Raw genomic sequence first — 42,122 nt, 5'->3', positions numbered from 1 at the left:
GCCCTTGCGATTCGTGACTGCCTTGACGACAGTTCGCAACCACATCCCAAACTTACCGACATCCTCTGCGTCAACCCCAACGCCTACCTGTCCCGCAGCCTCTTGGGCTGCATCGGTCACCGCCTTGGTCATGGCGGTTCCGACGAGGGTCTGCATGGCCTGGTAGTTACTGAGTACCGTAGCCCCGAGGGCATACTGATCTTTCCACCCGACCTCCTTCATGCTGTCAGCCAACAACGCATGGGTCTTCTGGTAGTCATCGGAGAACGACTTGTACTCGCTACGGCAGGCGTCCATGTCACGGGCACACAGTTGCTCAAGCCGCTCCTGATTTTCGATGTTCAGGTCGCCATACCGCTTGCGTACATCAGCGCACGAATTGCTCGCATCAGCGGCGGGAAATTAACCCTAACGAATTCCCCGGACGCCTCGTGTATGTGCTCGACCGCCTACACCGATGGTTCTACTCGCCGCACCCGCCAATCAACCGATTTACCAAACGCCGAACGATGGCGGTGGCGCCGTGGCGGCCAGACCGGAGCAAGGCCGAGGAGCGGTTGTAGAGTGGGCCGGGATTGGGGTAAGCGATTTTCGATGAGTAGGGCTGCTGTTTCAGGTGCAACTGAGCACAGATTTGGCGAGAGACCTTACAAGGCTCTATACAAAAACTTTGATACTCGGTGATGCTGCGTTGAAAACAGCGTTGGAATGCTCGTTTACAATCCATAAACTCCGCTTCCTCGGCTGTTTAGCCTTGCCTGACCTTCGCCTCAAAAATTTTCAGACACCTTAGTTTACTTCGCCGGTGGACTGAGGACGAAACCTGCGCACAAAAAAGAGCAGTTCATTTTACCTTAGGAACGACCGGTATTGTAACTAGATACTAAAACGCCATCTCAACAATCCCCCCGTACCTTGGAGCCCCTAACTCTGAGAGAGTGCTATCTACTCCTCAGGAATATCTGGCCACTCAGGTTCAAGCAGCAAATACTCGGCATCCTCGGCAATATTGTCAAAAAAACTACACAAACTCATGGCATGAGCTCGAAGATGTATTAGAGCGGACTGAGTGGCTAGCGCATCTCCCCCACTTGACGCAAGTCTGCGTATATTTTTCGTAAGCTGATCCATACCTTTTGCAAGCAACAGTGAAAGATCCTCATGATAACTAACTTTCAGCGCTTCCAGCTCCACTTCCGGCAACTTTTCTCGGACGATCGTAGCAAATAACTTCCTTACCTCATCGATCTCAGAAAAATTATTCATCGCGGCAATTTCCTTTTTTGCTTAATAGCAACTTTCGTTTTAGCCTCGTTAATCGAGCCATCGAGATTAAGGACCAACTTTGCTTTATTTCTACTATCAAATACTTCAATGTGATTCATGTGACTTCCATCGAGGTAGAACTTGTCACCCCTGGCAATATACTCACCAATATTTGCAGTGGCCATATAAACGCTTTGACCATCGTATATTTGTTTGGTTTTCGTAGAGCCTTCATAGACCTTCCCACCAAACCCCGGTAACTTGAAGAACTCTCCCATATTACCAACGCTTCCTGCATTGGGTATAAATTTAACATCGCACGGACCTGTATTATAAACCCACGTTTTCAGTTTACCCACATAAAACGTATGCCCAACATCCACAGAAAGGTTGAATGTCTCGCCTACTGACTTATGCAGCCTTATCGAGGCAACGCGACTCGACGTGTTATTTCCAGCGCCATCAGCCAAGGACTGTAGCAAGTCCCCAGCCCTCAACTCCCCCATCGGCACAAAATCATGTCTGGCCGGTACATAGAATGGGTGGCTGGGGGTTACGAACAAAGTCTCAGTCTTGACCTGACCATCTGCTCGCGTGCTTTCCAGGGTCAACCGATAGATCGGTTGATCGTTACGAATGTGCGTCGCGGTGATCGCTGCGGCGAAGGGTTCACCCCCGTGCTCAGGCTTGGTCCAGACTATATCCCCAACCTTGAGGGTTTCAATCGCTCGGTCGCCCTCAGGAGTCGCAACCAGTGTCCCTGCTGCGAAACAGCAAGGGCCACGCTCAGCTCCGCCAACTGCGCCCTTGCGATTCGTGACTGCCTTGACGACAGTTCGCAACCACATCCCAAACTTACCGACATCCTCTGCGTCAACCCCAACGCCTACCTGTCCCGCAGCCTCTTGGGCTGCATCGGTCACCGCCTTGGTCATGGCGGTTCCGACGAGGGTCTGCATGGCCTGGTAGTTACTGAGTACCGTAGCGCCGAGGGCATACTGATCTTTCCACCCGACCTCCTTCATGCTGTCAGCCAACAGCGCATGGGTCTTCTGGTAGTCATCGGAGAACGACTTGTACTCGCTACGGCAGGCGTCCATGTCACGGGCACACAGTTGCTCAAGCCGCTCCTGATTTTCGATGTTCAGGTCGCCATACCGCTTGCGTACATCAGCGCACGAATTGGTCGCATCACACGTCTTGAGCTCGGCGAGGAACGCCTCGACCTCTTTATGTCGGAGGAAGTTGTTCTGAGTCGCCTGCTGTGCGACCCAAGCAGCCACCTGTTGATCTTTGGCGTCAGCACCCAGGCCGGCAGCAACCGTCATACCGACCAATTGTGAGGTCATGCCCAATACACGGTCGTGAGCTTCACCGGGAAAGATCTTGTCCCCGACCAGTTGCACCAAAGCCTCATTCGCACCTGCCGCCAAAGCCGCCGTGCGGAAGTCACCGCCCGCCGCTTCAGCAATCAGACCACCGACGACGGCATGCACTGCGATACGCTTGGGCAACCCGCTGCCCATCAGGCGATCTCCCACCTCATTGAAGATCGCTCCGCTCAGTGCGTCCGCAGCAACCTCCAAGCCGGCCTGGACAGCGTTGTCCTTCAGGCTGCCACCGTAGACCACCGTACTCAGCGCCGCTTTGAGCGCAATGCGTGACACGATGCTGTCACCGCCCGGTGCAAGCGCCGCCATCACATAACCTTTCATGGCATTGCTGGAGGTCACATCCTTGACCACGGCACCGAGATTGCCACGGTTGTTGATGGTGCTCACCGCCGCATTTGTTGAAGCAGCGCTGGCTACGGCACCGACTGCGGCGCCGCCGACCCCTCCTCCTGCCCACGCCGCTGCCATAGGCCCTACTACGGCGACCATGACAATGGCTATAGCCAGTTGCGCCGCAGGACCAAGGCCCGAGTTGTTGTACTTGAACGAGTCGTGAAGTTCCTGGACTTGGCGTCAATCCACATCTCCTCGCGCCTCAGCCTCTTTCAACCAAGCAAGCTGGGGATCGGCCGCCACCATGGAGTCAATTGCCTGGCTTACCGTGTGCTGATCGATCTGCCGCACATCGATCTTCAGCCCATCCACGGCTTTGATCGCCAGTTCGCCCTGTGCAACCAACTGACTCTGGCGCAAGGTTTCGTCCGTGTTGCCTCTGCCCTTGGAACTGTTCCACGCCAGATCACCCTTGCTCTTCTCGTGACTCTCCTGATGCAGATCCTTCACGCCTTCAAACGCGATCCCTCCGCCACTCTCAAGCGTCAGATCCTTCCCACTCTCAAGCGTGGCCGCCTGATACCGCTGATCTCCGCCGCTCGCGAGGGTCACATCGCCCCCAGCCGACACCGCGCTGCCGACATACTTCACATCGGTCACTTCGTCGCGCTGGGTTTTCTTGCTGCCGAAGCTCCCTTTGCTCTTCTTGTCGTACAGCGAGTAGTCACTGTCAGCCTCAGCCAGCAGTTCCAGGCGACCACCGGCCACCAGATACGCTTCATCCCCCGCCGACACCCGGCTGGCCGTCATCGCCAGGTCTTGTCCGGCGCGCAGGCTCACGTCGCCGCCGGCCGTCACCGCCGTGCCGACCTGGCTCACATGGTCTTCCTGACCCTTGGCCTTCTTCGTCTTGAACGCCGAATGCTGTTCATCCGCCGCCGAGCTAAGGCTGAGGTTTTCAGTCGCCGCCATGGCCACATCGCGCTTGGCGTCGATCTGGCTGGCGATGGCGGTGAGGTCGCGTCCGGCCACCGCTGACAGATCCCGTCCTGCGGTCACCGTCGAGCCGTTCTGGGTCACGCTGCTGCTGTTGTTGCTGTCACGCTTACGGCGGTAGTCGCGGCTCTCCACCTGTTCGACGGAGCCAAAGCTCACATCGCGGCCCGCCTGAATCGTCAGGTCACGCCCGCTTTGCAGCACGCTGCCCTGGTTCGAGACGTCGCGACCTGCGCCGATGCTCAGGTCATTGGCCGCTTCGATGCGCGCGGCGCTGTCGAGGAAGTCGCGGCGTTCGCTGAGGCTGCCGTCGCTGCTGGCGTGGGTGGTGGCGGTGCGTTCGTTGATCACGTCGCCCTTGAGGGCCGTGAGGGTCACGTCGCGGCCAGCGATGATGCCGCCGGCTTTGTTGACGATGTTGTTGCCCGCCAGCAGGTCCAGCCGATTGCCCGCTTCGATCAGGCCGCCGTTGATGATGTCGTTGCCGGCCTGGGCGGACAGGTTGTTGCTGGCGCGCAAGGTGCCGACGTTGCGCAGGTCCTGGCCAGCGATGAGGTTGACGTCGTTACCGGCGATCAGCGCGCCGGTGGGCGCCAGGCGATTGTTGGCGTTGGCCAGGTAAAGCACCGGCACCAACACTTCCTCGCCGTTCACCACATGGGTTTCCAGCCAGACGATGTCGTGGGTCAGCGCTGCGACCTGCTCGGAGGTGAGGGTTACGCTTACGGCCAGGTTCAGCGTTTGACGGCTGGCGATGGCGTTGTCCATCAGGTGGCGGAACAGCTTTTCGTCGGTGGTTTGGCCGTCGATGAAGCGTTGGCCGGTGCGGGCCACCACGGCTTGCTGGATCAGGCGCTGTTCGTAAAGGCCGTCGCCCAGGCGCTTGGCGCTTTCGTCCGGGTTGTAGCCCAGGCGCTTGGCGCTTTCGTCCGGGTTGTAGCCCAGGCCCGAGAGCAGGTAGTCCGAGCTCATGAATTGCTTCATGTCGGTGAGCACGGGGTTGGTTTCGATCAGGTACTTGTGCGGCTGGGAGACCGGGCGCTTTTCGGGAAGGCCCTGGACTCGCTTGAGGGTCTGAGTAGCAGTGCTGTACCCGTCCGACTACTCGGCAGGGCTGACGGCGGGTAGGAACTCAGTTCCTCGTCATGTCAAGAATACGACGCTATTAATGACGCGCCCTACGTAACCGCATATGTAATGCGCCCATAGTATTCACTTAAACCCACTTACCCACTGCCAGTAACCCGCAAAATATACACGCACTAATAAAGATAATAGCTCACCATTAAACCTATCAAGCTCAATAATTACCCTTACAAACCAAACTGCCTCGCATCGATATACTGGAAACTTATAGAGTTACACTGAAATATAGCCTGATGTTTTAACTTCGCCGCTCTGCACTGCAGCCACTAGATCCTCGGTTGCGCGCTTCATTTGCCCTTCAAAACCCGCCTGCACAATATATCGCATTGCAATTTCACTACCAGGATGTCCTGTTGATCTTATGATTGGCCTTCAGCAAAATTTGCTAACTGCTGGAGATAGAAAATACTTTTGTCAATTTCCTATAATTTAGAATTTAGATCATTTATCGCATCAGACGATAGCATATATAACACTGCCTCTTCGTACTTCTGTAAGTCATTTGCAAGCCAAAACTCACTATCTCTGCAAAAATGAAATTTTACTACCACCCCAAAATCGTCGACCAAGACAATCGCAGCAATATCACCAGACATAGCATTGAAATTACGCCATAGTGCAAACACTTTGAAAACGAACAAAAACGCCTGCACCACATAATTCCCTGACACATAGTCATCTATATGCAGAGAATTAACAAAGCACTCATATCCCGTACAATCCTGGAAATCTGAAACCGCAGCACCAGCACTGAGTCTTTGCAAATATTTTAAAAGCACACACCCTTCTGACACCATCAGCCCTGCATCAACGATCTCTAGCAATTCACGCTCAAGAGCAGTATCACTACAATCCGAACTCTTAACTAAGTTCCGCATGTTTTCATTCATCAAGCTCACAATAGCTCTCCCAATTATTTCTTCATACCTTTTTCGATAGCCGCCTTGAATCTCGCTTCACTCAAGAGCTTATTGACAGACTTAGGTGCCGTTGGGAACGTGTTAGATACCGGATCATACAAATACTTGTTCCCACTGTTATCCTGATAGTGAATTTTCCCAGGCCGCTGCCCTAGATTCGGATTTTCAACATTGAGAATTTCTTTCCCGCTTCCTTTACATATATTCTTTCTTGCTGTTTTTGATTATTTTTCACCCAACGTTCCTGATAAGCGAGCTGCAACCCCTAACTTATCTACCCAGCGGTATGTACGGCCGGCTTACCACCTGCCATGGAAGGCAGATAATTACTGATAGTTTTATGCATAGCATCGGCATTTATCTTTCCCGTATATGAGCATTAAGTAATCAGAGTCGCAAGTTGATCTATCATGCCATGTTTCGCATATCCCAGCATCTTACCCAAGTACTGAGTTTTGAAAAGCACCTTGGAGCGGACGGGAGCGGGCAGACGTGGCGGTGAATGAGCAACGCAGTGCGAGCCAGCCGTGACTTTCTAGTGATTACAGCTGAGTGAAAAAATAGCCCCGGCAGTGCCGGGGCTATTTTTATTCCTTTTCTGCAAGATAGGGCCAATATGCTGACCCTTCATCCTTCCTTATCCAAGCCCTACCGCAAGCAACGACATGAAACTTAGCCATTTTTACTTCCCTAACAGGCTATTAGTATTTTGCCTATCCAGCGCTGAACTGCTTAAGTAGTTCCTTGGGACTCTTTGGTAGGTCACGCTGGGATTTCTTCTTAGTTGGCATACATGCACCTCTTGCTCATGCTACGCCCTAACACAAAATTTCTGACATACCCGCGTACTAAGCAAAAACAAATCCGCCCCTTTCCCGGATTCTGGTCCCACAAAAATTTAAGCAGGAAGCTTGACCAATAGTTCATTTACTTTGGCGGTATCTTCTGGATGAAGTTGAAGATATTCCTCGCAAGCCAGTCTCACAAGACTATAACCATCCGCAGCACAAACAATAATTTCCCCATCAAAAACACCAAAAATCAAACCATCAAACCGCAATTCATCATCTGAATCATCTAAGTCCGGAAAATGAAAGTAAGCCTCATCAAAACAAAAACCAACACCATCAGTGAGCAAAGACAATCCGTACAAAAATTTTTTACTAATATTTATAGAATTAAAGAACTCTTTAACAACCCAAAACTCATCATTGTCATAGTCGACCCCCTTAAAAATATATTCACTCAAAACCCCTCCACCTGCGGGATTAGTAGCCATTTAGTTAGCCTCCGGAAAAAAGTTTTTAACGACCTTATCATCCAAGTAGACTCTAAATTTCACACCACCTGCGGCTGCCGTATACTCTCTTAACCCCTGAGAAATTGCTGAGTTGTATCCACTAGCAGCAGCCTGCTGCCCGAGATCCAATATCTTTGAATCAGTGAATACCTTGGAATCATAAACAGTCTTAGTGAACACCTCTGACTTATAGCCAGTTACATTCCCAGCTCTGTCATAAGCTGGAATCTGATATTTAATTTCGGATATCCCATTCACCGCCCCTGGCGTCTGGCTAACAATCTTGGCACCGTTCTGGGTTGCGGCCTGAGAAAAAACATCAATATTGTGGGTACCACTTATACCTTTCCTCTGAGTTAACACATCATAACTACTCAGGTGACTTTTGATATTTGGATTAAAACTCACTCCATCAAGGAAACGGCTAATCCTTCTGCATATTCTCCGCCGCTAATTCCATCGCAATGGCTAGCTTCAACAGAGAATTACGACCTCGTAGGGTTTTACGATACTGTTCAACTTCCATAGTGACGAAATTTTCAGGCTTCGCACCTTCACAACTTCGAGACAACTCAAAATTGACTACAACAGAGCCATTTACCAAAACCACATAAAAGTCTTCCCCTTGCTCGGGTGTGTGGCTAAGCACATAGGAAGACGAAATCAGACCGAACACCCCCTCAAGAAAGGTCAAAACGCCTACATTATTAAGTATGTAGCATGCTGAATAAATTAGCGCCTCTCTAATTTTAGCCTCAGTCACACTGCCTATAAGTTTCATTTGAGTACTCCAGGAAATGCGGACACTAAATTTCCAGCCTCATCTGTCAGTACGGTCATTTTCGTCGTTGGGGAAAAATTATTAAATTTATCCGTCCCAATATTTTTCCCTACGTCAACCTCCCGTACAAACCTTGGGCCATCTGCGCTAGACAGAACTTTGGTCACTGGTGTGCTTACAACCTCTTTGCTTTGCAAAATTTGACGTAACTCATCTTGCGGAATAGTAAACTGACTCTTATTTTTCACTGCGGAGTAGTGCTCATTTTTCAAATGATTCCAGCCTGCCCCTTCTGCCTGGCTTCCATTTCGCAAGTTCACCCGGCTTTGCACTCTCCCAGGTACTTGCAAAACAGCCTCTGTGGCTTGTATTCCTTTTGCACCACTTCCAATAGCAGTCGGCCCAAATTTCGCCTCAAGCGCAGCCAGCGCTTCCTTGGAGATCTTCGGAGCTACCCGCTGAACCGCCGCGGCCTTACCTGACGGAGAAGGGAACAGTAGATCAATGGCAAAACCTACGTAGCGCTCCCAGCCCTCCGGTTCGAACAGCGTTTCCCTCATACTAGCAGGTGAAAACTCGGCACCGAGGAATTCCGCGACTTTGGGATCAAGATCAGCAATCTTTGTCGCGTCACCATCGGCAATTTTGCGCAAATCGCCAAGCACGACCTCAACATCCAGATCAAGATACTTACCTTGCCCACGGAGCTCCTTCAAGCCACGTTCCAATCGCTCTTTCGCTTGGCGGTGAACCTGTTGGTTGTAGGCCGTAGCATACTTCGCGATTTCAGCACCTTCAGCAAGATCACCGTTGATCGCTGCTACTGCCAGCACACCTGTGATCTGTGACGCCATCAGCTCGAGATTTTCATCTCCACCGACCATGTTCGATAGCGCGTTGCTCAATGCCTCGTTTGCACCCGCTGCTACAGCCCCACTGGCAAAGTCACTTCCAGTTGCTTTCGCTATCAAACCACCTAAAAGGGCATGCGCCATGACTTTCTGCGGACTACCGTCAGCGTACTTACCCAGCGACCAGTCACCGATCATGTTGAAACCGATGGCCATACCCACATTGCCAGCCTGTGCGACAAGGTTGCCTTTCAGATTGTCTCCAAAGCTTCCACCCTTGATCGCTGTCTCCATCCCCGCCTGCAACACGCCCTGTGTGGCGGAATACAGCCCATAGCGTGCAACATCTGAAAGGCTTCCTAAATCGAATCCTTTGGTGATTTTGTTGACGTTGTCAGTGGAGACTCCAAAAGCCTTGTCGAGCTGCGGTGTAATCAAATAGGCGGAGGCAGCAGCGATTGCATAGCTTTTTAGATTGTCTTTGTTAAGCGCGAATTTAACGCCTCGACCTATATCGCCGCCGTTGTTTATGGTGCCAACTGCAAAATTACTGGTCAGTGCTCCTGCAAGCGGTCCCAGGTAAGCTGCCGCTACGATAGCGATGATCAGAGACGGCGCGGCACCCAAGCCTGAATGGCTGTACTTGAACGAGTCGTGAAGTTCCTGGACTTGGCGCCAATCCACATCCCCGCGCGCCTCAGCCTCTTTCAACCAAGCAAGCTGGGGATCGGCCGCCACCATGGAGTCAATTGCCTGGCTTACCGTGTGCTGATCGATCTGCCGCACATCGATCTTCAGCCCATCCACGGCTTTGATCGCCAGTTCGCCCTGTGCAACCAACTGACTCTGGCGCAAGGTTTCGTCCGTGTTGCCTCTGCCCTTGGAACTGTTCCACGCCAGATCACCCTTGCTCTTCTCGTGACTCTCCTGATGCAGATCCTTCACGCCTTCAAACGCGATCCCTCCGCCACTCTCCAGCGTCAGATCCTTCCCACTCTCAAGCGTGGCCGCCTGATACCGCTGATCTCCGCCGCTCGCGAGAGTCACATCGCCCCCAGCCGACACCGCACTGCCGACATACTTCACATCGGTCACTTCATCGCGCTGGGTCTTCTTGCTGCCAAAACTCCCTTTGCTCTTCTTGTCATACAACGAGTAATCACTGTCAGCCTCAGCCAGCAGTTCCAACCGACCACCGGCCACCAGATACGCTTCGTCCCCCGCCGACACTCGGCTGGCCGTCATCGCCAGGTCTTGTCCGGCGCGCAGGCTCACGTCGCCGCCCGCCGTCACCGCCGTGCCGACCTGGCTCACATGGTCTTCCTGCCCCTTGGCCTTCTTCGTCTTGAACGCCGAATGCTGTTCATCCGCCGCCGAGCTCAGGCTGAGGTCTTCAGTCGCCGCCATGGCCACATCGCGCTTGGCGTCGATCTGGCTGGCGATGGCGGTCAGGTCGCGTCCGGCGATGGCGGTCAGGTCGCGGCCTGCGGTCACCGAGGAACCGTGCTGGGTAACTGAGCTACTGGTTTGGCGTACGCGACTGTTCACGTTGCTGGCGGTCTGTTCCACCGCACCAATACTGAGGTCTCGACCTGCCTGTATGGAGAGGTCGCGGCCGCTCTGGAGCACGCTGCCTTGGTTGGCGACGTCCCGGCCGGCACCGATGCTCAGGTCGTTGGCGGCCTCAATCCGTGCGGCGCTGTCAACGAAGTCTCGGTGTTCAGTAACTCGTCCGTCGCTGCTGTCGACTCGGGTGACGCTGCGCTCGTTGATCACATCGCCCTTGAGGGCCGTGAGGGTCACGTCGCGGCCGGCGATGATGCCGCCGGCTTTGTTGACGATGTTGTTGCCGGCCAGCAGGTCCAGGCGATTGCCTGCCTCGATCAGGCCGCCGTTGATGATGTCGTTGCCGGCCTGGACGGACAGGTTATTGCTGGCGCGCAAGGTGCCAACGTTAGTGAGGTCCTGTCCGGCGATGAGGGTGACGTCGCTGCCTACTATCAGCGCGCCGTTCGGAGCCAGGCGATTGTTGGCGTTGGCCAGGTAAAGCACCGGCACCAACACTTCCTCGCCGTTCACCACATGGGTTTCCAGCCAGACGATGTCGTGGGTCAGCGCCGCGACCTGCTCGGAGGTGAGGGTTACGCCCACCGCGAGGTTCAGCGTTTGACGGCTGGCGATGGCGTTGTCCATCAGGTGGCGGAACAGCTTTTCGTCGGTGGTTTGGCCGTCGATGAAGCGTTGGCCGGTGCGGGCCACCACGGCTTGCTGGATCAGGCGCTGTTCGTAGAGGCCGTCGCCCAGGCGCTTGGCGCTTTCGTCCGGGTTGTAGCCCAGGCCCGAGAGCAGGTAGTCCGAGCTCATGAATTGCTTCATGTCGGTGAGCACGGGGTTGGTTTCGATCAGGTACTTGTGCGGCTGGGAGGCCGGGCGCTTTTCGGGAAGGCCCTGGACTCGCTCAATGGTTTGGCTGGCGACCGGCGTCGGGTTCGCGGCGACCTGCTCGACCGTGACGGCGGCCGGGCGGGTGGCGGTGCTGTCCACGACAGGCTGCTCGACGGGGCTGACGGCGGGCAGGAACTCGCGGGAGGTCGGCACCACTGTCGCCACGGTCGACGGCTGCTGGCGCTCCACGGACACCTGGGTCGCAGGGGCCAGCGGCGTGACGCCGGGCACGCTGAGGTCTGGGCGGGCGCTGTCCGGTGCGACGGTGACCACGCGGGTGTCGCGCTCGGCGGTGGACAGGCCGGGGACGTTCAAGGTCGGACGGCTGCTGTCGGAAACCGGTTGGTCGGGCGTGGTCAGCACGATGCGGGCGTCGCGCTCGGCGGGGGTCAGGCCGGACAGGTCGATGTTCGGGCGTGACAGGTCCACGGCCGGGCGCGAGCCATCGACCGGGTTCTGCGCGGTGATGCCATCCACTGCGGTGATGGTGCCGCCGCCGCTGCGGCCAGGTTGCAGCGTGCCGACGTCGGCATCGCTCACACCGCCCACATTGATCGCGCTGACGCTGGCCTGGATGCCGCTGGCCTCACGGGCCGTGACCGACACCTGGCGGCTGCTGGCAGACACCTGGGCGACGTCGTCGAGTTGAATCGTCCGGCCTTGGGTTTCGGGCAGGCGTTGCTGGCGTTGCTCCAGGCCGACGCTGGCAGCGCCCAGGGTCCAACTAGCAGGCCCGGCTGAACCTTGAGCCACTTGCCCGCTGCTGCCGCCCTGCCCGCTCAGACGGAACAGGCCGTTCTGGCCGGTGGGGAGGCTGAAGCCGGGCAGCGCGAGTGGGTTGACCTGCTGTTGAGCGAGATCGGGCGGCAGTTGCCGGTTCACAACGATGATGGGTGCCGCACCGGCCCCCACGGCGCCCGTGTTTAGACCTCTCTCAGATGTCGAAGCGCCTGGGCTGTGTGCACGCTCCACGCCGTTGGAAAGATTGCTAGCCGCCGTGATCGCGATTTTGCCGCCCGCCTGTACAACTGAGGGCAAATAGCTAGAGCCGGAATTTTCCACACGTTCGAGGCGGAAAGGTGTGGCGCTCTGAATGACTGCCGGAGCAGTACGCGGCTGGCCATTGCCATAATTGGCGGCGGGGCTATAGGCACTAGCAGTGCCCCGGACGTTCGTCCCCTCGGGGAGCTGCAGATACATACTTGCAAAATTCAACCACGCGGCGGTGTTACCGTTCCCAACGGATCGACTACCACCAGTGATTGTGCCCATCGACTGCTCATCCGCAGCATTCCAAAAACGGACGCCGCCGGTGTAACCCGCATCATTGTCTGCGTTGTAGCGTGTGATATCGAACCACAGTGTCGAATTCACAGAGCCGACATCGATGTATGCGAGTTCTGAATAGCCGCCTAACGAGGTCCCGGTATTGCTGAATGACCCAGTATTGATTGTGATATCGCCAACCGCGGAAATCGTCGAGTTGGTATTGGCGAACGTCTCGCTTACCACACTCAAGTTGCGCCCAGCCGCCAGATTGGACTCTTTTTCTACTTGCCCAACCGCTTCGAAGGTGTAGGTTTTGCCCCACACCAGATGCGATTTCGAGGTGACTTGCCTGTTGCCATCCATATAGCTGGAGCAACTGTAGCAACGCACCCCAATGTAAGCGGATTGCAGCGTCGAGTTGAGCGTGAAGTCCACGCGCTCGTTGCGAACGCTGCTGGCAGCAATGTTGAAATCGCCAACACTCTCGAATGTGCCAGACAAGTTTTCAAGTAGCGCGGAGCGCGTGCCCTGCATATCTTGTGCAACACGTATGTCGCCCAAGCTGTAGATATCGCCTTGGCGGTTGGTCACCCGCTGGCCATACAAGGCCATGTTGCCACCGCTGTAGATAAATCCGCCTTGGTTGGAGAGATCGCCAGTGGTCAAGGTCAGGTCTTGCCCACTGCCAAGCGAGCCCACATTCTCGATGCCAGCGGCGTTAACGCTCAGGTTGGAGCTTGAGGTCAGTCGCCCGGCGTTGCTCAACTTGCCGCCGACAGTGATTGCTGCATTGCCGCCTGAAGCGACGCTACCGCCGCCGCCCAGTACCAGTTGACCAAGCTTGAGGTCCATAGCTCCTAGGTTGCTGACGCGTCCGCTGGCGCTCAGGCTGCCCGACAGGTTCAGGTCAAGCCCTCCGTCACTGGCGATCACCCCAGCCGCGCTCCAGTTGTTGCCGCTGCCGGAAAAACGCTCCGCTGCCAGCAACTGACCAGTCGCCGTCTGGCTCAGCTCGCCGACATTCACCGTCAACCGCCCAGCCTGAATCACAGTGCTGTTGGTCCAACTATCGGCCGTAAGAGTCAAACCACCTCGGGTGACCACGTCACCGCCCGCCGCCAACAGCGAGGCAGTAGCGATCTCGAAAGTGCCGCTGCCGCTGTGCAGCAGGCTACCGCCCTGGTTCTGCAAGCCAGTGGCGTTGAGGGTCAGGTCGCTGTTACGGGTCTCGAGGCGGCCATTGCGGTTGTCGAATCCGCCGAGCAATTGGAAGTCGGTCTTGCCGGTGCTGCCCAAGGCACGCAACTGTCCGCCTTGGTTATCGACGGCGCTGGCGCGCACGTTGAGCACGCTGTCGCTTTCGATGATCCCGCCACGGTTGCCCAACTGGCCGTCGAGCCCCAGGTCCACGCGATTGGCTGCCATTTGACCGGCACTGTTGTCCAGCGCGGCGCCCACCACCTGGAGCAGGTGCTTGGCATACAGGCCGCCATAGGCGTTGGCGAAGGAACGGGCATTGATCAGCGCGTCGCCGTTTTGCGCGGCGATGCGGCCGCGCTGGTTGTCGACGCTGGCGGCGATCAGGTTCAAGCGCTGCCCCTGGATCACGCCCGCCTTGTTGGCGGCATTGACGCCGTTGAGCAGTTGCCCGCCAACGCGGGCATCGAGCGACCCGGCCACGCTGGCCAGCGTGCCGCCCTGGTTGTTCAGGGTGCTGGCGGCGGCGCTCAGGTCGCCGCTCTGGGCCAGCAGCGTACCGCCTTCGTTGTCCAGCTCGCCCGTGAGGCTCAGGCCCAGGCCCTGCTGGCCCTGTACCACGCCTGCGCGGTTGCTGAGGCTGGCCGCGCTGACGTGCACGTCCGCGCCCTGGCTGTAGATCAAGCCGTCGGCATCGTTCTGCAGCACGCCGGTGCTGGTGATCGCCACCCGCTCCTTGCCGGCGAGGGTGCCGCGCTGGCGGTTGTCGATGCCGCCGGCCAGCAGCGTCAGCACGCCCTGGCTGGCGATCTGGCCGCCCTGGTTGTCCACCTGCGTGGCGCGCTGCAAGAGCAACGTTCCGGCGCTGGCGAGCTTGCCCTGGTTGTTGACCAGGCGACCCAGCAGGTCGAGGGTCAGGCGGCCATTGCTGACCAGGGTACCGCTCTGGTTGCCCAGGTCGGTGGCGGTGACGGCCAGCGCCTGCTGGGCGGTGACGGTGCCGGCGGTGTTGTTCAGGCTGGCCGCCTGTACATCGAGCTCGGCGCCGCTGTCGATCAGGCCGCCGCTGGCGTTGTCGAGCGTGCCGCCGACCACCAGGGTTTGCCCTGCGCCACTGGAGAGGATGCCGCCGGTGTTGTCCAGGCTGGCAGCGCTGACGGTCAGCGCACCCTGGCTGACCAGGGCGCCGGCCCCGGCATTGAGCAATTCGCCGGAGAGCCGCACATCGACCGCGCCGCTGCGGCTGGACAGGGTGCCGTTGTTGCGGTTGTCGAGGCTGCCGCCGCCGACGCTCAGCCCTTGCCAGCCGGACACCAGGCCGTTCTGGTTGATCAGCCTGGCGGCCTGGACCGTCAGCACCTCGCTGCTGATCAGCTTGCCGCCGCTGTTGTCCAGGGTGCCGGTGCTCAGGGTCAGGCTGCGTTGGCTGGACAGTTCGCCGTTCTGGTTGTTGAAGCTGCGCAGGCGCTTGAGGGTCAGCGGCCCCTTGGCCAGGATCTGGCCATTGCGGTTGTCCAGGTCGCTGTCGTTGAGGTCGAGGGTCACGCCCTGCTCGCCCATTACCCGACCGCCCGCCAGCGCCAGGGCGCTCAGCTTCAGGCCCATCGCGCCCCGGGCGGACACTTCACCGCCGCTGCCGGTGTTCAAGCTGGCGGCATTGAGGTCGAGGGTGCCCTGGCTGTTGATCAGGCCACCGCCGCTGTTGTCCAGGGCCATGGCGGTGAGCGTCACGCCCGCCGCGCCGAGCAGGCTGCCGGTGAGGTTGTTGAGGTTGCCGGTATTCAGGGTCAGCGTCTGGCTGGCGCTGATCAGGCCCTGCTCCTGGTTGTCGAGCAGGCCATCGCTGGTCAGTTGCAGGTCGCTGCGACTGCTCAGGGTGCCGCCGCGGTTGTCCACGGCGCCGGCGTGCGCGTCCAGGCGGGCGGCGCCGATCAGGCCTTTGACGTTGGCCAGCACTTGGCCGACGCGCACGACCAGGGCCTGGTTGCTGAGCAGTTTGCCGTTGCCGTTGTCCAGGCTCTGCGCGGCCAGGGTGAAGGCTTGGGCACTGGAGATTTCACCGTTCTGGTTATTGACCGCCGCGAGGTTGCTCAACAGCAGTGGGCCTGTGGCGTTGATCAAACCGTTCTGGTTGCTCAACGCGCCGTTGTTCAGGTCCAGGCTCAGGCCGCCGTGGCTGAAGAGCGTACCGCCCTGCTGGTCGAACCCGCTGACACTCGCGGTCAGGGCCTTGGCGCTGCCGATGCTGCCGCCGTTGTTCAACTGGCCGCTGGTCAACTGCAAGGTCTCGCCGCTGTTGAGGCGACCGCCCTGGTTGTCCAGCGTACCGGCGCTCACCGTCAGCGCGCCTTTGGCGCTGATGCTGCCGTGCTGGTTGGCCAGCGCGGTGCTGCTCAGCACCAGGGCGCCGTCGGTGACCAACTGGCCGCTCTGGTTGTTCAACTGGCCATTGAGCGCCACGTTCAAGGCGTGCGCGCTGGACAGGCTGCCGTAGCTGTTGTTCAGGCTGCCGGCCTCGATGTCGAGGGTGTCTTCACTGCTCAGCAGGCCCCAGCTGTTGTCCAGCTCGCCGCTCACCTGCAGGCGCAACGGCTGCTGGCTGAGCAGCGTGCCGCCGGTGTTGTCCAGGCGGCTGCCGGTCAGCGCCAAGCGCTGGGCGCTGAGCGAACCGCCCTGGCGGTTGAGCACCTGCTCGACGTTCAGCGTCAGGCCCTCGACGGCGAACACCTGGCCCGCGTCGCTGTTGTCCAGGTGCTGGCCGGTGATGCTCACGCCGGCATTGCTGGTCAGCTCGCCGGCCCGATTATCCACGGCACCGACGTCGAGTGTCAGCGCTTTTGTGGCGCCGACCAGACCGCCCCGGTTATCGAGGCTGGCGCCACTGACCTGCACCGCCTGGGTGCCGATCAACTGGCCGCTGCGGTTGTCCAGGCGCGCGGCATTGACGCTCAGGTCGGCCTTGCCGGCGATCTCGCCGCCCCGGTTGTCCAGCTGGGCGCTGGTGAGCAGCAATTGACCGTCGGCGATCAAGGTGCCGCGCTGGTTGTCGAGCATTTCGCGGGCGACGATGTCCAGGTCACTGCGGCTGCTGAGCAGACCGTCACTGTTGTCCAGGCGTGCGCTGCGGGTGTCGAGGCGTGCGGCGCTGATGTGGCCCTTGGCGTTGGCCAGGGCCTGTTCGATGCGCAGCACCAGTGCCTGGTTGCTGATCAGCTTGCCCTGGCTGTTGTCCAGGCTGCGGGCGGCCAGGGTGATGGCGTTCTGGCTGGAGAGCTCGCCATGGCGGTTGTCGAGGTTGCCGAGGTTTTTCAGGACCAGGATCGGCGCGTTGATCAAGCCGCTGTTGGTGGCGTCACCGCCGTTCAGGTCGAGGATCAGTTGGCTGTTGCTGAACAGCTCGCCGCCTTGTTGCGTGAGGCCGGTGAGGCTGGCGTTGAGGGTGCCGGCGCTGGCGACACGGCCGCCATTGCTGAGCTGCGTCGCGGTGAGATCGAGCGGCCCGGAACCGATCAGGCGTCCGCCTTGGGTGTTGTCGAACTGGCCGGTGGTCAGGCGCGCGGCGCCCTGGCTCTTGAGCAGACCCTGCTGGCTGTTGTTCAGGCTGGCGCTGTTGAGCGTCAGGCCCTGCGCGGTTTCCACCACCCCGCCCTGGTTGATCAGCGCAGCGGTGCTGTCGAGGGTCAGCGTGTCGGCACTGGTGATACGGCCAGCGGTGTTGTCGATCCGCTCGCCGCTAAGCTGCAGCGTGCCTTCGCTGCTGAGTGTGCCTTGGGTGTTATCCAGCGCGGCGGTCAGCTCCAGCGCCAGCGAACGCTGGCCGGCGAAGGTGCCTTGGGCGTTGTCCAGGCCCGCGCCGGTCAAGCGCGTGTCCTGGGCGAACACCAGGCCCTTGGCCTGGTTGATGACCTGGGCCACGGCCAGTTGCAGCGCGGTGGCGGCGAGCAGCTTGCCGCCACTGTTGTCCAGGCGCTGGCCGCTGAACTCGGCAGCGGCCTGGCTGGACAGCTCTCCGGCGCGATTATCGACCGCGTCCACTTTGAGTTTCAGCGCTTTTGTGGCGCCCACCAGACCGCCGTTGCGGTTATCCAGGACGCTGCCGGTGAGGGTCAGTTCTCCCTGGGCCACCAGCTCGCCGCCCTGTTGATTGAGCACGCCAACGCTGGCGTCCAGGTCGCGCTGGCTGGCGATACGGCCGGTGCCGTTTTCCACATGCTGCGCGGTCAGGCGCACCGGGCCTGCGGCGCTGATCAGCCCGGCCTGGTTGCTCAGCGTCTGGCTGGCGATCACCAAGGCCTGCTTGCTGTTGAGCACGCCTGCGCGGTTGTCCACCTCGCCGATGGCCAGGTCGAGCGCCTGATTGGCGCGCACCGCGCCGCCACGGTTGTCCAGGCGATCACCGCTCAGGGTCAGCAGATCCTGCCCGGACACCCGCCCGCCCCGGTTGTCCAGCGCACCGGACTGCACCGCCATGGCGCCCTTGGCCATGACCCGGCCTTGGTCCTGGTTGTCGAGCAGGCCATCGACCTTGGCGGTCAGGCTGCCGTCACTCACCAGGCTGCCGGACTGGCTGTTGTCCAGGCTCGCCGCCGTCACCTGCAAGCGCTCGGCGGCGCCCAGGGTGCCGCCCTGGTTGAGCAGCGCGCCTCGGGTCGTCAGCACCAGGCTGACGTCGCCCATCACCTGCCCGTTGCGGTTGTTCAGGGTCTGCGCATCGACCACGCTGGCGCCGGCGCTGGACAGCTCGCCGTCGACGTTGAGCAAGGCGTCGCTGACCGCCAGGGCCAGGTCTTCTTCGCTGCTGAACACGCCTTCGCTGTTGTCCAGACTGCCCGCCTGGGCCTTGAGTCCGGCGGCCGTGATCTGCCCCCTGACGTTGAGCAGCGCCCGCTCGACCGTCAGGCTCAGCCCGTGGTCGCTCAGCAGTTTGCCGTCGGTGTTGTCCAGGCTCTGCGCCGCCAGGGTGAAGGCTTGCTGGCTGGAGATTTCGCCGCCTTGGTTGATGACCTGCGCGAGGTTGCGCAGTACCAGCGGGCCGGGCGCATTGATCAAGCCACCGGCGTTGTTCAACGTGCCCTGGTTCAGGTCCAGGGTCAGGGCGCGGGTGCTGTACAGCTTGCCGCCGCCGCGCTGGTCGAGACCGCTGAGGCTGGCCGTGAGTGCGTGGGCGCTGGCGATGCGACCGGCGGCGCGGTTGTCCACCTGCCCGGCCACCAGGTCGAGGCGGTCGGCGCTGGTGAGGCGTCCACCTTGCTGGTTGTTCAGGGCGCCGGTGGTGACCTGCACGGCCCCGTCGCCGATGAGCGTGCCGCTCTGGTTGTCGAGGCTGGCGCTGGTCAGGCTCAGGGTCGAGGCGCTGAGCACCTCGCCGTTGCGGTTACCCAGCGCGCCGGTGCTGACCAGGACCAGCGGTGCGGCGCTGCTGATGCGCCCGCTGCCGTTGTCGAGGCTGTCGGCGTGCAGGCTCAGGCCCGCATCGCTGCGCAGCGCGCCTTGCTGGTTGAGCACCTGGCCGCTGGCGAGCAGGGACAGGTTGCCCTTGGCATACACGCTGCCCTGGCCGCTGTTGTCCAGCAGTGCCGTGTTCAGCTCGACGGAGCGCTGTCCGGAGATGATGCCCTTGAGTTGGTTGTTCAGGCGCTGCACGGTCACCTGCAGGGCGTCATTGGCCAGCAGCCGCGCACCGGCGCTGTTGTCGAGCTCGCGGGCCGCGAGGGTCAGGCCACCGACGCTGGAGACCTCACCGGCACGGTTGTCCAGGCTGTCGAGGGCCAGGGTCATGCCCTGGCCCGCATTGAACAGGCCACCGTCGCGGTTATCCAGCGACGTGCCCTTGAGCTGCAACTGGTTCACCGCGGCGACGTTGCCGCCACGGTTGTCGAATTGGCCGACGGTCAGGCTCAGGTCGCGCTTGCCCAGCAGGCGGCCCTTGGCCTGGTTGTCGAAGCTGCCTGCGGTCAGTTGCAGTTGCGCGCTGGCGCCGATCAGGCCGGCCTGGTTGAGCAACTGGCCGCTGATCAGGGCGTCGAGCGTTCCGTCGCTGGTGAGCGTGCCTTGGGTGTTGTCGAGGCGGGCGGCGTTCAGGTCGAAGCGTTGGCCTGTGACGAGCCGGCCATTGCGGTTGCCGACCGCTTGCCAGTCCGCGAGGGTGAGCCGCTGGTCGCCCTGGATCAGGCCGGAGCGGTTGTCCAGCGTGGTGCCGGTGAGGCGGGTCGTGGCGCCGAGAATCTCGCCCTGGCCGTTATCGAGTGTCGCCTCGACCTGGGCGGTCAGGTCGTCGCGGGCGCTCAGCGTACCGGCCGTATTGACCAGCGTGTTGGCCCGCAGATCCAGCGCAGTGGCGCGCACCAGACCCTGGGCATTGTCCAGCGCCTGGGCGATGCGCACGCTCAGCCCCTGCTCGCTGAGCAGCTTGCCGCGGCGGTTGTCCAGGCTCTGGGCGTCGAAGCTCAGCGCCTGGGCACTGGAGATTTCCCCGGCGCGGTTGTCCACCTCGGCCAGGTGGCTCAGCAGCAGCGCGCCGGGCGCGTGGATCAAGCCACCCTGGTTGTTCAGCAGGCCGTGATTCAGGTCCAGGCTGACACCGGCCTGGCCATACAGGCGACCGCCATCGTGCTGGTCGAGGCCGGTGACGGAGGCCGTGAGTTGCTGCTGGCTGCTGATGCGTCCTGCGCGGCTGTTGTCCACTTGGCCCGCCGTGAGTACCAGCGTGCTGTCGCTGTCGAGCACGCCTTGGGCGTTGTTCAAGGCGCCGCCCACGGTGAGCGCCAGCGGCCCCTTGGCGTGCAGGCTGCCTTTGGCGCTGTTGTCGAGGCTGGCGGCGATCAGGTGCAGGTCGCTGCCCGCGCTGAACAGGCCAGTCTGGTTGAGCAACTGACCGGTGAGGGTCGCGGTCAAGCGCGCATCGCTGGCGAATTGGCCGGCGCTGTTGTCCAGGCTGGCGGCGATCAGGTGCAGGTCGCTGCCCGCGCTGAACAGACCGGTCTGGTTGAGCAACTGACCGGCGAGGGTCGCGGTCAAGCGTCCATCGCTGGTCAGCTTGCCGGTGCTGTTGTCCAGGCTGCCGGCGTCGAGGTCGAAGGCCTGGGCGGCGAACAGCGTGCCCTGACGGTTATCCACGGCGCCAAGGCTGGTGAGGTCGAGCAGGCTGTCGCTCTGCAGCAGGCCCAAACGATTGTCCAGGGCGCCCACCTTCACCGAGGCGCTGCGGGCCAGTACCCGACCGCTGCGGTTGTCCAGCGCCGCGCCGACCTGCACTGCCAGGTCGTGGTTGGCGCTGAGCAGGCCGCTCTGGTTGTCCAGGCTGCCAGCCTGCAGGGTCAACGCCTTGGCTGAAATCAGGCCTTGGGTGTTGTCCAGTGCACGGGCGATGCGCAGGATCAGGGCCTGTTCACTGAGCACCTTGGCACCACGGTTGTCCAGGGTGTCGGCAGCCAGGGTGAAGGCCTGGCTGCTGGAGATTTCCCCGCTCTGGTTATCGACGCTGGCGAGGTGGCTCAACAGCAACTGACCCGGCGCGGTCAAGGTGCCGCCCTGGTTGTTCAAGTGGCCGCGATTGAGGTCCAGGCTAACGTCGCCCTGGCCTGACAGCCGACCGTCGTTGTGCTGGTCCAGCCCGGTCACGCTGGCGATCAGCGTCTGCCCAGCACTGATGCGCCCGCCTTCGCTGTTGTCCACCGGGCCGGCGCGCAGATTCAGCTGAGCGTCACCGCGCAGGGTGCCGTGCTGGCTGTTGTTCAGCTCTGCGCCCAACGCCAGGTCCAGACGCTGCTGGGCGTAGACGTTGCCCTGGCGGTTATCCAGGCGCGTCGCGTCGAGCTTGAGCACACCGACCGCCGCCAGGCTGCCGCTGCGGTTGTCGAGCGAGGTGCCGGCCAGGGTCAGGTTGGCTTGGCTGCTGACGCGCCCTTGGCGCTGGTTGTCGAGGCTGCCCAGGGTCAGGTCGAGGTTGGCAGTGGCCGCCAGCAGGCCGGCCTGGTTGAGCACGGCGCCAGCGATGATGGCGGTCAGGGCGCCGTCACTGGTGAGGGTGCCCTCGGTATTGTCCAGGCTGGCAGCGCTGAGACTGACGGTGTTGGCCGAGACCAGGCGGCCGCGCTGGTTGATCAGCGCCCCGCTGGCGACGGTCAGGCGCGTGTCGCCTTGCGCTTGGCCGTCGCTGTTATCGAGCGTACCTGCGTTCAGCGACAGGTCACGGCCCAGGAGCTTGCCACTGCGGTTGTCCAGCAGGCCCTCGACGCTCAGGATCACGCCGTCACGCGCACTCAGGGTGCCGTTCTGGTTGCCCAGGCTGGCGCTGCGCGCGTCCAGGCTCGAGGCCGAAATCAGGCCTTTGGCGTTTTCGAGCGCACGGGCGATGCGCAGGGTGAGCGCTTGCTCGCTCACCACCTTGCCCGCGCGGTTGTCCAGGCTGTCCGCCTGCAGGCTGAAGCCTTGGGCGCTGGAGATCTCGCCGCCCTGGTTATCGACGGTCGCCAGTTGGGTCAGCAGCAACGCGCCCGGCGCGCTGATCACACCCCCCTGGTTATTCAACAAGCCGCGAGCGAGGTCCAGGCTCAAGTCGCCCTGGCTGTACAAACGCCCATCGCCGCGCTGGTCCAGGCCCGTCACCTGGGCGCTGAGGGTGTTGCCGCTGATACGGCCACCGGCGCTGTTGTCCAGCTGCGCGGTACGCAGGCGCAGGGCGTGGGCGGCACTGATCTGGCCGGCCTGGTTGTTCAGGTCGGCGCTACTCAGTTGCAGGTCTGCGCCTGCGCTGATCAGCCCGCTCTGGTTAAGCAGGTTGCCGGAGATGGCGGCGGTCAGCGCCGCCGCACTGGTCACCTTGCCGGAGGTGTTGTCCAGGGCGCTGGCGGTCAGCGCCAGGGTCTGGCCGCTGGCGAGCGTGCCGGCGCGATTGCCGAGGGCGCCGCTGTCGATCGTCAACGACTGGTCGGCCTGCACCTGGCCCTGGGTGTTATCCAGCGAGCCCGTCGTGAGCCGCACGTCACGGGCCAGCAGCTCACCGCTGTGGTTGAGCAGTGCACCGGCGACATCCAGGCTCAGGCCGCCGTTGGCCAAGGCGTGACCGCCGCTGTTGTCGAGGTTGCCGGCGTACAGTTGTAGCGACGCACCCGATAGCCGACCCGCCGCGCTGTTCGACACCTGCGCAGCGGCCACCGTCAGCGACTGGTCGCTCTGCACGGTGCCACCCCGGTTATCCAGCGCATCGGCCAGCAAGGAGAATGCGCGGCTGCTGGAGACGGCGCCGTTACGGTTATCGACCGTGTTCAGGTTGTTCAGCAGCAATGCGCCAGGCGCGCTGATCAGCCCGGACTGGTTGTCCAGATGACCGCGATTGAGGTCCAGGCTCAAGCCGGACTGGCTGGATACCCGGCCGCCCGCGTTGTTCAAGCTGCCGACGCTGAGCTGGCTGGCGGCGGCGCTGGTCAGGCTGCCGCTGCGGTTGTCGAACAGTCCCGCGACACGCGCGTCCAGCGCCGCGCGACTGTTCACGGTGCCCTGCTGGTCATTGATCAGGCTGGCGGCACCGATCTGCAGGCCGCTGGCGGCGATCAGTCCGGCGCCGTTGTTCAAGGTCTGGACGATGCTGAGGATCAAGCCTTGGTCGCTGAGCAGCTTGCCGGCCGTGTTGTCGAGGGTGCGCGCCGTCATCGAATAGCCGCGAGCACTGGAGATTTCGCCCTGGCGGTTGTCGACGCTGTCGAGGTGGTCGAAGGTCAACTGCCCGGCGGCATTGATCAGGGCACTGCGGTTATCCAGCTGGCCCTGGTTGAGGTTCAGGTACAGGTCGCCGTTGCTGTAGAAGCGGCCGCCATCGTGCTGATCGAGGCGGCCCAGGTTGGCGTTCGTGCCTTGTGCGCTGGCGATCTCGCCACCGACGCTGTTGTTCACCGCGCCTGCCGTGAGGTTCAGCGTCTGGCCGCTGAGCTTGCCGCCCTGCTGGTTGTCCAGCGCCGCGGCCTTGATCGTCGCCCCCGCCGTGGACTCGATGCGCCCCTGCTGTTGGTTGGCCAGGGCGCCACTCACCTCGACGCCGAGCGCGCCTTGGCTGGTCAGCACACCGCGCTGGCTGTTGTTCAGCGAGGCGGCATTGACCTGCACGGCCTGCTGCGCGGCGATGCGTCCGCCCTGGTTGTCGATGGCGCCTTGCGCACTCAGGCTCAAGGTTTGTCCGGCCGACACCAGCCCGGCGACGTTATCCAGCGACGCCACGTGCAGGCTGGCCTGGCCGAGGCTCGACAGTTCGCCCTGGCGGTTGATCAACTGGCCGACGTTCGCCGTCAGCAGGCCGGAGGCGGTGACCAGTCCAGCCTGGCTGTTGAGCAACTGGTCGGCGCTGATGCCGAGATTGCCGGCGCTGAGCACGCGGCCCTGGTTCTGATTGTCCAGGGTGGTCGCGGCCAGTTGGGCACTGCGCGCAGCGCTGAGGGTGCCGCGCTGGTTGATCAGTTCACCGGTTTGCACGCGCAGGTCGCGACTGGCGATGACGCTTTTGCCCGTGTTATCGAAGGCCTGCGCCTTGAGCTGCAGATCGCCTTGGCTGTTGCGACTGTTGTCCGCGTTGACGCCGGCCTCGATGATGCCGCTGTTGGTCAGGCGGCCGCCGGCGTCCAAGGTGACGCTGTTCCTGGCTGCCAAGGTGCCCTGGTTGGTCAATGCGCCCTGGGTGGTCAGCGCCAGGTCGCTGCCGGCATATACGGGGCCTTGGACATCGACGCTCTGGGCTTTGACGTTGACCGTGGTGGCTGCCGAGGTCTGGCCCATCAGCAGTTGCCCTGCCGCATCGATCTGGATATCGCCACCGGACATCATGTCGCCGGCCATGCGCACACCGACCCCGGCCTCGGTACCGACCAGCTTGACCGCACCCACGTACATGCCGCCCAGCGCCGAGGAGTCGATGGCCAGGTCCGGCGCCTGGCTGCCGTCGGCAGCGCGCGCGGTGGCGTTGAGGGTGCCGGCCTCGACATCGTTGCGCCCGGCGACGATGGTCAGCTTGTTCGCCTGGATCTGCGCATTGAGGCGGGCAGCGCGGGTGATGATTTCGAAGCGGTCGACGTTGCTGGCGTTCAGGCCCGCGCCTTCGATGGCGACGCTGCCCTGGTCGACCTGGTAGCGGGTGAGCTGGCCGTTTTCGATCACCGGCCTGCCGGTGGTCAAGGTCGCCTGCGGCGTGTTGATGAAGCCGCAGCCGTCGCAGGTGATGCCGTGCGGGTTGGCGACGATCACATGGGCCGACTGCCCGGCCACTTCGGTGTAGCCGCGCAGTTGGCTGGCGTTGGCGCCATTGACTTCGTTGAGGATGACCTGCGCGGCCGTGCCCTGGAAGTTGGGGTTGCCGACGATGATGCCGCCCAGTTGGGTGTCCTGGGTGCGGCCGGTGGCGTTGTTGAGAATGACCCCGTTGGCGCCGACGTTGTAGTCCTGGAACTGGTTGTGCGAAAGGCCGCTGCCGTTGGGCGCGGCGATGTTGACGATCGGCACGCCATTGCCCGCTTGCCCGAGCGTGGTGCCCTGCCCGCTGACCGCGATGCCCTCGGCCTGGACCAGCAGCGGCTGCCAGAACATGGCGTTGGCCAGGATGAACGCCAGACCCCGCTTGGGCATCCCCAGGAAGTGGGAACGGCTTTTGAGGGCAGCCGAAGGCTGACGCACGAGGAAGGCGAACTGACGAACGTCCATGTGAAATCCCGATGCCCGAGGGCGGTGAAAAAATTAGAGAAAGAAGTCCATGCGTAAACGCACCGGCGCTGCCCGATCGGTGGCGGGGGCCGGTGGTTTCAGAAAACGGGGGTAGTGGGCGGTGCGTGACTCGATCAGGGCGACGCGCGCCGACACGACAGTGTCCGGGTCAGTGAAGGTGGGCGGCATCGAATGCGCGGCCCGGCGTTCCAAACGCCACATCGGTTAGGTCCTTTTGTATGGCGTTGTGCCAATAACCGGCGCGGATGATAAGGTGGCAATATAGTGGCGTCAAATAAATGATGCCCAGCGAGGGAAGTCGAGAGACCTTGCGTCGCGATCGACCTCGGGCGCTGAGGTGTATGAGGCAATCTCCAGTGCTGGGCTGCGGCCGCGGCGCGCCCGATCGCGATACAAGGCCGCTTGAAACGTGCAAGGGTTCGAAAATCGCGCAGGGCAGTCGATCGCCTGGGCTTGAGCGCACGATGCCTTCCCAGGCTGTGAAACCCCGCACCGGCGCATTTGTGGGAGCGGGCGAGTCGCGCTCAGCCCGCTTTCTTGGCGCGCCTAACTTCCGCGATAGGTGGAGTAGCTGTACGGCGAAATCAGCAAAGGCACATGGTAATGCGCTTGCCCCTGATCGATGCCGAAGCGCAGCACCACGACATCGAGAAACGCGGTGTCCGGCAACGCCACGCCACGCGCCCGGTAGTAGTCGCCGGCACTGAACTGCAACTGATATACGCCGGTACGGTACGCATCGCCTTCGAGCAACGGTGCATCGACCCGACCATCGCTGTTGGTCAGCGCGCTGTTGACCAGCGTCAGTTGCTGGCCTTCGACGCGGTACAGCTCGACCCGGATCGAGCTCCCCGGACAGCCGTGGGCGGCGTCCAGCACATGTGTAGTCAAACGTCCCATCTGCGTATCGCCTCTTGTCATTGGCCTGGGCAAAAGATAGACGGCATGCACCTGCGCGGGGCAAGCGCTTGCCGGAACGGGGCCAATTAAGACACTTGAATCGCAGATTGTACACAATTTTGTAAGCCACTTTCCCGTCTGTACCGCTGCATCGGGATCTCCCGACGTCAGACGGAAAACTCAAGGCCGCATCAAGGCCGGTCGTATTACCTGACCATTCAGGCAAGTTTCTTGCAAGGGACTGAGCAGATGTCCAAGGACGACAAAAACGAAGAATTGCGGCAAATCGGGCTTACAAATGGCCGAACAAGTTGTATACAATCGTCCCACTCCGGTGCCTGCGACAACCCGCCGCGGTCAGCACCTAGCCTCTACGTTCATAAGGAAGACTGCATGAGCGCTGACTACCCTCGCGACATGATCGGCTACGGCAACACGCCTCCTCACCCGCACTGGCCGGGCAACGCCCGCATCGCCTTGTCCTTCGTGCTCAACTACGAAGAAGGTGGCGAGCGCTGCATCCTGCATGGCGACAAGGAGTCCGAAGCCTTCCTCTCCGAGATGGTGGCGGCGCAACCGCTGCAAGGCGTGCGCAACCAGAGCATGGAGTCGCTCTACGAATACGGCAGCCGGGCCGGCGTCTGGCGCCTGCTGCGGCTGTTCAAGGACAGCGGCGTACCGCTGACCATCTTCGCCGTGGCCATGGCCGCCCAGCGCCACCCGGACGTGATTCGCGCCATGGTCGAGGCCGGCCACGAGATCTGCAGCCACGGCTATCGCTGGATCGACTACCAGTACATGGACGAGGCCCAGGAGCGCGAGCACATGCTCGAAGCCATCCGCATCCTCACCGAGATCACCGGCGAACGCCCGCTGGGCTGGTACACCGGCCGTACCGGCCCCAACACCCGGCGCCTGGTGATGGAGGAAGGCGGCTTCCTCTACGACAGCGACACCTACGACGACGACCTGCCCTACTGGGAAAAGAACACCCCCACCGACAAGCCGCACCTGGTGATCCCCTACACCCTGGACACCAACGACATGCGCTTCACCCAGGTGCAGGGCTTCAACTGCGGCGAGCAGTTCTTCCAGTACCTCAAGGACGCGTTCGACGTGCTCTACGCCGAGGGCGCCGAGGCGCCGAAGATGCTTTCCATCGGCCTGCACTGCCGCCTGGTCGGCCGTCCGGCGCGCCTGGCCGCGCTCAAGCGCTTCGTCGACTACGCGAAAAGCCACGAGCAAGTCTGGTTCGCCCGGCGCGTGGACATCGCCCGTCACTGGCACGCCACCCACCCCTACACGCCCGAGAACGCCCGATGAGCGCCTTCACCACCGTCACCCCTTCGACCCTGAGCCGCGACGCGTTCGTCGCCGCCTTCGCCGACATCTACGAGCACTCGCCGTGGGTGGCCGAGCGGGCCTTCGACCAGGGCGAGCGCACTGCGTTGGACCAGGTCGAGGCCCTGCACCAGCGCATGAGCGCGGTGCTGCTGGCCGCCAGCCACGCCGAGCAACTGGCGCTGATCAATGCGCACCCGGACCTGGCCGGCAAAGCGGCGGTGCGTGGCGAGCTGACCGAGTCGAGCACCCACGAGCAGGCCGGCGCCGGCATTCACCTGTGCACGGCCGAGGAATTCGCCCGTTTCACCGAGCTCAATCACGCCTACAAGGCAAAATTCCAGTTTCCGTTCATCATGGCGGTCAAAGGCAGCGACCGGCACCAGATCCTCGCCGCCTTCGAGCAGCGCATCCATAACGATGCCGACGCCGAGTTCCGCGAGGCGCTGGCGCAGATCAACCAGATCGCCCTGTTCCGTCTGCAGCAATTGTGAGGCCTGGCCGAACCCGGCCTCGCCCCTTGACCGATAACGACTACAAGAGAAAACCGCATGCGTACCCTGATGATCGAGCCGCTGACCAAAGAAGCCTTCGCCCCCTTCGGTGACGTGATCGAAACCGACGGCAGCGATCACTTCATGATCAACAACGGCTCGACCATGCGCTTCCACAAGCTCGCCACGGTGCAAACCGCCGAGCCGGAAGACCGGGCGATCATCAGCATCTTCCGCGCCGATGCCCTGGAGATGCCATTGACCATCCGCATGCTGGAGCGCCATCCGCTGGGCAGCCAGGCCTTCGTGCCGCTGCTGGGCAACCCCTTTCTGATCGTGGTCGCGCCACTTGGCGATGCACCTGTATCAGGTCTGGTCCGCGCCTTCCGTAGCAACGGCAGGCAGGGCGTCAATTACCATCGCGGCGTCTGGCACCACCCGGTGCTGACGATCGAAAAGCGGGATGACTTCCTGGTGGTTGATCGCAGTGGTTCCGGCAACAACTGCGACGAGCATTACTTCCCCGAGGAGCAGATGTTGATCCTCGATCCCCACCAATAAGAGAAGGTCGGTCATCACAGGTCCGCGGCCTGCCGGTGACCGGCAGAGGTACATACTGTGGAAGCACATCTTCACGAATGGCTGAACCTGAGCATTCGCTGGGTTCACATGATCACCGGCGTGGCCTGGATCGGTGCATCGTTCTACTTCGTCTGGCTGGAGAACAATCTCAACCGCAGCAACCCGCGCGACGGCCTGTCGGGCGACTTGTGGGCCATCCACGGCGGCGGCATCTACCACCTGGAGAAATACAAGCTCGCACCGCCGAAAATGCCCGATGACCTGCACTGGTTCAAATGGGAGGCGTATTTCACCTGGATGTCGGGCATCGCCTTGCTCTGCGTGGTGTTCTACTGGAACCCGACCCTCTACCTGCTCGCCCCCGGCAGCAGCCTGAGCGGCGCCGAGGGCGTGGCCATCGGCATCGGCTCGCTGGTGGCGGGCTGGTTCGTCTACGACTTGCTCTGCGATTCGCCCTTGGGCAAGCGCCCTGCCCTGCTCGGCGGCGTGCTGTTCGTGCTGATCATCGCCGCCTGCTGGGGCTTCAGCCTGGTGTTCAGCGGACGCGGCGCCTACCTGCACACCGGGGCGATCATCGGCACCATCATGGTCGGCAACGTGTTCCGCATCATCATGCCGGCCCAGCGCCAGTTGGTCGCGGCGATCGCTGCCAACCAGACGCCTGACCCCTTGCTGCCCGCCAAGGGCCTGCTGCGTTCGCGGCACAACAACTACTTCACCCTGCCGGTGCTGTTCATCATGATCAGCAACCATTTTCCGAGCACCTACGGCAGCCAGTACAACTGGTTGATCCTGGCCGGGATCGCGGTGGCAGCGGTGCTGGTACGGCATTACTTCAACACCCGCCATGCCAGCAACCAGTACGCCTGGACCCTGCCAGCCGGCGCCCTGGCGATGATCTGCCTGGCCTACGTGACCGCGCCCAAGCCACTGCCGGCCAGCCCCGAGCAGGCCGCCGCGCCGATCCAGTACCAGCCGCTGCCGGCCAGTGCCGTGGGCGGCAAGACCGCCGCCGAGCACCGCGCCGAGGCCGCAGCCAAGGCAGCCGAAGCCCCCGCCGCCCCGGCCCAGGCCACTGCCCAGGCTGAGCCCGGCAACTTCGAGACGATCCATCACGTGATCCAGGAACGCTGCACCGTGTGCCATTCGTCCAAACCCACCAGCCCGCTGTTCAGCACGGCTCCGGCCGGGGTGATGTTCGACACGCCACAGCAGATCCAGACCCAGGCCGCGCGCATCCAGGCACAGGCCGTGGCCAGCCAGATCATGCCGCTGGGCAACATCACCCAGATGACCGTGGAGGAGCGCAAGCTGGTCGGCGACTGGATCGCCAAGGGTGCGCCGGTCAACTAGCGGCTGGCGCAGGCCCGTCGCGATAGCCGACCGGCCTGCGCTGCACCACAGACACAAAAGCAAGCATCGAGCGTTCGGCTCCCCCGGCACATCCAGGCCTTCATGCGAAGCGCCTGGCGCCGGGCGCCGCCCGCTTGGATCCGAGAATAAGAACAACACTCGAGGTGCTGCATGTCCACGTCACCGCAGGCGTCCATTCCCGTCGCGCCGCCACGACAACCCCTGCCCCTGGCCCAGCTCATCCTGGTGGCCCTGCAACATGTGCTGCTGATGTACGGCGGCGCCATCGCCGTGCCGCTGATCATCGGCCAGGCCGCAGGTCTGTCACGCGAGGAAATCGCCTTCCTGATCAACGCCGACCTGCTCGTGGCCGGGGTCGCGACCGTCATCCAGTCGCTGGGCATCGGCCCGGTCGGCATCCGCATGCCGGTGATGATGGGTGCCAGCTTCGCCGCCGTCGGCAGCATGGTGGCCATGGCCGGCATGCCCGGCGTGGGCCTGCAGGGTATCTTCGGCGCGACCATCGCCGCCGGCCTGTTCGGGCTGCTCATCGCGCCGTTCATGTCCAGGGTGGTGCGGTTCTTCCCGCCGCTGGTCACCGGCACGGTGATCACCGCCATTGGCCTGTCGCTGTTCCCGGTGGCGGTCAACTGGGCCGGTGGTGGTCAGCAGGCGGACAGCTTCGGCGCGCCCATCTACCTCATGGTCGCCGGCCTGGTGCTTGGGGTGATCCTGCTGATCAACCGCTTCATGCGCGGCTTCTGGGTCAACGTCTCGGTGCTGCTCGGCATGGGCCTGGGCTACGTGCTGGCCGGCTGCATCGGCATGGTCGATCTGTCGGGCCTGGCCCAGGCGCCATGGTTGCAGGTGGTCACGCCGCTGCACTTCGGCCTGCCGACCTTCAGCCTGGCACCGATCCTGTCAATGTGCCTGGTGGTGGTGATCATCTTCGTCGAGTCCACCGGCATGTTCCTGGCCCTGGGCAAGGTCACCGATCGGCCGGTCACGCCCGGCATGCTGCGGCGCGGCCTGTTGTGCGATGCCGGCGCTTCGTTCGTGGCCGGTTTCTTCAACACCTTCACCCATTCTTCCTTCGCCCAGAACATCGGCCTGGTGCAGATGACCGGCGTGCGCTGCCGCTCGGTCACGGCGGTCGCCGGTGTCTTGCTGATGCTGCTCAGCTTGCTGCCCAAGGCGGCGTTCCTGATTGCGTCGATCCCACCGGCGGTACTGGGCGGTGCGTCGATTGCCATGTTCGGCATGGTCACCGCCACGGGCATCAAGATTCTGCAGGAGGCGGACATCAGCGACCGTCGCAATCAACTGCTGGTGGCGGTGAGCATAGGCTTCGGCCTGATACCGGTGGTGCGTCCGGAATTCTTCGCGCAGATGCCGGCCTGGATGGAGCCGATCACCCACAGTGGCATCGCCATGGCCACCCTCAGCGCGTTGCTGTTGAACCTGCTGTTCAACATTCTTGGCGGCGCCGAGCGGGCCGCCCACACCAGGGTGTGTCACCGGCACTGAGGCAGCGCCGACCCCGTCGATCCGGGGCGCTCGGCACAGGCGATGGCGCGTCACGCCTGACAACCTGACCGAACGCCCAGTTTTGCGACAGCACGCTCCAGGAAGGAGCACTTGAGGCCCGGCGCGCAAGCCAGTAATCTGCGCGCCCCCTCGCTCAGGGCAGGTCGGATCCTGCCCGCGTTTACTGACCGCTCAGTCAATGAATTCGGGCGGTTGGTCGATGTCGTGCCAGCCAGCAGCACCCTTTTTCATCCGTTCAGAACGCCGTCGAGCAGGATGGCTGCGACCGACCCGCAAAAGTTGGCGCAGCACTTGCCAGGGAGCTGTGGCCCACGCTTCAAACCTGACCAAAAAGACAGAAAAAGCGCCGACACGAGCGCTGACACACATCCACTCAAGGGAGCGACCTCAACCATGCGGATTCTCAACAGCCTGATCCTCGCCGGCGGCCTGCTGGCCTGCGCCACCAGCCACGCCGGTGACCTGCTGAACTGGCAGAACAACAGCCTGACCTACCTGTGGGGCAAGAACTTCAAGGTCAACCCTGAAACCCAGCAGACCCTGACCTTCGAGCACGCCGACTCCTGGAAGTACGGCGACAACTTCCTGTTCGTCGACAAGATCTTCTACCAGGGCAAGAAAGACGGGAACAACGGCGCCAACACCTACTACGGTGAGATCTCCCCGCGCCTGTCGTTCGGCAAGATCTTCGATCAGAAGCTGGCGTTCGGCCCGGTGACCGACGTGCTCTTGGCCATGACCTACGAGTTCGGCGAAGGCGATACCGAGTCGTACCTGATCGGCCCCGGCTTCGACCTGGCCGTGCCGGGCTTCGACTACTTCCAGCTCAACTTCTACCACCGCACCACCGACGGCAGCCGCCCGGGCGATCATGTCTGGCAGATCACCCCGGTGTGGGGCTACACCCTGCCGGTGGGCGCCTCCGACGTGCTGATCGACGGCTTCATGGACTGGGTGGTGGACAACGACCGCAATGGGCGCGGCAGCTACCACGCCAACCTGCACTTCAACCCGCAGGTGAAGTACGACCTGGGCAAGGCGCTGCACATGGGTGAAAAACAGTTGTACGTGGGCATCGAGTACGACTACTGGAGCAACAAGTACGGCATCAAGGACAGCGATGCCTTCACCACCGACCAGAACACCATGAGCCTGCTGGTCAAGGTGCACTTCTGAGGGTGGCGCGGGCTGCTGGCCAGCCCGCGTCCTGCGCCGGACGGTTTACGCCGCCTGGCGCTGGCGAAGCTTGGAAAAGCCGCCGACGATCAGCGCCGTGATGAAGCCGGCCACCGCGCCGACCACGCCGAACAGGGCATATTTGACCACCGGCCCCCAGGCGCCGCTGGCCGCCACGAGCGACTCCAGGCCCTGCTCCAACGGGTGGATGCCTTCGGCGATGAACGTGCCGCCCACCAGGAACATGGCCACCGTGCCGATCCAGGACAGCGCTTTCATCAGCATCGGCGCGGCGGCCACCAGGCCCCGCCCCACGCTTTTCACGCACCGCCCCCACAGCCCCTGGGCCTTGGACTTGGCCAGGGCGAAGCCAGCGTCATCCAGCCGCACGATGCCGGCGACCAGGCCGTAGACACCGACCGTCATCAACAGGGCGATGATCACCAGCGTGAGAATCTGCTGGTACAACGGCGCCTCGGCCACCACGTTCAAGGTGATGACGATGATTTCGGCGCTGAGGATGAAGTCGGTCTTGATCGCCCCCTTGATCTTGCGCTGTTCGTACTCGGCAAGCGCCTCGGCGCTGCGCGGTACCGATTTGCTGGCCTGCGCCTCATCGCCGGGCTTGTCACGTGACAGCTTGTCCTTGATCGCCTCAAAGCCCTCGTAGCACAGGTACAGGCCGCCAGCCATGAGCAGCCATTTGACCGCCGCTGGCAGCACGGCGCTCAGTACCAGCGCGCACGGCACCAGAATGGCCTTGTTCCTCAGCGAGCCCTTGAACACCGCCCACACCACCGGCAATTCCCGGTCCGCCTTCATGCCGGTGACCTGCTCGGCATTGACCGCCAGGTCGTCGCTGAGCACGCTGGCGGACTTCTTCGCCGCCACCTTGCTCATCAGCGAAATATCGTCCAGAAGGGCCGCGATATCATCCAACAACGCGAAAAAACTGCTGCCTGCCATTGCTTTTACCCTTGATAGATTCGTGCCGTGTCAGCACCCCGGCGAGGCCATCCGACCGGCCTGCCGAGTGCATGATACGCGACTGATACCGCCCAAGCCGTTGCCTTGAGCGGTTCTGCGGCACGGTGCTACCATGCCTGCTCGCTCTTAGGCTTTGTTTGAAAAGTCTTGAGACGAAGGTCAGGCAAGGCGAAAACCGCCGAGGAAGCGGAGTTTACGTGTTGTAAATGAGCATTCCGAGGCGGTTTTCAACGCAGCATCACCGAGTATCAAGGCTTTTCAGACAAAGCCTAGAGGCGGCCAGTCACAGGAAGATCCACAGACCATGAGCACGATTCGCGAGCGCAACAAGGAACTGATCCTGCGCGCGGCCAGCGAGGAATTCGCCGACAAGGGCTTCGCGGCTACCAAGACCAGCGACATCGCGGCCAAGGCCGGGCTGCCCAAGCCGAATGTCTACTACTACTTCAAGTCCAAGGAAAACCTCTACCGCGAGGTGCTGGAAAGCATCATCGCACCGATCATGCAGGCCTCCACGCCGTTCAATGCCGAGGGCGATCCGCAGGAAGTGCTCAGCAACTACATCCGCTCGAAGGTCCGCATCTCCCGCGACCTGCCCCATGCGTCCAAGGTGTTCGCCAGCGAGATCATGCACGGCGCCCCGCACCTGTCGCCGTCGCAGGTGGAGCAGCTCAACGAGCAGGCCCGGCACAACATCGAATGCATCCAGCGCTGGATCGAACGCGGGCAGATCGCCCCGGTCGATCCGCACCACCTGATGTTCAGCATCTGGGCCGCGACCCAGACCTACGCGGACTTCGACTGGCAGATCGCCGTGGTCACCGGCAAGGCGAAACTCAGCGACAGCGACTACGACGCGGCCGCCGACACCATCATCCGCCTGGTGCTCAAGGGTTGCGAGCCGGAGCCTGCGTGAACATCCCCCGGGCCCTCACCTGCCAAGGGCCCGACACTGCCCGCCGGCTCACACCGCCGCGCCCGCATCTGCCCGCAAGCCCAGCGACTCGATCGCACTGATCGCGCACTGCTCGTCGACATCCGAGGTATCGCCACTGATGCCCAGCGCGCCCAGCACCGTGCCGGCCTGATCGCGAATCAGCACGCCTCCCGGCGCCGGTACCACGGCGCCGTCACCCAGCCCGTTGAGCGCGGCGAAGAACGCCGGGCGCTGCTGCGCGTCCAGCGCCAGCAGGCGCGACCCCTTGCCCAGCGCCACCGCGCCCCAGGCCTTGGCCGTGGCCAGTTGCGGACGCAGCAGGCTGGCCCCGTCCTCGCGCTGCAAGGCCAACAGATGCCCGCCGGCGTCCAGCACGGCCACGGTGAGAGGGGCCGCGTCGATTCGGCGTCCAGCGCAGAGCGCGGCGTGGACCAGGGTGTTGGCGACGTTGAGGGTGAGTGCAGTCATGGGAGGTCCTTTTATTGTTGTGTGGGGCCGGAATGCAGGTAGACCAATAGAGCACAGAATAATAGATATTTGTATACAATAATTTCGATCAATTAGGCTGGGGCTCCGGCACGTTCACACTGCGTCGTGGCCTTCCTACGTCCCGCAGCCGTCCCCGAGAATTGCCCGAAAGACTGAGCTCATGCGGTAGGTATGGGAGCGGCCCGGTGTCGCGACAGGGCTGCAAAGCAGCACCAATCAAGCGCTACGCCCACTCATCGATTCGATCTGCAGAGCATCCGATGAAAACCCATTGACCTTGAACTCAGACCATGAATACACTCGTCCGCAAGTCGTGTTGTATACAATTACAAAATAAATGAGGCACAAGACATGAGCAAAATGAGAGCAATCGATGCCGCCGTACTGGTCATGCGCCGGGAAGGCGTCGACACCGCCTTCGGCATTCCAGGCGCGGCGATCAACCCGCTGTACTCGGCCCTGAAGAAGGTTGGCGGCATCGATCACGTCCTCGCGCGCCATGTCGAAGGGGCCTCGCACATGGCTGAAGGCTATACCCGCGCCAACCCCGGCAACATCGGGGTGTGCATCGGCACCTCCGGTCCTGCCGGCACCGACATGGTCACCGGCCTGTACAGTGCCTCGGCCGACTCCATCCCCATCCTCTGCATCACCGGCCAGGCGCCGCGCTCGCGCCTGCACAAGGAAGACTTCCAGGCGGTGGACATCACCAGCATCGTCAAGCCGGTGACCAAGTGGGCGACCACCGTGCTGGAGCCAGGCCAGGTGCCCTACGCCTTCCAGAAAGCCTTCCACGAAATGCGCAGCGGCCGCCCCGGCCCGGTGCTGATCGATTTGCCATTCGACGTGCAGATGGCCGAGATCGAGTTCGACATCGAGGCCTACGAACCGCTGCCGGTACACAAGCCCTCGGCCACGCGCATCCAGGCGGAAAAGGCCCTGGCACTGCTCAACGACGCCGAACGCCCGCTGCTGGTGGCCGGCGGCGGCATCATCAATGCCGATGCCAGCGACAAGCTGGTGGCATTCGCCGAACTGACCGGCGTGCCGGTGATTCCGACCTTGATGGGCTGGGGCTGCCTGCCCGACGATCATCCGCAGATGGTCGGCATGGTCGGGCTGCAAACCTCGCACCGCTACGGCAATGCCACTTTGCTCAAGTCCGACCTGGTGTTCGGCATCGGCAACCGCTGGGCCAACCGCCATACCGGCTCCGTGGAGGTCTACACCGAGGGCCGCCGCTTCATTCACGTGGACATCGAGCCCACCCAGATCGGCCGGGTGTTCACCCCGGACCTGGGGATCGTCTCCGATGCCGGCGCGGCGCTCGATGCATTCATCGAGGTGGCCCGCGAGTGGCAGGCGGCCGGCAAGCTCAAGTGCCGCAAGGACTGGTTGCAGGACTGCCAGCAGCGCAAGGCCAGCCTGCAACGCAAGACCCACTTCGACCAGGTGCCGGTCAAGCCGCAGCGGGTGTACCAGGAGATGAACCAGGTGTTCGGCAAGGACACCTGCTATGTCAGCACCATCGGCCTGTCGCAGATCGCTGGCGCGCAGTTCCTGCATGTGTACAAGCCACGGCACTGGATCAACTGCGGCCAGGCCGGCCCGCTGGGCTGGACCATCCCCGCCGCCCTCGGCGTGGTCAAGGCCGACCCTGCGCGCCAGGTGGTGGCGCTGTCGGGCGACTACGATTTCCAGTTCATGATCGAGGAACTGGCCGTGGGCGCGCAGTTCAACCTGCCCTATGTCCACGTGCTGGTGAACAACGCCTACCTCGGCCTGATCCGCCAGGCCCAGCGTGGCTTCGACATGGACTACTGTGTTCAACTCGCCTTCGAGAACATCAACGCCACCGAGGCCGGCAACTACGGCGTGGATCACGTCGCGGTGGTCGAGGGCCTGGGCTGCAAGGCACTGCGGGTGTTCGAGCCGAACGACATCGCCCCGGCCCTGCGCAAGGCGCAGGAAATGGCCCAGCAGTTGCGCGTACCGGTGGTGGTCGAGGTGATACTCGAGCGAGTGACCAATATTTCCATGGGCACCGAGATCAATGCGGTCAACGAATTCGAAGACCTGGCGCTGGTCGGCAACGACGCGCCGACCGCCCTCTCGCTGCTCGACTGACTGCCCACGCAAGGAGACTCCCATGCCGCGCTTTGCCGCCAACCTGTCCATGCTGTTCACCGAACAGGACTTCCTGGCCCGCTTCAAGGCCGCCGCCGACGCGGGCTTCAGCGGTGTCGAATACCTGTTTCCCTACGACTTCAGCGCCCACGACATCCAGCGCGAGCTGCAGGCCCATGGCCTGACCCAGGTGCTGTTCAACCTGCCCGCCGGCGACTGGGCCAGCGGCGAGCGCGGCATCGCCTGTCACCCGGACCGGGTCGAGGAATTCCGCGCCGGCGTCGACAAGGCCATCGACTACGCCAAGGTGCTGGGCAATACCCAGGTCAACGCCCTGGCCGGCATCCGTCCGCCTGCGGCGAACGAGGCCAGCGTGCGCCAGACCTTCGTCGCCAACCTCCAGTACGCCGCCGACAAACTCCAGGCCGCCGGTATCCGTCTGGTCATGGAGATGATCAACACCCGTGACATCCCTGGCTTCTACCTGAACACCACGGCGCAGGCCCTGGAGATCCAGGCCGAAGTCGGCAGTGCCAACCTGTACCTGCAATACGACATCTACCACATGCAGATCATGGAAGGCGACCTGGCGCGCACGCTGCAAGCCAACCTGGCGCTGATCAACCACGTGCAACTGGCCGACAACCCCGGTCGCCACGAGCCCGGCACCGGCGAGATCAACTACCGCTTCCTGTTCGAGCACCTGGACCGTATCGGTTACCAGGGGTGGGTGGGCGCCGAGTACAAACCGCTGACCACGACCGAAGCCGGCCTGGGCTGGCTGAAGACCCAGGTGGGCGCGGGCGTGTCCCGCGAAAGCGCCCGCACAGACACCTCCATCGCCTGACCGAACGCATTCGCGGGGCAAGCCCGTTCCCACAGGGTTTCGTGGCAGCCCCGCGATCAGCTACCCACAACGCCAATAAAAAGAGGCACATTCTCATGGCCAAGATCGGCTTCATCGGCACCGGCATCATGGGCAAGCCCATGGCCCAGAACCTGCAAAAGGCAGGTCACAGCCTGTTCGTCTCCACCCACCACTCAGCGGCCCCCGCCGACCTGATCGCCGCCGGCGCGGTGGCCCTGGCCAACCCCAGGGAAGTGGCCCAGGAGGCCGAGTTCATCATCGTCATGGTGCCCGACACGCCGCAGGTCGAGGGGGTACTGTTCGGCGAGCAGGGCGTCGCCGAGGGCGTCGGCCCGAACAAGGTGGTGATCGACATGAGCTCGATTTCGCCCATTGCCACCAAGGCTTTCGCCGAGAAGATCGAGCGCAGTGGCGCGGCCTACCTGGACGCGCCGGTCTCAGGCGGCGAGGTCGGTGCCAAGGCCGCGACCCTGAGCATCATGGTCGGCGGTTGCGAAAAGGCCTTCGAGCGCGCCCTGCCGCTGTTCCAGGCCATGGGCAAGAACATCACCCGCGTCGGCGGCAGCGGCGACGGCCAGACCGCCAAGGTGGCCAACCAGATCATCGTCGCCCTGAATATCCAGGCGGTGGCCGAAGCGTTGTTGTTCGCAGCCAGGAACGGCGCCGACCCGGCCAAGGTGCGCGAGGCGCTGATGGGCGGCTTCGCCTCCTCGAAGATTCTCGAGGTGCACGCCGAGCGCATGATCAAGGGCACCTTCGATCCAGGTTTCCGCATCAACCTGCACCAGAAAGACCTCAACCTGGCCCTGCAGGGCGCCAAGGAGCTGGGCATCAACCTGCCCAACACCGCCAACGCCCAGCAGGTGTTCAACACCTGCCAGGCCCTGGACGGCGGCAACTGGGACCACTCGGCGCTGATCAAAGGCCTCGAGCACATGGCCAACTTTTCCATTCGCGACTAGCCGAAGATTCGAGCGGCAAGCGGCAAGCTGCAAGATAAAGCAGATCGGCTTGCAGCTTGCCGCTTGTAGCTTGCCGCTCAGGAGAGTGCCATGTTGGTCGATGCACAGAAACGTCTGCTCGAATTGTTTGAAACGGCCATTGCGGCTGCACATCCTCGTCAGGTCCTTGAGGGCCATCTGCCTGCCGATCGCAGTGGGCGGGTCATCGTTATCGGCGCGGGCAAGGCTGCGGCGGCCATGGCCGAAGTGGTCGAGCAGTGCTGGCAGGGTGAGGTCAGCGGACTGGTGGTCACCCGCTACGGGCACGGCGCACGCTGCCAGAAAATCGAAGTGGTCGAAGCGGCCCATCCGGTGCCCGACGCGGCCGGGCTGGCCGTGGCCACACGGGTGCTGGCGCTGGTGAGCGACCTCACAGAAAAAGACCGGGTCATCTTTCTGCTGTCCGGTGGCGGCTCCGCGCTGTTGGCGTTGCCCGCCGCGGGGCTGAGCCTGGCGGACAAGCAGCAGGTGAACAAGGCGCTGCTCAAGTCCGGCGCCACCATCGGCGAGATGAACTGCGTGCGCAAGCACCTCTCGGCGATCAAGGGTGGGCGTCTGGCCAAGGCCTGCTGGCCCGCCAGTGTCTACACCTACGCCATTTCCGATGTGCCGGGCGACCTGGCCACGGTCATTGCCTCCGGGCCGACCGTGGCCGATCCCAGCACCTCGGCCGACGCCTTGGCGATTCTCAAGCGCTACGCCATCGACGCGCCGCAGGCCGTGATCGACTGGCTGCACGACCCCGCGTCGGAAACCGTCAAGCCAGGCGACCCGGCGCTCAGTCGCAGCCATTTCCAACTGATCGCCAAGCCCCAGCAATCCCTGGAAGCCGCCGCGGTCGCCGCCCGCCGGGCCGGCTTCAGCCCACTGATCCTCGGCGACCTGGAGGGCGAGGCGCGCGAGGTGGCCAAGGTGCATGCCGGCATCGCCCGCCAGATCGTCCTGCATGGCCAGCCGCTCAAGCCGCCCTGCGTGATTCTGTCCGGCGGCGAGACCACCGTCACCGTGCGCGGCACGGGCCGCGGCGGGCGCAATGCCGAATTCCTGCTGAGCCTCACCGACAGCCTCAAGGGACTGCCCGGCGTCTATGCCCTGGCCGGCGACACCGACGGTATCGACGGCTCGGAAGACAACGCCGGCGCCTTGATGACCCCGGCCACCTACGCCCGCGCCCAGGCCCTGGGCCTGTCGAGCAGCGCCGCGCTGGATGACAACGACGGCTACGGCTACTTCGCCGCACTCGACGCCCTGGTCGTCACCGAACCGACCCGCACCAACGTCAACGACTTCCGCGCCATTCTGATCCTCGAGGCCCCGCATCCATGACGCTCGACAAGAAAGTGAAGATCCTCGCGACCCTGGGGCCTGCCATCGGCAGCCGCGACGCGGTGCGCCAACTGGTCGAGGCCGGGGTCAACCTGTTTCGCCTCAACTTCAGCCACGGCGAGCACGCCGACCACGCCCTGCGCTACCAGTGGATCCGCGAGGTCGAGCAGCAGATGAACCGGCCGCTGGGCATCCTCATGGACTTGCAAGGGCCGAAGCTGCGCGTCGGGCGCTTCGCCGAAGGCCAGGTGCACTTGCAGCGCGGCCAGCACCTGCGCCTGGACCTGGACGAGACACCGGGCGACAGCCAGCGGGTCAACCTGCCGCACCCGGCGATCATCGCGGCGTTGCAGCCGGGCATGGACCTGCTGCTGGACGACGGCAAGCTGCGCCTGCGGGTTGTCGCCAAGCACGCCGAGGCCATCGACACCGAGGTGCTGGTCGGGGGCGAGTTGTCCGACCGCAAGGGCGTCAATGTGCCCCAGGCGCTGCTCGACCTCTCGCCACTCACCGACAAGGACCGCCGCGACCTGGCCTTCGGCCTGGAGCTGGGGGTGGACTGGGTGGCGTTGTCGTTCGTGCAGCGCCCGGAGGATATCGTCGAGGCCCGGCAGCTGATCGGCGAGCGTGCCTACCTGATGGCCAAGATCGAAAAGCCTTCGGCGGTAGAGCACCTGCAGGCCATCGCCGAGCTGGCCGATGCGATCATGATCGCCCGTGGCGACCTGGGTGTGGAGGTGCCGGCCGAGCAGGTGCCGCAGATCCAGAAACGCATCATCGGCACCTGCCGCCAGTTGGGCAAGCCAGTGGTGGTGGCCACGCAGATGCTCGAGTCCATGCGCTTTTCTCCGGCGCCGACCCGCGCCGAGGTCACCGATGTGGCCAATGCCGTGGCCGAAGGCGCCGATGCGGTGATGCTGTCGGCCGAGACGGCGTCCGGCGACTACCCGATGGAAGCGGTGCAGATGATGAGCAAGATCATTCGCCAAGTGGAGAACGGCCCGGACTACCAGGCCCAGCTCGACGTCGCCCGGCCCAAGGCCGAGGCCACGGTGTCGGACGCCATCAGCTGCGCCATCCGCCGTATCAGCGCCATCCTGCCGGTGGCGGTGCTGGTCAACTACAGCGAGTCGGGCGCCTCGACCCTGCGCGCCGCGCGCGAACGGCCGACGGCGCCGATCCTCAACCTGACGCCCAACCTGCGCACCGCCCGACGCCTGAGCCTGACCTGGGGCGTGCATTCGGTGGTCAACGACCGCCTGCATCAGGTCGACGAAATCTGTTCGACAGCGCTGGAGATCGCCCAGGCCCAAGGTATGGCCTGTCGCGGCGATACCTTGCTGATTACCGCCGGGGTGCCCTTCGGCAAACCGGGCACCACCAACACCTTGA

At 62.6% G+C, this 42,122-nt stretch carries 24 protein-coding genes and 1 pseudogene (1 of these 25 cut by a window edge); 12 read left to right on the top strand and 13 right to left on the bottom strand.

What is annotated here, in order from left to right; all coding sequences use genetic code 11:
• The 11 genes and pseudogenes from Q6A47_RS13530 to uraH form a co-directional block, all read right to left on the bottom strand.
• Positions 1 to 297 (bottom strand): hypothetical protein (locus tag Q6A47_RS13530; RefSeq protein ID WP_304484542.1); only part of this gene is annotated, 297 nt, incomplete at its 3' end.
• 648 nt (positions 298 to 945) lie between these two features.
• Positions 946 to 1,266 carry a hypothetical protein gene (locus Q6A47_RS13525; RefSeq protein ID WP_304484541.1) on the bottom strand — a complete coding sequence of 107 codons (321 nt, stop codon included), beginning with the start codon at positions 1,264 to 1,266 and terminating at the stop codon, positions 946 to 948.
• Entirely contained in the window at positions 1,263 to 2,615 is a 1,353-nt protein-coding gene (locus Q6A47_RS23195; protein ID WP_408082844.1) for a Hint domain-containing protein, read from the bottom strand. Before Q6A47_RS23195 ends, Q6A47_RS13525 begins: the two co-directional genes overlap by 4 nt.
• 54 nt (positions 2,616 to 2,669) lie before the next feature.
• A pseudogene (locus Q6A47_RS13515) lies at positions 2,670 to 4,757 on the bottom strand (hemagglutinin repeat-containing protein); the annotation flags it as partial.
• Between the two features lie 800 nt (positions 4,758 to 5,557).
• Positions 5,558 to 6,025, bottom strand: a complete 468-nt coding sequence (locus Q6A47_RS13510; RefSeq protein ID WP_501985953.1) for a PM0498 family protein — start codon at positions 6,023 to 6,025, stop codon at positions 5,558 to 5,560.
• Positions 6,026 to 6,953: 928 nt separating this feature from the next.
• Positions 6,954 to 7,334, bottom strand: a complete 381-nt coding sequence (gene cdiI / locus Q6A47_RS13505) for a ribonuclease toxin immunity protein CdiI (protein ID WP_304484539.1) — start codon at positions 7,332 to 7,334, stop codon at positions 6,954 to 6,956.
• Positions 7,335 to 7,763: a CdiA family toxin C-terminal domain-containing protein gene (locus Q6A47_RS13500; RefSeq protein WP_304484538.1), complete on the bottom strand. Its 429-nt coding sequence runs from the start codon at positions 7,761 to 7,763 to the stop codon at positions 7,335 to 7,337.
• Positions 7,764 to 7,779: 16 nt separating this feature from the next.
• A complete protein-coding gene (locus Q6A47_RS13495) occupies positions 7,780 to 8,136 on the bottom strand; it encodes a hypothetical protein (protein ID WP_304484537.1) in 357 nt (118 codons plus the stop codon).
• Positions 8,133 to 25,580, bottom strand: a complete 17,448-nt coding sequence (locus Q6A47_RS13490) for a two-partner secretion domain-containing protein (RefSeq protein WP_304484536.1) — start codon at positions 25,578 to 25,580, stop codon at positions 8,133 to 8,135. Before Q6A47_RS13490 ends, Q6A47_RS13495 begins: the two co-directional genes overlap by 4 nt.
• A 33-nt stretch (positions 25,581 to 25,613) precedes the next feature.
• Positions 25,614 to 25,802: a hypothetical protein gene (locus tag Q6A47_RS13485; RefSeq protein WP_304484535.1), complete on the bottom strand. Its 189-nt coding sequence runs from the start codon at positions 25,800 to 25,802 to the stop codon at positions 25,614 to 25,616.
• Positions 25,803 to 26,147: 345 nt separating this feature from the next.
• Complete coding sequence (uraH, locus tag Q6A47_RS13480) at positions 26,148 to 26,501, bottom strand: hydroxyisourate hydrolase (protein WP_029613862.1); 354 nt, start codon at positions 26,499 to 26,501, stop codon at positions 26,148 to 26,150.
• Positions 26,502 to 26,894: 393 nt separating this feature from the next.
• Between uraH and puuE the strand changes: the two genes are divergently transcribed.
• The 6 genes from puuE (at position 26,895) to Q6A47_RS13450 (ending at position 32,995) form a co-directional block, all read left to right on the top strand.
• Complete coding sequence (gene puuE / locus Q6A47_RS13475) at positions 26,895 to 27,824, top strand: allantoinase PuuE (RefSeq protein WP_039576487.1); 930 nt, start codon at positions 26,895 to 26,897, stop codon at positions 27,822 to 27,824.
• A complete protein-coding gene (uraD, locus tag Q6A47_RS13470; RefSeq protein WP_304484534.1) occupies positions 27,821 to 28,336 on the top strand; it encodes a 2-oxo-4-hydroxy-4-carboxy-5-ureidoimidazoline decarboxylase in 516 nt (171 codons plus the stop codon). The genes puuE and uraD overlap by 4 nt, the downstream gene beginning before the upstream one ends.
• Before the next feature lie 57 nt (positions 28,337 to 28,393).
• Complete coding sequence (locus Q6A47_RS13465; protein ID WP_029613865.1) at positions 28,394 to 28,897, top strand: ureidoglycolate lyase; 504 nt, start codon at positions 28,394 to 28,396, stop codon at positions 28,895 to 28,897.
• Positions 28,898 to 28,954: 57 nt separating this feature from the next.
• Positions 28,955 to 30,271, top strand: a complete 1,317-nt coding sequence (locus Q6A47_RS13460) for a urate hydroxylase PuuD (protein ID WP_304484533.1) — start codon at positions 28,955 to 28,957, stop codon at positions 30,269 to 30,271.
• Positions 30,272 to 30,442: 171 nt separating this feature from the next.
• Positions 30,443 to 31,798, top strand: coding sequence for a nucleobase:cation symporter-2 family protein (locus Q6A47_RS13455; RefSeq protein ID WP_304484532.1), 1,356 nt, complete (start codon positions 30,443 to 30,445; stop codon positions 31,796 to 31,798).
• Positions 31,799 to 32,212: 414 nt separating this feature from the next.
• Positions 32,213 to 32,995 carry an outer membrane protein OmpK gene (locus Q6A47_RS13450; protein WP_039576476.1) on the top strand — a complete coding sequence of 261 codons (783 nt, stop codon included), beginning with the start codon at positions 32,213 to 32,215 and terminating at the stop codon, positions 32,993 to 32,995.
• A 45-nt stretch (positions 32,996 to 33,040) separates the two neighbouring features.
• On the opposite strand, the gene Q6A47_RS13445 is transcribed toward Q6A47_RS13450, so the two are convergent.
• Positions 33,041 to 33,961, bottom strand: a complete 921-nt coding sequence (locus tag Q6A47_RS13445) for a DUF808 domain-containing protein (RefSeq protein ID WP_304484531.1) — start codon at positions 33,959 to 33,961, stop codon at positions 33,041 to 33,043.
• Between the two features lie 325 nt (positions 33,962 to 34,286).
• On the opposite strand from Q6A47_RS13445, the gene Q6A47_RS13440 reads away from it, so the two are divergent.
• Positions 34,287 to 34,898, top strand: a complete 612-nt coding sequence (locus Q6A47_RS13440; RefSeq protein WP_029613870.1) for a TetR/AcrR family transcriptional regulator — start codon at positions 34,287 to 34,289, stop codon at positions 34,896 to 34,898.
• A gap of 48 nt (positions 34,899 to 34,946) precedes the next feature.
• Here the strand turns inward: Q6A47_RS13440 and Q6A47_RS13435 are convergent, their stop codons facing one another.
• Positions 34,947 to 35,387: a GlcG/HbpS family heme-binding protein gene (locus tag Q6A47_RS13435; protein ID WP_039576471.1), complete on the bottom strand. Its 441-nt coding sequence runs from the start codon at positions 35,385 to 35,387 to the stop codon at positions 34,947 to 34,949.
• Positions 35,388 to 35,759: 372 nt separating this feature from the next.
• Here Q6A47_RS13435 and gcl point away from each other — a divergent pair, with 372 nt between their 5' ends.
• From gcl to pyk, 5 genes are all read left to right on the top strand, one after another.
• A complete protein-coding gene (gcl, locus tag Q6A47_RS13430; RefSeq protein ID WP_304484530.1) occupies positions 35,760 to 37,535 on the top strand; it encodes a glyoxylate carboligase in 1,776 nt (591 codons plus the stop codon).
• Between the two features lie 22 nt (positions 37,536 to 37,557).
• A complete protein-coding gene (gene hyi / locus Q6A47_RS13425; RefSeq protein ID WP_116887874.1) occupies positions 37,558 to 38,382 on the top strand; it encodes a hydroxypyruvate isomerase in 825 nt (274 codons plus the stop codon).
• A gap of 95 nt (positions 38,383 to 38,477) precedes the next feature.
• Positions 38,478 to 39,365 carry a 2-hydroxy-3-oxopropionate reductase gene (locus tag Q6A47_RS13420; protein WP_304484529.1) on the top strand — a complete coding sequence of 296 codons (888 nt, stop codon included), beginning with the start codon at positions 38,478 to 38,480 and terminating at the stop codon, positions 39,363 to 39,365.
• A 90-nt stretch (positions 39,366 to 39,455) separates the two neighbouring features.
• Complete coding sequence (locus tag Q6A47_RS13415) at positions 39,456 to 40,730, top strand: glycerate kinase type-2 family protein (protein ID WP_304484528.1); 1,275 nt, start codon at positions 39,456 to 39,458, stop codon at positions 40,728 to 40,730.
• On the top strand, positions 40,727 to 42,122 hold the 5' portion of the coding sequence (pyk, locus tag Q6A47_RS13410) for a pyruvate kinase (protein ID WP_039576460.1). Its footprint extends 20 nt past the window's final position; only the first 1,396 of its 1,416 coding nucleotides appear in the window; the start codon lies at positions 40,727 to 40,729; the stop codon falls past the right edge of the window. The genes Q6A47_RS13415 and pyk overlap by 4 nt, the downstream gene beginning before the upstream one ends.

This window comes from Pseudomonas boreofloridensis (genome assembly GCF_030580795.1).
In the GTDB taxonomy this organism is placed as follows: domain Bacteria; phylum Pseudomonadota; class Gammaproteobacteria; order Pseudomonadales; family Pseudomonadaceae; genus Aquipseudomonas; species Aquipseudomonas boreofloridensis.
The sequence above is the reverse complement of the archived record's forward strand: the minus strand, read 5'-3'. Positions and strand labels throughout refer to the sequence as shown.

What these genes read in the sequence shown, in the direction of transcription:
- Q6A47_RS13525 (WP_304484541.1), bottom strand. Translation starts at nt 1,266, where the DNA reads ATGAATAATTTTTCTGAGATCGATGAGGTAAGGAAGTTATTTGCTACG.
- Q6A47_RS23195 (WP_408082844.1), bottom strand. Translation starts at nt 2,615, where the DNA reads ATGACCTCACAATTGGTCGGTATGACGGTTGCTGCCGGCCTGGGTGCT.
- Q6A47_RS13510 (WP_501985953.1), bottom strand. Translation starts at nt 6,025, where the DNA reads ATGAATGAAAACATGCGGAACTTAGTTAAGAGTTCGGATTGTAGTGAT.
- cdiI (WP_304484539.1), bottom strand. Translation starts at nt 7,334, where the DNA reads ATGGCTACTAATCCCGCAGGTGGAGGGGTTTTGAGTGAATATATTTTT.
- Q6A47_RS13495 (WP_304484537.1), bottom strand. Translation starts at nt 8,136, where the DNA reads ATGAAACTTATAGGCAGTGTGACTGAGGCTAAAATTAGAGAGGCGCTA.
- Q6A47_RS13490 (WP_304484536.1), bottom strand. Translation starts at nt 25,580, where the DNA reads ATGGACGTTCGTCAGTTCGCCTTCCTCGTGCGTCAGCCTTCGGCTGCC.
- Q6A47_RS13485 (WP_304484535.1), bottom strand. Translation starts at nt 25,802, where the DNA reads ATGTGGCGTTTGGAACGCCGGGCCGCGCATTCGATGCCGCCCACCTTC.
- uraH (WP_029613862.1), bottom strand. Translation starts at nt 26,501, where the DNA reads ATGGGACGTTTGACTACACATGTGCTGGACGCCGCCCACGGCTGTCCG.
- puuE (WP_039576487.1), top strand. Translation starts at nt 26,895, where the DNA reads ATGAGCGCTGACTACCCTCGCGACATGATCGGCTACGGCAACACGCCT.
- uraD (WP_304484534.1), top strand. Translation starts at nt 27,821, where the DNA reads ATGAGCGCCTTCACCACCGTCACCCCTTCGACCCTGAGCCGCGACGCG.
- Q6A47_RS13465 (WP_029613865.1), top strand. Translation starts at nt 28,394, where the DNA reads ATGCGTACCCTGATGATCGAGCCGCTGACCAAAGAAGCCTTCGCCCCC.
- Q6A47_RS13455 (WP_304484532.1), top strand. Translation starts at nt 30,443, where the DNA reads ATGTCCACGTCACCGCAGGCGTCCATTCCCGTCGCGCCGCCACGACAA.
- Q6A47_RS13450 (WP_039576476.1), top strand. Translation starts at nt 32,213, where the DNA reads ATGCGGATTCTCAACAGCCTGATCCTCGCCGGCGGCCTGCTGGCCTGC.
- Q6A47_RS13445 (WP_304484531.1), bottom strand. Translation starts at nt 33,961, where the DNA reads ATGGCAGGCAGCAGTTTTTTCGCGTTGTTGGATGATATCGCGGCCCTT.
- Q6A47_RS13440 (WP_029613870.1), top strand. Translation starts at nt 34,287, where the DNA reads ATGAGCACGATTCGCGAGCGCAACAAGGAACTGATCCTGCGCGCGGCC.
- Q6A47_RS13435 (WP_039576471.1), bottom strand. Translation starts at nt 35,387, where the DNA reads ATGACTGCACTCACCCTCAACGTCGCCAACACCCTGGTCCACGCCGCG.
- gcl (WP_304484530.1), top strand. Translation starts at nt 35,760, where the DNA reads ATGAGCAAAATGAGAGCAATCGATGCCGCCGTACTGGTCATGCGCCGG.
- hyi (WP_116887874.1), top strand. Translation starts at nt 37,558, where the DNA reads ATGCCGCGCTTTGCCGCCAACCTGTCCATGCTGTTCACCGAACAGGAC.
- Q6A47_RS13420 (WP_304484529.1), top strand. Translation starts at nt 38,478, where the DNA reads ATGGCCAAGATCGGCTTCATCGGCACCGGCATCATGGGCAAGCCCATG.
- Q6A47_RS13415 (WP_304484528.1), top strand. Translation starts at nt 39,456, where the DNA reads ATGTTGGTCGATGCACAGAAACGTCTGCTCGAATTGTTTGAAACGGCC.